The sequence below is a fragment of the Mycobacterium sp. genome (assembly GCF_039583785.1).
GTDB lineage: Bacteria > Actinomycetota > Actinomycetes > Mycobacteriales > Mycobacteriaceae > Mycobacterium.
On the sequence record NZ_JAVKSG010000006.1, the window covers coordinates 1 to 57,246 of the forward strand.

Sequence of the window (57,246 nt, forward strand, 5' to 3'; positions counted from 1 at the left end):
CAGGTTCGAATCCTGCCGGGGGCACAGTTATCTGACCAGTTGACGAATCCTTACTGGCAGCTGCCGGGTGGCGCCGGGATCGGCCCGCTCACCTGGGGCACCAGACCGCCGAACGGACCCGGCGGTGGCGGTGGCTTTACGCACTGAACCACCACGACGAAACTGGGCGCTACGCCGTGCTGTATGGCGTGCCAGTAGGCGCCGTCGTCGTAGGGCACCCCGTCGCAGGTGGCCTCGGGTGGCGGCGTGGCACCACCCGGGCAAAAGTTCGCGCCCACGTCGGGCTTGTGAGGATCGGGGTCCGCGTGGCCTGCCGGCGCGACCGTTATGGCGGTGACGATCAGCGCCGTGATCACCACCTTTGTTCCTCCCCATGCCATCATCCGCACATGACCTCCGCACACTTCGTCCGTGACTTGTCGGGTTGTTCCCGCTCAACCAGCATTCTCGACGTCGGCGCCAGTCTGATTGAAGGCGGCCCTCCGTATAGAGAAATGCTGCACTACCGATTGTGCACGGTGACCGGATTCGAACCTCACCCGCGCGCCCTAGCGGAGCTGCAAGAACGCCAGGGGCCGCTGGAGCGGTACCTACCGCTCGTGGTCGCCGACGGGCGCGAACATCGGTTGAAGCTCACCAGAGCCGAAGGTATGACGAGCCTTCTCACCCCTGACGAGAATCAGCTCCGGCTGTTCACCCCCTACCTGGACTGGGGTTCGGTCGTCGAGCACATCGACGTCGAGACTCATCGTCTCGATGACCTCGACATCGACGAGTTCGACCTGCTCAAGATCAACGTTCAGGGCGCCGAACTCATGGTGTTCCAGAATGGCCGGGAACGCTTGCGCAACGCCGTGGCAGTACACACAGCGGTGTCGTTCGTTCCGCTCTACCAGGGGCAACCCACCTTCGGGGAAGTGGACATCGAACTCAGGTCGCAGGGGTTCGTGCCGCACTCGATGCCTGGGATCAAGCGGGGGCCGATCGCGCCGACGGTTTTCGACCGCGACCCGAGTAAACCGGGCAACCAGTTGCTCGAGGCGGATATCGTCTACGTCCGCGACATTGCTCATCCCGAACAGATGACGAGCGATCAGCTAGCGCACCTGACGATGATCGCGTTCCACATCTACGGATCAGTCGATCTTGCCGTCTTCTGCCTCATCGCGCTGATCCAACGCGGGCGCGTACCCGAGGACGCCGTCGAGCAACTGATGCAGCTCTTCGAGTAGCCCTCAATTCACTGAGCTGACCGTCGCACTGCAACTCGACGTGCGCATATGCGACGTCACCGGGGCGTAAGATGTCCGTGCTCAATGTCGGCTAGTGTCGACGCAATTCGCTCATAGTAAACAGGATTCGCCGGCTTCGCCGGTAAGTGCCACGGTAGATCTGTCACAGACCGCCGAGGTCGTCGGGCACATCGACGGCGTGCTCCCGCAACGCTTCGAGCGGCACTGTGTCCAGGGTCCGCTCGTGGGTGGACGCCAATACCACGGGTGCGGCGACACCGTCGCGGTAAGCCAGCAGCCAGTTACTAGCGGTCACGCACCAGCGGTCTCCGGGTACCAGACCGGGAAACCTGAACTGCGGCATGGGCGTTGAGAGGTCGTTGCCGATCGAGCGCTGGTGGGCGAGGAATCCGGCAGTGACCACCGCGCAAATCGTATGCGAGCCAATGTCTTCCGGCCCAGTCGAACAGCAGCCGTCGCGGTAGAAGCCGGTGAGTGGCTCACTGCTGCACGGCTCCAGCGGGCCGCCCAGCACGTTGCGTTCAGACATGGATCGCCGTCGCCAGCCGCACCCGGTCGGTCCGGGCCGCCGGCGCGCCCGTCAACGTCGACGTTTCCGGGCTGTTGAAGGCTATCCGCTCGCCCCGCCACAACGACGAGAACGGGCCGTCGTCGATCGTGCGCGCCCGATCCCGCAATATGGCGGCGTCCAAATCCGGCTCCATGAACGGCACGTTCATCGCTATGTGCACACTCGCGATTCTGGCATGCAGACCGCCCTGTGCCGACGGGTATCGACGTGGCAGCATCAGCGGATGGTCATCACCGCCAACTCGATCGCGCATGTGCGGCTCACCGTCACCGACATCGAACGGTCTCGGCGATTCTACGAGACAGTCTTCGGATGGCCCGTCCTGCTCGAGGTTCCCGAGAACGCCGACGAGGCAACCCGCGGGCAGCTCGGATTCCTGTTCGGTGGTGTCATCTACGACCTGGGCGGTGCGCTGATCGGGCTGCGGCCGGTCGCCGACGACCGTTTTCACGAAGACCGGGCCGGTCTGGATCACATTGCGTTCAGGGTCGCCGACAGATCCGAATTAGATTCCGCGGCCGCATATCTCGACGATCTTGGGCTGGAACACGAACCGATCAAAGACATCGGGCCGGCCTACATTCTGGAGTTCCGCGACCCGGATAACATCGCATTGGAGCTGACTGCCCCGAAGTAGGCCGGCAAGCACGATGCCCATTGAGTTGCGGCTAGCTGGCACTGCGCGGACCGCGGCGACGGGTTTCCTGATCGCGGTAATCGTCGGCCAGTCGGCTGACGTGTTCGGGCAGCGCGCCGGCCGCGACGTCGGCCAAGCTGGTCTGCTCCAGCACCGAACGCATGCTGGCCCGCAGGGCCCGCCAGACATCGGTCAGCGCCGCGGTCGGTCCGGAATAGGGCAGGTCGCCGAGTCCGATGTCGCGAACACTGGCCAATGGGCCGTCGATGCAGCGCAACACATCGGCGATGCTGATTTCGGATCCGGAACGCGACAATTCGTATCCGCCGTCGCGACCGCGGTGGCTGCGGACCAAGTGGTCGGAGCGCAGCGCGGACAAGATGTCGACGAGAAACTGCGGCGGGATTCGCTGCGCATTCGCCAGCTCGTCGGTCGTGACTCGTACGCCGTCGTCGACGGTGGCCAGCTCGACCATCGCCCGCACCGCATACTCCGCCTTCGCCGACATCCGCATGGAATGCGATTCTCCCCCCGCAACGTGTCTCAGCTGGTGACCGCGAGCACCGCGTCGGCGTATTCCGGGCGGCACACCACCAGATCGGGCAGCGTCGGATCGGCCCGGTTGTACTCCAGCGGTGATCCGTCGATGCGGGAGGTGTGCAGACCAGCAGCGCGGGCGACCGCGACCGGCGCCGCCGAATCCCACTCGTACTGGCCACCGGCGTGGACGTAGACATCGGCCGACCCCTGGATGACGGCGGCGACTTTCGCTCCCGCCGAACCCATCGCGACCAGGGTGCCGTTCAGCTGATCGCGGACCTGGAGCGCGACGGCCGGCGGCCGGGTCCGAGACACCACGATCCGCGGCTCACCGGAATGTGCCGGCGGTGCTACGGGATCCGGGGTGGCCAAGGTGACACCCTGCGCCGGAAGCGCAACCGCGCCGGCCACCAGCGCACCGGACTGCCACAGCGCGACGTGCACGGCCCAGTCCTCGCGACCGGGCTCGGCGAACTCCCGAGTGCCGTCCAATGGGTCGACGATCCACACTCGCTGCGCGCTCAACCGGACCGGATCGTCGATGCCCTCTTCGGAGAGCACCGCGTCATCGGGGCGTTCGCGTGCCAGCGCATCCATAAGGTAGTCGTGAGACCGCTTGTCGCCCGCTGCTTTTCGATCGAACTCGGTGGCGTCGGCGAGTTCTTTGCGCACCGCCAGCAACAGTTGACCGGCTTCGGTGGCCAGCCGCGCGGCTACCTCGTGGTCGCTGTGATCGCTCAACTCCGGGCCTCGATCAGCTCGACAACTTGCTGGGCAAGCTCGTCGAGACTGCGGTCCGGCACGAGTCGCAGGTCCGGATTCTTCGGCCGCTGGTACGGGCTGTCGATCCCGGTGAAGTGGGTGATCTCACCCGCCCGCGCCTTGGCGTAGAGGCCCTTGGGGTCGCGCCGCTCGCAGTCCTCGAGCGGGGTGTCGCAGAAGACCTCGAGAAAGTCCAAGCCGTTTTCCGCATGGATGCCGCGGGCCAGCGCGCGGTGCTCTTCCAGCGGGCTGATCGCCGGCACCAGCACGGTGTGGCCGGAGTCCGCGATCAGCGCCGCCACGTGTGCCAGCCTGCGCAGGTTCTCGGCCCGGTCCGCCATGGAAAAACCCAGGTCGGCGTTGAGGCCGTGCCGCAGGTTGTCGCCGTCCAGAACATAAGCGGGGAAGCCTTTTTCGAGCAGCTTCCGCTCAACCAGCATGGCCACTGACGACTTACCCGAAGCCGAGAGCCCGGTGAACCACAGCGTGCGGCCCCGCGAGATGCGGTCCTGGGCGGTCACCAGCGAGCTGTGCCGCACCGTGTTCGGACTCGACGACCGGGTCGTCGCTTCTCGCAACACCATGCCCGCTGCAACGGTCCCGTTGGTGTGGGGGTCGATCAGGATGAACGATCCGGTGCTGGCGTTGCGGGTGTACTCGTCGAGCAGCAACGGCACCTGGGATCGCAGCGATACTCGGCCGAGTTCGTTGAGCTGCAACGCCTTTGCGCCCTTGTCTCGGCGAAGCGTGTTGACATCGAGCCGGTAGTCCAGCGCGGTAACCCGCACCCGGGTGGTCTGGCTGGTGTGCTTGATCAGATAGTCGCGGCCCGGTTCCAGGACCGACTCGTCGGCCATCCAGCACACCGTCGCATCGAAATCCCGGGTGACCCGCGGCGCGTTGGCGGGCCGGGCGATCATGTCACCGCGCGAGATATCGATGTCGTCGGCGAGAGTCACCGAGATGGCCATCGGCGGAAATGCCTCTGCCACTGGGCCATTCGGACCTTCAATCGCGGTGATGCGGCTGGGCTTTCCGGTCGGCAGCACAACGACTTCGTCGCCGGGGCGCATCACGCCGCTGGCGACGGTGCCAGCGTAGCTGCGGTGGTCCTGGTGCTCGCGAGTCTGCGGACGGATGACGTACTGCACCGGGAACCGCACGTCGACGAGGTTACGATCTGCCGCGACGTAAACCTCTTCGAGGTGCGACAACAGCGCCGGCCCGTCGTACCACGGCGTGTGCTCGGACCTGCTGACCACGTTGTCGCCGTGCAGTGCCGACACCGGGATGGTCAGCACGTCCTGGACGTCCAGGCGGGTGGCGAAAGCGTAGAACTCGTCGCGAATCGCTTCGAAAGCCGCTCTGTCCCAGTCGATCAGGTCCATCTTGTTGACTGCGAGCACGATGTGCTCGATGCCCAGCAGCGAGGCCAGGAACGTGTGACGGCGGGACTGCTCGAGCAGGCCGTGGCGGGCGTCGACGAGCACGATGGCCAGCTGGGCAGTGGAGGCGCCGGTCACCATGTTTCGGGTGTATTGAATGTGCCCCGGGGTGTCGGCGATGATGAATTTCCGCTTGGGAGTGGCGAAGTAGCGGTAAGCGACATCGATCGTAATACCCTGCTCCCGTTCGGCGCGCAGGCCGTCGGTCACCAGGGACAGGTCGGTGTATTCGTGGCCGCGGTCTTTGGACGTGCGCTGCACCGAGGCCCATTGGTCGTCCATGACGGCCTTGGAGTCGTACAGCAGCCGCCCGATCAGCGTGGACTTGCCGTCGTCAACCGAGCCAGCAGTTGCCATCCGCAGCAACGTGGTTGCACTCATCAGAAGTACCCCTGCCTCTTGCGGTCTTCCATTCCGGCTTCGGAGATCCGGTCGTCGGCGCGGGTGGCGCCGCGCTCGGTCAGTCGCGACACCGCAGTCTCGGCAACCACCTCGGCCACCGTGGCCGCGGTCGATTCCACGCAGCCGGTGCAGGTGACGTCGCCGACGGTGCGGAATCGGACCGTCTTCTCGATCACCTTCTCGTCGGCGTGCGGCTGCAGGTGCCGGTCGACGGCCAGCAGCATGCCGTCACGCTCGAAGACTTGCCGCTTGTGCGCGTAATAGATCGACGGCAGCTTGATTTTCTCGGCGCCAACGTAGGACCAGATGTCGAATTCGGTCCAGTTGGACAGCGGGAACACCCGGATGTGCTCGCCCTTGTGGTGGCGGCCGTTGTAGATGTTCCACAGCTCGGGCCGCTGGGCCTTGGGGTCCCACTGCCCGAACTCGTCGCGGAAGCTGAACACCCGCTCCTTGGCGCGCGCCTTCTCCTCGTCGCGGCGGGCACCGCCGAACGCGGCGTCGAACTTGTTCTCCCGGATCGCGCGCAGCAGCGTGACGGTCTGCAGCGGGTTGCGCGACGGAATGGTTTCGACGACCCGGCCGGCGTCGATGTCGTCCTGGACTTTGGCGATCACCAACCGCACCCCGGTCTCGGCGACCAACTCGTCGCGGGCGGCGATCACCTCGTCGAAGTTGTGGCCGGTATCGACGTGCATCACCGGGAACGGCAGGCGGCCGGGCCGGAAGGCCTTCAACGCCAGCTGCAGCATCACGATCGAGTCCTTGCCGCCGGAGAACAGCAGCACCGGACGTTCGAACTCGGCGGCCACCTCGCGGATGATGTGGATCGCCTCGGCCTCCAGCGAACGCAGATGGCTCAGCTCATACTGCCCGGCAGCGGGCGCCTCTTGGGTGGTCATCAGACTCCCCGATTCTTGGTAAAGTAGGTAGAGTTGGTCAATATTACAGACATTACCCAGTATGGAACCAGCCGTTTGCGCGGCTGTCAACTGAATCGGCTTGGTTGGTGGCCACCCTCAGGGCTCCGAATCTGTCGGGCCGCCATCTCATAGTCTGGGCGGATGCGACAGGGGCGAGGCCGGTAGGCATGACCCGGTTTCTGGCACGTCGCGTGGCGAATTATGTGCTGCTGTTGGCGCTGGCCTCGTTTCTGACGTTCTGCCTGACGTCGGTGGCCTTCTCGCCGCTGGAAAGCCTGATGCAGCGCAGCCCGCGCCCGCCGCAGGCCGTGATCGACGCCAAAGCCGCCCAACTCGGACTGAACAAGCCCATCCCGCTGCGCTACGCGAACTGGGCGTCGCACGCGGTGCGCGGCGACTTCGGCGCCACCATCACCGGTCAACCCGTGTCAGGCGAACTGTGGCGCCGGATCGGCGTCAGCCTTCGGTTGCTGCTGATCGGGTCGGTAGCCGGGACGATCATCGGGGTACTGCTCGGCGCCTGGGGGGCGATCCGGCAGTACCGCATCAGCGATCGCGTCATCACGATGCTGTCGCTGCTGGTGCTCTCCGCCCCGACTTTCGTGATCGCCAACCTGCTGATTCTCGGGGCGCTGCGGGTGAACTGGGCGCTGGGCTGGCAGCTGTTCCAATACACCGGGGAAACCTCGCCGGCCCTGATCGACGGCACGGCGGCGCGATTCGTGGATCGCTTGCAGCACTTGGCTTTACCGACGCTCACGCTGACGCTGGGCACTGCGGCGGGGTTCAGCCGATACCAGCGCAACGCGATGCTCGACGTGCTTGGCCAGGATTTCATCCGGACCGCCCGCGCCAAGGGCCTGAGCCGCCGCCGCGCCCTGATCAAGCACGGGCTGCGGACGGCGCTGATCCCACTGGCGACGCTGTTCGCTTACGGCGTAGCCGGTTTGGTCACCGGAGCGGTGTTCGTCGAGAAAATCTTCGGCTGGCACGGCATGGGCGAATGGATGGTGCAAGGGGTGGCCACCCAGGACACCAACATCGTCGCGGCGATCACGGTGTTCGCCGGGGCGGTGGTGCTGCTGGCCGGTCTGCTGTCCGACTTCATCTACGCGGCGCTCGATCCCAGGGTGCGGGTGTCATGACCGCTCTTGACGCTCCCGCATTCGCGTCCCGACGGACGTTGGTGCTGCGCCGCTTCCTGCGTCGCCGCTCGGCGGTGGCGTCGCTGCTGGTGCTGCTAGTGCTGTTCGTCGGCTGTTACACGTTGCCGTCGGTTCTGCCCTACTCCTACAGCGACCTCGACTTCAACGCGCTGCTGCAGCCGCCCAACGCCCGACACTGGTTGGGTACCAATGCCCTTGGTCAGGATCTGCTGGCCCAGACCTTGCGGGGTATGCAGAAGTCGATGCTGATCGGGGTCTGCGTGGCGGTCATCTCGACCACTATCGCCGCGACCGCGGGATCGATCTCCGGCTACTTCGGCGGTTGGCGCGATCGCGCGCTGATGTGGTTCGTCGACCTCATGCTGGTGGTGCCGGCGTTCCTGTTGATCCTGATCCTGACGCCGCGGACCAAGAGTTCCGGCAACGCGCTCATGCTGGTGCTGCTGCTGTCGGGATTCGGCTGGATGGTCAGCTCGCGCATGGTCCGCGGCATGACGATGAGCCTGCGCGAACGTGAATTCATCCGCGCAGCAAAGTATATGGGTGTACCCAGCTGGCGGATCATCACCCACCATGTGGTGCCGAACGTGGCGTCGATCCTGATCATCGACACGGCGCTGAACGTCGCGGTGGCTATCCTCGCCGAGACCGGGCTGAGCTTTCTCGGCTTCGGCATTCAGCCCCCGGACGTGTCGCTGGGCACGCTGATCGCCGACGGCACCCAGTCCGCGACGACGTTCCCGTGGGTGTTCCTGTTTCCCGCTGGTGTGCTGGTGCTGATTTTGGTGTGCGCGAACGTGACCGGCGACGGTCTGCGCGACGCGCTGGATCCGGGGAGCCGATGAGCCGGCTCCTGAAGGTCACCGGCTTGGCCGTCACCTTCCCGACCGAAGGGCCCCCGCTGAAGGCATTGCGCGGCATCGACTTTCACGTCGACGCCGGCGAAGTCGTGGCGATCGTCGGCGAATCCGGTTCCGGCAAGTCGACGGCGGCGATGGCGGTGGTCTCGCTGCTTCCCGAATACGCCGACGTCCGCGGATCGGTGAAACTGCAGGGCAACGAGCTGGTCGGCCTTTCCGATGGCGCCATGTCGCGGTATCGCGGCAACACGATCGGCATGGTGTTCCAGGATCCGATGTCGGCGCTGACGCCCGTCTACACCGTCGGCGACCAGATCGCCGAGGCCATCGACGTGCACCAGCCGCTCATCGGGAAACGTGCGGCCCGTCAACGCGCGATCGAATTGCTGGAACTAGTCGGCATAGTCGAGCCTGTACAGCGTGCCCGCGCCTTTCCGCACGAACTGTCCGGCGGCGAACGCCAGCGCGTGGTGATCGCGATCGCGATCGCCAACAACCCCGACCTGTTGATCTGCGACGAGCCGACCACCGCGCTGGACGTCACCGTGCAGGCACAGATCCTCGAGGTGCTCAAGACCGCCCGCGATGTCACCGGGGCCGGCGTGCTGCTGATCACCCACGACCTGGGCGTGGTCGGCGAATTCGCCGACCGGGCACTGGTGATGTACGCCGGCCGGATCGTGGAATCGGCCGCCGTCAGCGACGTCTACCGCGATCGCCGGATGCCCTACACCGTCGGGCTTTTGGGTTCGGTCCCGCGGTTGGACGCGCGGCAAGGCACCCGGCTGGTGCCGATCCCCGGCGCTCCCCCGTCGCTGACGGCTTTGGAGCCGGGCTGCCCGTTCGCGCCGCGCTGCCCGCTCGTCGTCGACGAATGCCGCACCGCGGAGCCGCCGCTGTCGCCGGTGGCGCCCGACCACGACGCGGCCTGTATCCGCACCGAGCACGTCGTGGGCCGCAGTGCCGCGGACGTGTACGGAATCAGCACCGAAGCGGAAGCTACCGAGACGGGTGCACCGCCCGTCGTGGTGCGGGTCCGTGATCTGGTCAAGACCTACCCATTGACCAAGGGTGTGCTGTTCCGGCGCAATGTCGGCGAAGTCCGAGCGGTCGACGGCATCAGCTTCGAACTGCGTCAGGGGCGCACGCTAGCCATTGTGGGCGAGTCGGGTTCAGGAAAGTCGACCACGCTGCATGAAATCCTGGAGTTGGTTGCGCCGCAGTCGGGTTCGATCGACGTGCTGGGCAACGACGTCGCGGCGCTGAACTCGGCGAGTCGCCGGGCGCTGCGACGCGACATCCAGGTCATCTTCCAAGACCCGGCGGCGGCCCTGGATCCGCGGCTGCCGGTGTTCGAGCTGCTGGCCGAGCCGTTGCACGCCAACGGATTCAGCAAGGCCGACACCAGTGCGCGGGTGGCCGAGCTGCTCGACACCGTCGGGCTACCGCACGGCGATGCCAGCCGGTATCCGGCCGAGTTCTCCGGCGGGCAGAAGCAGCGGATCGGGATCGCGCGCGCGCTGGCGTTGCGGCCCAAGATTCTCGCCCTCGACGAGCCGGTGTCCGCCCTGGACGTGTCGATTCAGGCCGGCATCCTCAACCTGCTGCTCGATCTACAGCAGGAGCTCGGCCTGTCCTATCTTTTTGTGTCGCATAACCTTTCGGTTGTCAAGCATCTGGCCCATGACGTCGTGGTGATGCTGCGCGGTGCCATCGTCGAACAGGGTGACAGCGACGAGATCTTCAACCGGCCACAGCACGAATACACCTGCCGCCTATTGGCCGCTGTGCCGCAACCGGATTCGGCCCATGGGTAGCCCGATGACGAAGCGGTCCGTGAAACGGACCGAGGAGGAGTCGAGCCAGTGGCTCCGGCGGATACTGGCGATCGCGTTCGCTGCCATGATCACGGCCGGTTGCACGTCGGGGGCCGACCTGGTGCTGTCCGGCCCCGCCACCGCCGTCGGCGCGACCAGCGACATCAACCCGCAGAACCCGGCGACGCTACGCAATGGCGGCGATCTGAGATTGGCAATCACCGAATTCCCGCCCAACTTCAACACTTTGCACATCGACGGCAACTCCGCCGACGTCGACGGCATGCTGAAGGCCACCATGCCACGCGCGTTCGTGATCGGGCCGGACGGCTCCACCACCGTCGACACCGATTACTTCAGCAGCGTCGAACTCACCGGGACCAACCCGCAGGTGGTCACCTACACCATCAACCCGAAGGCGACCTGGTCCGACGGCACTCCACTCAGCTGGCAGGACATCGCCAGCCAGATCCACGCCACCAGTGGGGCCGACAAGAACTTCGCGATCGCCGGCACCAACGGCAGCGAGCGGGTCAAGTCGGTGACCCGCGGCGTCAACGACCAGCAGGCCGTGATCACCTTTGCCAAGCCGTACGCCGAGTGGCGCGGCATGTTCGCCGGCAACACCATGTTGCTGCCCAAGAGCAGCACCGCCACGCCCGAGGCGTTCAACACCGCGCAGCTGTCCGGCCCCGGGCCGTCGGGCGGCCCGTTCATCGTCTCCGCATTGGATCGGACCAAACAGCGGATTGTGTTGACCCGCAATCCCAAATGGTGGGGCGAGCGGGCGAGGCTGGATCGCATCACGTTTCTGGTGCTCGACGACGCGGCCAGACTGCCGGCGCTGCAGAACAAGGCCATCGACGCCACCGGTCTCTCCGGGCTGGACCAGATGACGATCGCCCGGCGCACCAAAGGCATTTCCATCCGCCGGGCGCCCACCCCGAGCTGGTATCACTTCACCTTCAACGGCGCGAAGGGATCGATACTGGCCGACCCGGCGTTGCGCCGCGCGATCGCCGAAGGCATCGACCGGCAGAGCATTGCCGCCGTCACCCAGCACGGGCTAGTCAGCAATCCGCGGGCGCTGAACAACCACATCTATGTCGAAGGTCAACAGGGCTACCAGAACAACAGCGCCGTCGTCGCGTACAACCCGGAGAAGGCCAAGCGTGACCTTGACGCGCTGGGCTGGAAACTCGACCGACAGTTCCGGGAAAAAGACGGCAAGCCGTTGGTCGTGCGCGACTTGTTCTACGACGCGCAGACCAGCCGGCAATTCGGTCTGATCGCCCAACACAGCCTTGCCCAGATCGGCGTGCAGCTCGAGCTGATGGCCAAGGCCGGCAGCGGGTTCTTCACCAACTACATCAACGTCGGCGCCTTCGACATCGCCCAATTCGGGTGGATGGGCGACGCTTTCCCGCTGTCCGCGCTCACGCAGATCTACGCGTCCACCGGGGACAGCAATTTCGGCAAGATCGGCAGCCCCGAGATCGACGCGAAAATCGAGCAGACCCTCGAAGAACTCGACCCGGTCAAGGCGCGGGCGCTGGCCAACGACGTCGACACGCTGATCTGGGCCGAGGGCTTCAGCCTGCCGCTGGTCCAGTCCCCCGGCAACGTCGCCGTCAACAGCTCACTGGCCAACTTCGGCGCCCCCGGGCTAGCCGACCTGAACTACTCCGCGATCGGATTCATGCGTTGATCCTTGCGATCCGCTGAAGTACGGGATGATGCTCGGCGCCGTGACCGCGACGATCGACAAGCCACGTGCTGTCGGCGGCGCGGGCTTTGCACACCGGACTGCCACTGCTGAGCGAGGCCGGCGGGCCGGTGACCCGCTTCGTACCGCTGTCGAAGTTCCTCGCCCCGGCCCTTGTGCTGGTGACCCCGCCTCCCGGGGTGCGCGATGTCTTGGGACGCACGGACGGACTCACCGAGTGCTGCCAGATCCACCAGGACGTGCGAAACGCGTTGGGCCACCATCGTCCGGTCGGTCCGAATCCGTTCGACGGACAACGACTTTCCGCTCGAGTCGCCGTGCACCACGGTCGCCAAGGGGCCGATCCCGGCTCGCATCGCCGCGCGGCGGTGAAAGGTCGGCTTGGACGGATCGCGGCACGAGCTTAAGTCTGAGAAATCAGGCATAGATGCCTGCTGATGGCATCGGAGGGCGTCATACTGGCTTATGCATGGTTTTCCAGACATAAGGAGCGGAATGGCAGGTCCTCGACGCACCCAGTCCTCGCGCGATGCGACTATGCCTGAAATAGCACGCATAGCGCAGACGTTCGCCGAACGCCGGGTGACGCTGCGGCTCACTCAACAAAACTTGGCAGACTTGGCAGGCGTTTCTCGCTACAGTATCCAGTCGCTCGAACGAGGAACCGGGTCAACCAAGATCAACTCAGTCGTCGAGATCGCTGAAATCCTGGGCATGCGCATCGAAGTGACCGCGACGAGCGAATGACCAATCCTGACGGACTTGACCTACGCGAGTCCACCGAAGCCGACGTATACATCGACAACGAAATTGCAGCGCGCCTGACCCGCGACTCCGGCGACAGGATAACCTTCGACTACCTGGCAGATCAGGATCGCCCGAGGCACGGCCGCATACGTGACCGGTCCATCTCCTGGTCGCTGCTCCGCTCCGGTGAATATCCCAAAGTTACGGGTGGTGGTGCGGTTCCCGCATTCTTTGCAGGGCTACTTCCAGAAGGAGTCAGGCTTGGCGTCCTAACTTCGTCGACGAAAACCTCTGCAGACGACCACTTTACGTTATTACTTGGGATCGGCGCCGACACCATCGGAAACGTGCGGGTCTTCCCTGCCGGGCATCAGCCAGTACGACCGCTGCCCCTGTTTGACCCGGACCGCGACACCGACTTTCAAATGGTCTACGCGAAACTGACTGGTTCCATCGACGCCGATCCCGTGGGTCTGGCGGGTGTGCAACCAAAGGTCAGCGCCGCCATGCGGTCGACTTCCGCCCAGACTCGATCAGGGCCGGCGATACTGAAACTCAATCCCGCGCAGTACCCGCAACTGGTCGAGAACGAACACTTCTTCATGAGGATGGCCGCGGCCTGCGGCCTGCGGGTCGCCGTGACATCGCTGCTCCACGACGCTAATGGCCGAAGCGCCTTGCTGGTAAAGCGTTTTGACCGCGTAGGAACGACGCGGCTGGCACAAGAGGACGCTTGTCAGGTCGCCGATCTTTACCCGGCTTCCAAATATCGCATCAAAACTGAAGCTGCTCTGTCCCAGCTTGGCGAGGCGTGCGCGCGCGGCGGTGGCTCGAAGGTCACAACGATCGCAGAATTGCTCAAAACTGTTGCGTTCTCCTGGCTAATCGGAAATGGCGATCTGCACGGCAAGAACCTGTCGATCTATGAGCCCGACGGAGTGTGGCAGCCGACTCCCGCCTACGACTTGCTGTGCACGCAGCCCTACGCCAAATGGAAGGACCCGATGGCACTCACCTTGTATGACCGCGCCAACCGCCTTTCGCGCGCCGACTTTGTCGTTGCGGGCGAACGACTCGGGTTGCGTTCGCGCGCAACCGAAAAAATGCTTGACGCGCTTGTCGATGCCGCAACGCTGTGGCCAAGTAGATGCGAGCAGATAGGATTCGCACTCCGTCAAACCGAACTTCTCGCTGAGATGCTGCACGCCAGAATCACCAGCCTCAAGGGATGAATCGACGACGCAGCCCCTGAGCGCGCGGCCAACGCAGGTCACCCTACGCGCACAACTCGATTCGCTGCGCATCCTTGACGCCGTCGTATCGGGCCGGCGTGCAGGTCAACACGATGACCTGGCCGCGCTCGCCCAGTGTGTCGAACACCGCGGCCATCTTGACCAGCCGTTCGGGATCGGTGAAGCCGAGCGCATCGTCGATCAGGATCGGCACCGCGTCCTCTTTGGCGACCAATGCCGCGCCGGCCAGCCGCGCCAGGATGCCGAGTTGCTCCTTGGCCCCGCCCGACAGCGATTCATAGGGGACGGTGCGACCGTCGAGCGTGCGGGTTTGGATACACAAGTCGCTGTCGACATCGACCTCGAAGCTCTCACCGAAGACGGGACGGCCGAGCCGCTGCAGTTCGGCGCGGAACGGTTCGACGTAGCGCAACCGGGTGGTGTCGCGGTGACGCGTCATCACCTCCCGCAGCATCTGCACCGCCCGGGCCCGGCGGCCGACCCGATCGTGCTCGCTGCGCGCGTGCTCGAACTCGATCTCCGCGGCGTCGAGTTTGCCGTAGCGGCCTTCAGTCCCGAAAACCGTGAGCTGCGCTGCGATCTCATGCAGGGTGCGCGCGACGTCGTCATGGCGCTGACGCAAAGCCGCGGCCGCCTGAACCGCGTCGGTCAGCTCGGTTGCGACGACGTCGGGCTCCTTGGCCGCCAACTGCTCGGTCAACTCGGCGACCCGGCTCGCGGCGGCCTCCGCCTTGGCGGCGTCGGCCGCAACGTCGGCGGCCAGCTTCTCATCGGGCCCCGCGGCGCGCTGTGCGGTCAACCGGTCGGCCACGGCCAGCAACTCGGCGCGCTGGCTGACCAGGTTGTCCTGCACACGCGTTGCCTGAGCAGAAATTTCGGTGAACTTCTTCATCGCCAGGGCGGCAAGGTTGCGGTACGCCTCGCACGCCACACCGGCCTGGGCGCGGGCCGCGATCGCCTCGAGCAGCTCGGCGCGTGCGGCGCAGGCATCGATGTCGTCGGAAACCGCTGGCAACGACTGCAATTCGTCCAACCGAGCGCGCAGTTCATCGATGTCGTCGTCGCCGGACAGTCCAGCCAGCGTCGCCGTCAGCTGATCGCGTGTGCTCTGCAATTCGCGGCGGCGCTGATCGGTCTGCCGCGCCGCTTCCAGGTCGGCGACCTGCGCCCTCGCCAACATCGCAGCCAACTTCTCTTGCTCCGCGGCATATTTCGCTTTTATCTCGACCGCCGACGTTCCGGGCGTGACGCGGGCCGTGACGATCCCGGGGATCTCGACCTCGGTGGCGATGTTCGCGACCGTCGACCAGGTTTCACCGGCCGGCAGCTGCACCCGCTCACTGCTGATGACCAGTTCGATATCGGCGGCCGCGACGAATTCAACTGTCGCCGAGACCAATGCCAGCTGGCCTTCGGCTCGATCGACCGCCGAGGCGGCCTGTTCGATCTGACGCAGCAGGTCCTCGGTCATGGCTATGGTCGCGAGCTCTTTGGCTATCGCGTCGCGCTCGCTCAGCGCGGCATCGATTTTCGTCAACTTGGTGGCCAGCCGCTGCGTCTCGTCGCGACGGGCCAGGTCCTCGACCGCGCGCTGGGCGGTGTCGGCGCGCTGCTGGACGGCAGCGAGGTCCTGGACCACCCGCTCGACCGCGGCGTCGGCCTCCACCGTGACGTCGCGGGCGGTCGCCTGGGCTTCGAGGGCCTCGCGGGCCTGGTCCTCGAGAACCGCGACTGCCGCTGTGCGCGAGTCGTTTTCGGTGCCCAGCCGAATCCGTTCGGCGAGGGCAGCCGTCGACGCGGTGCTGGTCGCGGTTGCGGCGGCGGCGATCAGCTCGGCTTCGCGCACCTGTTCGGTGAGCCGGGCGATCTCGTCGGCGGCGGCCTGAGCGGTGGCTTGCCGCGTTGTTGCCGACTGCTGCTGCTCGGTGAGCTCGGCCAGCTCAGCCGTGAGCGCGGCATGCCACTGCACCTTGTCGTCGACCTCGGCGACCGCCGTGGCGCAACGATCGACTTCCTGGCTGGCGGCCGCCAAGGCCTTGATCGCCGCCGTCCACTCGCCGGTGGGGCGGCCGGTCGGGGTGAAGTAACGCGCGTACTCGCTGTCGATTCGCTCGATGAGCAACGGCTCGGTGCCCGATAGCGCGGCCGTGTCGCCCGCGGCGACGTCGAGGGCGCGGGTCAATGCGTCGCAGCCCGACAGGTTTACCACGTCGGTTGACGTGGCTTGCAAAACCCTTTGGGCGTGCCACAATTCGGTGTCTACCGTCTCGGCGAGCATGGCCTGCACGCGGTCGTGCGCCTCGTCACCACTGCGCTGTTCGCGACGCGGCTCCAGAACCGTCAGCTGCGTCTCGGGCTTCTTGTGGAAGCGCTTGCGGTAGATGAAACGGTAAGTGCCGGCGCTGATCTCGGCGGTGATCTCGGATCCGACGTCGGCGTGGGTCGGTTTGACCTGCTTGACCTCTTTCTTCGTCGAGCGGTCCTTGGATTCCAGCAGCAGATCCAACGCCTCGAGCATCGAAGACTTGCCGATCTCGTTGGCGCCCGACACCACCACTACCCCGTGGTCGGGGAAGTCGATCTCGCGGTGGTCGATTCCACGGTAGTTCTGCAAGATCAGCCGATGCAATTTCATGCCGCACCCCGACCTTGCTGGCCGTGGTCGGTCAGCCGCAACAACAACGCGAGCGCCGCCTGCGCGTCACCCGCAGCCGCGTCGTCCGCGCGCGCGGTCGTCATCAGTTCCTCGACCGCGTCGGCGGCGAACCCGCCGATGCCCAGGTCGCTGAACTCGCCGTCGGCCGGAATCACCGCGAGATCGCTGTGGCTGTCCCACACCCGTAGCGACGCGAACAGCCGCGAATACTTGTCCAGGCAGCCGTCGAGCCCGGCCCGGTCGGTGACGGTCAACGAGCCAATCAGGGCCAGCCGCAACACGGTTCGGTCCTTGTCGGGCATCAGGTCGAGGTTCATCTCGAGGGCGGCGATGTCGCGGCTGGTGTCCACGTGCCGGCTCAGCGTGCTGAATCGCCACCGGCCGATGCGCGGGGCATCGACGGTCACCGGACGCTGCGGATCCGCCTCGTCGATGTCGACGATCAGTACGTGGCCGGGAACGGCCTCGACGTCGTCGTAGTTGGTGACTTCCGGCGAACCCGAATACCAGACCCGACCGGTGCTTCCCACGTCGGTCAGCGAGTGCTTGTCGCCGAGCGCCACGTAGTGAATTGCGCCGCGCGCCAGCGCATCTTCTACCCCGGCCAGTCGGATCAGTGCGGCCCTGGTGAGGTCGGGGTCGAGCACATCGACGCCGCCGTGGGCGACGAGCACGCGGGTGATCCCGTCGGCCGGCAGTCCCTCGAGCGCGTCGGCAACCAGGTCGGTGGTCGGCGCCTTGGACCGCCATGGCGCCGCGACGATCTGCAGCCCGGGCCGGACCTCGTGGACGCCGGCGCGATCGAGCACGCGCACGTTGGCCGAGCGCTCGGCGTTGAACAATGCGCTGGTGTACACCGAGGACGCGTCCAGCGGATCGTGGTTACCGGGCAACAGGTAGACCGGAATTCCGATGGCGCGCATGGCTTCCAGGGACTGGCTGATGACCGCCGGCGCCAGCTGGTTGTGCTCGAAGACGTCGCCGGAAACCACGACGAACTCGGCACCGGCCTCGGCGGCCAGCCGGCCGAGTCCGGCTACCGCGTCGCGCCGGGCGGCCGAGTAGCGCGGCTGGGCTTCGCCGGCGAGGAAGTGACGGGTCATGCCGAGTTGCCAGTCGGCGGTGTGCACGAATCGCATCGCGACCGGAGTCCCTTCTACCTGATCACCGGTCGGTGCGACCGGTCATGGCGAAGTTTAGGACCGCCCACCGACAAGTCCGGGGACCTCCCGCGGCAGGTCCGGCGCCGGTCAACAGTATCGAGACCCATCCATGCGCAGGTGTCACAGCAGCAACACAGGCCCCCGGGAGAGCTGCCGTAACCTCAACCGGATGAGCGACCGAACCCTGGTTCTGCTGCGTCACGCAAAATCGGCCTACCCCGACGGCGTCGCCGACCACGACCGGCCGCTGGCACCCCGCGGTCAGCGCGAAGCCGGACTGGCCGGGGACTGGCTGCGCAGCCATCTGCCCACGATCGACCAGGTGTTGTGCTCGACCGCGACCCGCACCCGCGAAACGTTGGCGCGCACCGCGATTGATGCGCCGGTCCGCTACGTCGAGCGACTCTACGACTGCACTCCGGGCATCGTCATCGACGAGATCAACGGCGTCAGCGATAACGTCTCGACGTTACTGGTCGTCGGCCATGAGCCGACGACGTCCAGCCTCGCCCTGCAACTGGCTGACCCGGAGAGCGCCAACACTGCGGCCGCCGAACGGATCTCGGTGAAGTTTCCGACGTCGGCGATGGCCGTACTTAGCCTCGACGGCAGCTGGGCGGACCTCGAACTCGGGTCCGCCCAGCTGGTCGATTTTCACGTGCCGCGCTAGCCGCGGCTACGACGGGTTATTTGCAGATCTCGACGATCTTCTTGATCTTGTCGTCGAGGCTTTGCCGCAGTTCGTCCTGCGCGAAGTCCTGCGCCCCGGCGAGGTAGCCGATGCTGAGTTCCTCGAGCTGCGTCCCGAGCGCATTCGCATTGTCCGCCAAGTCTTTCGGCGTCGCCGACTCGGCGGCCACCCGGTCGCGCAGGAATGCTCCACCGTCGTAGAACGCGAAGCGCTGGGCGGTCGCGACCGACAACGCACCGATCGGCCCGCCGTTTTCCGGGTTCTTCAGGTGCGAGTTCCTGACCACGGCACGGTCGACAATCTTGAAGGTATCGCAGATTTTCTTCTTGGAGTCGCTCCGTTGCTGGTCGCTGTACTTGCCCGACGCCGCCGCGCTCTCGTTCGGGTAGAAATACCCGTAAGCAGCGCCCGCGACGCCGAGAATCGCCAGCACCAACGCCGCCACCGCCAGCCAGAAGGGCAGCTTCGACGGTCTAGCAGCGTGCGACGTCGGCGTCGTTGCTGCAGGCGCGGTGGTGGGTGCGGCGACGGATTCGGTGACGTCCTCGGATGCGGACGACGGCTCGTTTGAGGGTGTTTCAGACATTCGTCGATCGTATAGGCCACGACTCGCGGCCCGTAACCATTTCAAGAGTGAATAACCCAACTTGGTTTATCGCTTCCAGCGCTCAACCACCGATCGTCGAGCCACGATTTCCCACCCCAGCTAGCGCTAGCCCGCTGGCAATGCCGCCAGCCAACGTGATTACGCCGACGGCCGATTTCCTCGGTCGGGCTCGCGCATGGCGTTGGTGGCCAGGTCAGGAGTTGCAGCCACGCCTGTTCGGCAGCAAGTGCGTCGTCGAATGTTGCGAGCCGTGCCTGCTGATGAATTGCGACATCCAGGACGCAGCAGTCCGGCAGTTTTAGCCCCCTGCCGGCGCCGAGTTCGGCGTGGCTGACCTCGGCGCCATGGCCGCGTTCCGCGTAGCGCGTAGCGCGACCGATCAGGAATTGGTCGAGAGCGTGAGCTCCATGAGTTTGATGGCCTGCGCGCAGGCGTCGATGCCAGGCACTTGCGGATTCACCCACCACCCGACCACGCCCGCCGCGTCGCTGGCGACACCGCACGCGCCGTTGGGGTCGTTCGGTTTCATCACGATCGACGGCACACCGGCGATTGCCCGGTTCTCGATCTGATATTTCAAGAATTCGGCAACCTTGCGCTCGTTGTCCAGGCTGCCCTGCTCGAACCAGAACCGGGTGATGTCGATCAGTCCGCCCGGATTGGCGGCCTGCCAGCGGCAGATCGCACCGACGAAGGTGCTCTGAATGTCCTGCGGGTCCGCGCCGACCGTCTTGGCCAGCACGTCGGTGGTCAGGACTTCACATTCCTTCTGCAGGTTCGGGTACTGCTGCTCGGAGGTGTTGTTGCGGGGCACATCACCGGCGCCGGCTTTCTGCGCGGTTCCGCCGACCGACCTGGTACAGCCGGTCGACACCGACAACGCCGTGGCCAGTACCGCCACGCTCACCAGAACCCGGCGACGCACATGGGCACTCATTTGCCATTCGCAATCGTCTGGCGCGCCAGCTCTTTGGCGATGTTGCAGGCGTCGGGATACGGCTTCTGATTGAAGTTCACCGACCATTCGATGAAGTCGTCGTTGAACTGGATTCCTACTTCGCACAGCGAGTCACCCAGCTGCGGGTCGTTGCCGACGGCGATGAAGCCGCCGTGGCCGCTGATGTTGATGTCTTCGACACTCGACCGCGACAGCTCCTCGGTTTTGCGCTCACGTCCGATCGGACTCCCCCGGTACCACGAGAAGGAGAAGTGCGGCCCGAGTATCCCGCCGCCGGCCAGCCACTGGCAGCCCACCGAGTTTTTGGCGGTGTTGACCAGCCCGTTGATCTGCGTCAGCTTGTTCATCGTCTCGTCGGTGACGCCGCCGCACTGCGGGAACATCGGACCATGGGTCCCGTTGCCCGACGACCGCGCCGTCGACCCTTGCGACTGGGCCTGATTGGAGCCGGAATCAGAGCATGCGGCCGCCATCGGAACCAAGACTGCTGCCGCGCACGCAAGCGCCGCCACACGATGCCGCACCGCTACCCGCACCTTCTGGTGATCACAGGTTGCACTGTAGCGGCACCACCTCATGCCAACCATCGCACACGCGGTGAGCAGTGGTTTCTTGTGTGCAAGAGTGACGGGATGCTCGTGGCACTGCTGCGCCGGTTCGCGCGGCCGTACCGATGGCTGCTGGCGGCGGTGCTGGCGCTGCAGTTGGTCAGCACCCTGGCCTCGCTGTATCTGCCGACGGTGAACGCCACGATCATCGACGACGGCATCACCAACGGCGACACCGCCACCATCGTCCGCCTCGGAGGCCTGATGTTCGGCGTGACGGCGCTGCAGGTGCTCTGCGCGGTCGGCGCGGTCTACTTCGGCTCCCGCGCCGGGATGGGCTTCGGCCGCGACCTGCGCTCGGCGATGTTCCATCGAGTCACCACGTTCTCCGAGCACGAGACCGCGCGCTTCGGTGCGCCGACGCTGCTGACCCGCACCACCAACGACGTGCGCCAGATCCAGTTTCTGATCCAGATGGGCAGCACGGTCCTGGTCGCCGCCCCGATCATGTGCGTGGGCGGCATCGCCATGGCCATTCGGCAGGACGCCGGGCTGTCCTGGCTGCTACTGGTCAGCGTGCCGGTGCTGGTGGTGGCCAATGGCCGGATCATTTCCCGGACGCTGCCGCTGTTCCGCAGCATGCAGCGGCTGATCGACAACATCAACCGCGTCGTGCGCGAGCAACTGTCCGGTGTGCGAGTGGTGCGTGCGTTCGCACGGGAGCCCTTCGAGCGTCAACGATTCGACGACGCCAACGTGGCACTCTCTGGCACCGCGCAGGCCGCCGGCAACTGGCAGGCGATGATGCTGCCGGTCACCACGCTGACCATCAACTGCTCCAGCGTGGCGCTGATCTGGTTCGGCGGCTTGCGAATCGACAGCGGCGAGATGCAAGTCGGGTCGCTGATCGCCTTTCTGGTCTACTTCACCCAGATCCTGATGGCCGTGCTGATGGCGACGATGACCGTGATGGTGTTGCCGCGGGCCGCGGTATGCGCCGAACGGATCACCGAGGTGCTGTCGACAACCCCGGCTGTCCGCAACCCGTCGAATCCGCTGCGGCCGATTGCGCCTCCGGGCGTGGTTCGGCTCGCCGGTGCATCCTTCCGCTATCCCGGCGCGGAGCGTGCTGTGCTGCAAGGTATCTCATTGACGGCGCAACCTGGAACCAACACCGCGATCATCGGCAGCACCGGTTCGGGTAAGTCGACCCTGGTGGCGCTGATCTGCCGGTTGTACGACGCGACCACCGGCGCCGTCCTGGTCGGCGGGGTCGACGTCCGTGACCGCGATGTCGAGGAGTTGTGGTCCTCGATCGGTCTGGTACCGCAACGCGGCTACCTGTTCACCGGAACCGTCGCCGAAAACCTGCGCTACGGGAAAGCGGACGCGACCGCCGACGAGATGTGGGAAGCGCTGCGGGTAGCGGCCGCCGACTTTGTGCGCGAGCACGCCGACGGCCTGCAGATGCGGGTCGCGCAGGGCGGGGTCAACTTCTCCGGCGGACAGCGGCAGCGGTTGGCGATCGCGCGGGCGGTAATCCGTCGCCCGGCGATCTACGTGTTCGACGATGCATTCTCCGCACTCGACGTACACACCGACGCCCTGGTGCGCGCCAGGCTCGCCGAGATCGCCGCGGATGCGACAGTTATCGTTGTGACGCAACGTATTTCGACGATCATCGACGCCGACCAGGTGGTCGTCATCGAGGACGGCCGGATCGTGGCGACCGGGACTCACGATTTGCTGTTGGCGGAGTCGGCCACCTACCGGGAGTTCGCCGCATCGCAATCGCTGGACGCCGAAGTGGGCGGTGCGCGATGACTTCCGCCACGACGCGCAAGGTCACCGCTCCCCCGACCATGCGACCTCGTGACTTCCGAGGATCAACGGTCCGCCTGGTGAAGCTGCTGGCGCCGCAACGGCGCACGGCCGTCGCGGTGATGGCGCTGAGCATCCTCGGCACCGTCGTCGGCGTCGTCGTCCCGCGGATCCTCGGCCACGCCACCGACCTGCTCTTCAACGGCGTCATCGGTCGCCGGCTGCCCGCGGGCATCACCAAGCAACAGGCCGTCGCCGCGGCGCGGGCCCACGGCGACAACACCTTCGCCGACCTGCTGTCCGGTATGCACGTCGTCCCCGGCCACGGCGTCGACTTCGACGCGGTCGCCCGCACGCTCGCACTCGCGCTGGGCATGTATGTGCTTGCCGCGGCGATGATTTACGCGCAGGCCCGGCTGCTCAACGTCACCGTCCGACGGTCGCTGCAGGCGCTTCGGTCAGACGTCGAAGACAAGCTGCACCGGCTGCCGCTGACCTACTTCGACACCCGGCGACGGGGCGAGATCCTCAGCCGGGTCACCAACGACATCGACAACCTGCAGACGTCGCTGTCGATGACGATCACCCAATTGCTCAGCGCGGTGCTGACGGTCGCCACCGTATTGCTGATGATGCTGAGTATCTCGGCACTGCTGACCGGGCTGGCCCTACTGACTGTGCCGCTGTCGATCGTCGTCACACGGGCGATCGCCCGGCGTTCCCAGCGGCTGTTCGTCGCGCAGTGGACCAACACCGGACGGCTCAACGCCCACATCGAAGAGAGCTACAGCGGCTTCACGCTGGTGCGTACCTACGGCCAGCGGGCTCGGATCGAGGACGAATTCCGTCAGCTCAACCACGACATGTACGAGGCAAGCTTTGGCGCTCAACTGATTTCGGGGATGGTGGCACCGGCGACCACGTTCATCGGCAACCTCAGCTACGTCGCGGTCGCGGTGGTCGGTGGTATTCAGGTGGCCACCGGGCAGATCACCGTGGGCAACATCCAGGCGTTCATCCAGTACGTGCGCCAGTTCAACGCACCGCTGAATCAGGTGGCCTCGATGTACAACGCCCTGCAGTCCGGGTTGGCCAGCGCCGAGCGGGTGTTCGAACTGCTCGACGAGCCCGAGGAATCGCCGGACCGCGCTGCATCGCTACCTGATGCCAAAGGGCCAACGGGCCGAGTCGAATTCGACCACGTCAGCTTCGGCTATCAGCCGGGCACGACGGTGATCGACGACCTGTCGTTTATTGCCGAACCGGGCAGCACCGTCGCGATCGTCGGACCGACCGGAGTGGGCAAAACGACGCTGGTGAACCTGCTGATGCGGTTCTACGACGTCGACTCCGGCCGGATCCTGATCGACGGCGTCGACATCACGGAGGTCAGTCGGCAGTCGCTGCGTGCACGCATCGGGATGGTGCTGCAGGACACCTGGCTGTTCAGCGGGACGATCGCGCAGAACATCGGCTACGGACGGCCCGACGCCTCCGACGACGAGGTGGTCGCCGCGGCCAAGGCGGCTTACGTCGACCGGTTCGTGCATTCGCTGCCGGACGGCTACGACACTCAGGTGAGCGATGGCGGGAGCAACATCAGCGCCGGCGAGCGGCAGTTGATCACCATTGCGCGGGCATTCCTGGCCCGCCCGCAGCTGCTGGTGCTGGATGAAGCGACCAGCGCGGTGGACACCCGGACCGAGTTGCTGATCGCCAAAGCGACCCATGAGCTTCGCCGTGACCGAACGAGTTTTATTGTCGCTCATCGTCTTTCGACGATCCACGATGCCGACGTGATCTTGGTGATGCAGGCGGGCAAGATCGTCGAGCGGGGTAACCACGGCGAGCTGCTGGCCCGCCGTGGCACCTATTACCGGATGACCCAGGCTGCTCAGCCACTCTGATCCCACCGTTGACACCAGCACCGGCACCTCACCTGTTTTCCAAACGACGACACATGCGATATCACCGTCGGTAGGCCGGTGGCCGCGAATTGAAAAAGAGGGCAACCCTCCAGCCAGTGGCTGCTGAGGACCTAGAGTTCGGGACCTTCGGCACGCAAGTCGTCGACCACGGTCATGGCGTCGCGCAGCCTGGCCAGCCACTCTTCGGTGTGCTCGCCGACCAACTTGACCGACCAGGCCAGCGCGTCGGAGCGCGAACGTGCCACACCCGCGTCGACCAGGGTGTCGAGCACCTGACGCTCCGGCTGCTTCAACCGGGTCATCACCGGAACCGCGATGTGGGTGAACAAGACCCGCTCGCCGGCCACCTGCACACCCCAGGAAACCTTGCGGCCGTAGCGGCGCTGCGCCTCGTCGGCGATGCTCATCCGCTCCGAACGGGTCTGCTCACGAAATCGCGCGGCCCGACCTTCGGCGTGCGCGTCGGATTCGTCCTTGCCGGAGTCCGGCAGCTTTCCGATGACGGTGATTTCTTCGCGGTCGACCACTACGGTCGGCTCGCCGTCGAACCAGGCGTCCGGCAGACGGCCGGCGAACCAGTTGGCGGCATCGCCGGCCTCGGGTTGGCCGGCTTGCTGCCAACCGCCGGGGCGGCCGTGGCGCCGCCTGCCTCCATGATGGTGACTCATGCTTACATAATTACATCATTACACCGATTGTCACAGCGGTTTCACTCCCCGCGAAACCTGAGAGCAACTGGGCGTAGCAGGTAGCTCAAAGACGCCGGGATGGGCCCACGTCGCGACACCGCCGTCACGTACGAGACGCTGACCTGGGATATCTCGCCCGACGCGGGGTTTGTGCGCGCGGCGCGCTCAGCTTCCGCCCCGACGGGCGCGGAACAGCTTCACCTCGCCCTTGATGCCTTTGAGTCGGCGCGCTCCGGCGAACGACCAGGTGAACCCCGCGTTGTCGCCGAGTTCGTCGCGCACCGACTCCGCCGCCAGCACCGTGCCCGGTCGGGCCGCCGCCGTCACCCGGCTGGCGGTGTTCACCGGGCTGCCGAACCAGTCTCCGGCCCGGCTGACCGCCGAACCCGACGCGATACCGGCCCGCAGCCGGGGAAAGTCGTTGTCGCTGTCGGTCATGTCGACCAGCTTGAGCACGGCGTCCAGCAGCGGCGCGGGCTCGGTGCAGATGAACATCACCGCATCGCCGATCGTCTTGATGAACCGCACCGGCGGAACCGCCACGTCGCGGGCCATCTCGGCGAGCCGGTTGGCCAGCTGCCCGAGCTCTTCGGGGGGCACCTCCTCGCCCAGCCGGGTGAACCCGACCAGGTCGGCGAACGCGGCGGTGATGTGCCGCGCCCCAGGCAACGGCGCCCCCGCGGCCCGCTCGCCGGCGTTGACGGCCTCGGTCTCCATCATGTGCCGCAGCTGCATGAACAGCATGTCCTCGATCATCGGCCCGAGCAGCGGCGCGACGCGGCCCACCAACTCCTGGAACGCTTTCGCGGTGTCCACTTCACGGGCGCCGGGTTGCAGGATGGCCGACCATGCGGTGAAACGCATGACTTCGGCGGCGTGCGAAAGCCCTTCGGCGAGAACGCGAACGACCTGCACCACCTGGTCGGGGTCGATGCCGAGGTCCAAGAACTGCTTCGCGTGGGCGGCGGCGGCCCCGTCGGCGCGCAGATGCACAGCCGCGTCGGGATCGTCGACGCGCACCAAACCAATCGCGCGTTGCACGCGCTGCAACAGGTCAAGGTCGATCCCGTACTCGTCGGCGATGTCGCGCGTCGACACGTAATCGCCGTCGTCACCCATCAGGCGGCGGGAGGCCACCAACATCGGGACCGGCGCCGACCGGATCTCATCGGCGGTGATGCCCTGCTCGACGAGCCACTCGATCAGCTCGGCGCGCTCGTCACGCGCGTCGCCTTGCAGACCGTCGAGCAGTTTGTCGTTCTCCGCGTGGTCCACCTGGTCAAGTTATCCGATGGCCACACCGCTGCTCCACCGGTTCCCGACCGTCGTCGACGACACCGCCCGGCTGCTGATCCTGGGTTATCGCGCCGTCATGACACCGGCGGGCGGCGCTGCGCCCACGGCCGGGCGACCTCGATCTGCGCGCCCAGCGCCAGCAGCGTCGCCTCGTCGTTCGGGCGGCCGACCAACTGGATCGACAGCGGAACACCCTTGTCGTCGAGGCCCCACGGCACGGCCGCAGCGGGTTGACCGGTCAGATTCCAGATCTCGAAAAACGGCACCCGCTGCGACACCGCCAGCAGGGTCGCGATGCCGCCGAGGCGTTGGTAGGCCCCGATCCGCGACGGCCCGGTGGCATTGCCGGGTGTGACGACGACGTCGACGTCGTCGAAGATCGACTGGATCCGCCCGGCCAGCGCGGCTTCCGCGGCACGGATCTTCGCCATCCGCCGGTCGGGGATCAGCGACCCGATGCGGGCCATGGTGCGGGTGCGCTTCTCGAGCCGGTCTTGATGCGGCATCACCCGGACGTCGTCGTAGATGCCGCGGAAAAAGCGCGGCAGGAAGTTGCCGTAGACCGCCGACGGCGGATAGTCCGGATCGCGGACGACGACGTCGTGGCCGAGCTCGCGCAGCAGCGCGCCGGTCGCATCGACCGCGGCCCGCTGCTGGTTACCGACCTTGGCGATCAGCGGCGGTGGAACCTTGGTGCTCAACGCAATTCGGAGCCGGCCCGGATGCCTGGCCGCGGCGCCGACGAAGCCACCGTCGGGCGCGGGCGTCGTGGTCGTGGCGTCCAGGAACACCGCCGCGTCTTGCACCGTCCGCGCGAGCGGCCCGTTCACGCTCAACCCGCACCAGGCGTCGTGGTGCGGCGCCAGCGAAACCCGATCCCGCTGCGGCTTGATCCCGAACAGCCCGCACCAGCCCGACGGGATGCGGATCGAGCCGGCGCCGTCGGAGCCCAGCGCCAGCGGCGCGAGGCCGGCGGCCACCGCGGCGCCGCTACCGCCGCTGCTTCCCCCCGGCGTGAGCGCAGTGTCCCAGGGATTGCGGGTCGCCCCGAACGTCAACGATTCGGTGAACGGGAAGATCATCAGCTCGGGCACAGCGGTTTTGCCGATAATCACCGCACCGGCCGCGCGCAGCCGCCGGACCACCTCCGCGTCCTGGGCAGCCGGGGTCGCGACCGCGCTACTGCCGCACGCTGTGAGTTCCCCGGCGACGTCGATGTCGTCCTTGATCGCGACCGGAACACCGAGCAGTGGCAGTCGCTCGCCGGCGTCGAGGCGGCGCTGGGCGGCCAGCGCTTCCCGGCGCGCGGTGTGCGCCAGCACCACCCGGTAGCTGCGCAACTGCGGGTCCAACCGCGCGATGCGGTCCAGGTAGACCTCGAGCAGCGCCGGAGCGGTGATGCTGGCCGCGGCCAGCATCCGCGCCTGCTCGGCCGCTCCCGCGAAGGCCAGATCGGCTATGTCCACGTCGAGGCAGACTACCCACTTGGCCGGCGCCGCGGACCGCTACCGTGACGTCTTATGTCCTGTGTGTTCTGCGCGATCGTCGCCGGCCGGGCCCCGGCCATCCGAATCTACGAAGACGACGCGTATCTGGCCTTCCTCGACATCCGTCCGTTCACCCGCGGCCACACCCTGGTGGTGCCCAAGCAGCACTCGGTGGATCTCACCGACACCCCCGCCGAGACGCTGGCCGGCATGGCGACGATCGGGCAGCGCATTGCCAAGGCGGCGCGGGCGACCGAGTTGGCCGACGCCACCAACATCGGGATCAACGACGGCCCGGCCGCTTTTCAGACGGTCTTCCACGTCCACCTGCATGTGCTGCCGCGGCGCAACGGAGACAAGCTGGCGGTCGCCAAGGGGCTCCTACGACGCCGTGACCCCGACCGCGCGTCGACCGGCCGAATCCTGCGGGACGCGCTGGCGGAGATCGACGCCGGCAGCTGATACTGGGCCTATGACCCTTCCGTTCGAGCAGACCCTGCTGCCCTATGTGCTACGCGTTCACGACACCGTCTACCAGAAGACCAACGGCTGGATCGGTCACCGCATCCTCGGTATTCCCAGCCTGCTGCTGCACACCGTCGGCGCCAAGACCGGCAAATCCCGCAGCGCGACGCTGACCTATGCCCGGGACGGCGACGACTACCTGATCGTCGCGTCCAAGGGCGGCGACCCGAAAGCGCCCGGCTGGTACCACAACCTGAAGGCCAACCCGAGCGTCGAAATCAACGTCGGGCCGCAGCGTTTCCGGGTGACAGCCCATCCGGTGTTGCCCGACGACACCGACTACCAGCGACTGTGGCAGATCGTCAACAAGAACAACGGCAACCGCTACCAGGCGTATCAGGAGAAGACGTCGCGACCTATTCCGGTCGTCCGGCTCACGCCGGCTTAAAACAGCTCTTTCGCCAGTAACTCCAGCGTCTTTTCGCGCGCCGGAGCGGTCGCGGGGTCGGTACCGCGGTGCGCCGACGCGACCGGATGCACCATCACCTCGTCGACGCCGAACCGCTGCGCCAGCGCGGTCAGCTGGTCGGCGGCCTCGGCGGGCGATCCGACGACTGATTGCTCCAGCCCGCTGTCGACAATGTGCTGCTGCTGCGATGTCAGCTTGGTGCCCCGGATATCCTCGACGAGCTCGACCGGCCCCAGCGGTTGACCCGTCCGCAGCCGGGCCATCATGTGCAGGTTGGGCATGATCAAAGCCGTTGCCTCGTCGCGGGTTTCGGCCACTGCGGCGTTGACGGTCAGAAAGGTCACCGGTTCGGCGGCCAGCTCGCCGGGCACAAACTGCGACCGGTAGTGCGCCAGCGCCTCTTCGGTCCCCTGGCCGGAGAAGTGGTGGGCGAACACGTAGGGCAAGCCCTTGGCGGCGGCCAGTTGCGCGGAGTACATCGACGACCCGAGCAGCCACAGCCTGGGCTCGCTGGCCGCGGCCGGGGTGGCCTTGAGGATGTAGTCGCCGTCGCGCAACTGCACCGGCACGCCCCGGGCGCTCATCATCGCGCGCACGTGGTCGAGGTACTGCGGGAACTGGTCGATGTCGCGATCGTCGCGGCCGGCGGCACCGCGCAGCAGCACCGAGGTGACCGGGTCCGAGCCGGGCGCCCGGCCGATGCCGAGGTCGATGCGGCCCGGCGCCGCCGCCTCCAGCAGGGCGAACTGCTCGGCGACCGCCAGCGGCGCGTGATTGGGCAGCATCACGCCGCCCGAGCCCAGCCGCAGCTGGGTGGTCTGGGCCGCAAGGTAGGCGATCAGCACCGGTGGGCTGGTGGCGCCGACCGAGGGCATGTTGTGGTGTTCGGCGACCCAGTAACGGGTGAAACCCAGCCGGTCGGCGGTCTGCGCCAGGCCCACGGTGGCCTTGAGTGCGTCCGCGGTGGTCTGGTCGGTGCGGACAGGGACGAGATCGAGGACAGAAAGCCGCATGAGGCGGTCAACGCCTTCCGGCCGCCGAACGTTCCCTGGTCGTCGATCAGCTCGGGAATGCCCGGTGCTCGGTCTGGACGCGCTAGCCAGCGATCCCGTCGCGAACATCAAGGACAGCCATATCCGCCGCAGCACGCCCCGCGCCCCAGCCTGCACCGTTGGACGCCGCTACCGGACGAGGCACCGTCGAGGGAAACATTCGGTCGGTGAGCTCGTCGGCCGCCCGGCTGTTTGCCGCCAGCACGGGAAGCAGCCGAGCATCATGCTTGATCTCCGCCGTGACCGATGCGCTGACGCTTTCGAGTCGTTCCCCGATGCGCTGTGCGTAAGCGACAAGGAAAGTCTGCCGAAATGACCGGGTGCGTGCCTGCTCACCGCCCGTGATCTGGCGTCCCGCACCGAGCATGGCCCGGTTGGCTTGGACCAAAAGCGAGGTGGCCAGCAACTCGACCAGCCGGAGGTCGGTTTCGGAGGCGATTACGGTGATGAATCCAATGTCTTCCGCCCATACTGCGCGGCATCGGTTGGCCCGGCCCACCACTTGCACCAGCACCGCCTTCGCCGCGGCATACGGGTTGTCGATCCAGATTCGTCGCGCGCTCGCCAGCGGTACGTGGCGAGGGTCGTGCCCCGCCACCGCTTCCTGAAGGGAATACCTGCTCATCAATTCTTGGGCCTTGGCCGACAGGGCTTCCGCTTCGTCGGCGAAGTCGGTGGCTTCGGCCTTGGCCAACAGTGCTCGGACCTTGCCGAGGGCCTTGTCGTCGATGTCGCTCACCGCCGTCGGCGCCTGCCGAAAGGTGCCGGGTAACGGCAGCAGCGCTGTCAGGACCGGAAGTCGACCGAGCAGGTGCAGCACCGTGAGCACCACGTTGACAGCATCGCTTCGTCCGACTCCGTTTGCAGCCGCCCAGCCCCACATGTGCGGAGTGTGCGCCGCAGGACCGAGCGTGGTTGAGATGTCGGCGAGAGCGGCGCGCCATTGCGGATGCAGGGCCGCTGCCGCATACCGCCGGGACTCCAGAACGACGGCTTCATCGAGATATCGGACCTCGGCGGCCTTGAGCCGACGGCGTGCGACCTCATGCAGGTCCGACGGCGTCCAGCCATGCCGCCAGGCCGCTTCGATGGCCTCGTTCACGACGATGTCGGCCGCAGTGTCGAGTTCGCTCGCGAAGTCCTGGTACTCGTCGAGCAGTTCGGCGGCGACGCGACGAAACGTGTTCCCGTCAGGACACGATGCGGCCGCACTGAACGCAAAGACAAGTCGTTCGAGAAGCATCACCCGGTCCGGCCCGGGGCCGGACCGAACGCGTTCTCGCGAGGCCTCCGCCCGGCGCCGGTTCTTCAGCTTGGCTGCGCGTTTCTCGCGGTTGCGTCTGCTCATTCATCGAAGTCTGGCCACAGGGTCCGACACGTTGCGACAGGCGCGCCGCGCTCCGTGGGTAGCCGAACGAAACGTTTTGACAAGCAACAGAGCTCGTCATTCCACAATCCGGTAATCGACGTCGAGTGAGCGGTAGATGCGCTCGGCCCGACGGTCACGGGTCAGCAGACTGCGGTCGTTCGTTAAGGCCGCCTGACCGACGAGGGCGTCATAGGTCGATCCGCCGACGATGTCGAGGGCGGCAAGGCGCTCCCGAAGCTCACGGGTTGCGGCCAGGCCGTCACCGCACACCCGCCATTCCCTTCGCCCGGGCGAGGATGTCGTCGAGCATGGCGGGGGTCAGCTTGCCGGTGAAGGTGTTCTGCTGGCTGGGGTGATAGCAGCCCAGCAGCGTCACCTCGCCGTGTCCGGCATGCACCGTTGCGGTGGCTGCGTGGCCGAACTTCGGTTGCGGGCGGGGCACCCGGCCGCCGGTCGCGCGGATCATGTCGAGCGCCGAGCGCCACCCAAATGCGCCCAGCGCCACGATCACTCGGGTGTCGCCACCGACCAGTCGCCACTCGGCGGTCAGCCACGGCGCGCAGGTCGACCGCTCGGCCGGCGTCGGCGCGTTGGCCGGCGGTGCGCATCGCACCGCAGCCACCACCCGAATGTCATTGAGCTGCAGGCCATCTGCCGCATCGACGGCAATCGGCGAGTTCGCCAAACCGGCGCGGTGGATCGCCGCGTACAAAAAGTCACCGGAGCGGTCGCCGGTGAATACCCGGCCGGTTCGGTTGGCGCCGTTGGCCGCGGGGGCCAGGCCGACGACGATGATCCGCGGACGCTCGTCGCCCCAACCTGGAACCGGTCGGCCCCAGTACGGCTGGTCGGCGAACGACCGCCGCTTGGTCAGCGCCGAGGATTCGCGCCACTGCACCAGCCGCGGGCAGGCCCGGCACACCGATATCTGCGCATCGAGCTGCTTCAGCGACGTCGCGGCCTCGGCCATCGCATCGACCCGTTCCGCGTCCGATGCAATCGCCGTGCGAGCGGTTGCCGGATCGCCGGGCCACCCGGTGCCGGGCGGCACCGGGGATTCGAACAGCGCACCGGTGCGTGGGTGGGCCAGGTTCACAGCTCCACTGTGTACCAGCGCCGCGGGCAGGTGTCCGTAGGATCGCGGCATGGCCGCTGACGCGCTGGCCGGCCTGATCGCCGAGCTACCCGAGGGAATGGTCGTCACCGACCCTGCGATCACCGAGGGATACCGGCAGGACCGCGCCCTGGACCCGTCCGCCGGAAAGCCGATGGCCGTGGTGCGCCCGAAGCGGACCGAAGAAGTCCAGACCGTGCTGCGGTGGGCCACCGCTCATCACATCCCGGTGGTGACCCGCGGGATGGGTACCGGCCTGTCCGGCGGTGCCACCGCGATCGACGGCGGGATCGTGCTGTCGACGGAAAAGATGCGCGACATCGTCGTCGACCCCGTCACCCGCACCGCGGTCTGCCAGCCGGGCCTGCTCAACGCCGAGGTCAAGAAGACCGTCGCCGAGCACGGCCTGTGGTATCCACCCGACCCGTCGTCGTATGAGATCTGCAGCATCGGCGGCAACATCGCGACCAACGCCGGCGGGCTGTGCTGCGTCAAGTACGGCGTCACCACCGACTACGTGCTCGGCGTGCAGGTGGTGCTGGCCGACGGCACCGCGGTCCGACTCGGTGGTCCCCGGCTCAAAGACGTCGCGGGACTGAGCCTGACGAAGTTGTTCGTCGGCAGCGAGGGCGCACTCGGTGTGATCACCGAGGTGACGCTGCGGCTGGTGCCGGCCCAGCAGCCGTTGAGCACGGTGGTCGCCACCTTCGCGTCGGTGGAGGCCGCCTGTGCAGCGGTGCTCGGGGTGACCTTGCGGCTGCGCCCGGCGATGCTGGAGTTCATGGATTCGGCGACCATCAACGCCGTCGAGGACAAGCTGCGGATGGGCCTGGACCGCGGTGCGGCCGCGATGTTGGTGGGCGCGTCCGACGAGCGTGGACGCGGCGGCAGCGACGACGCCGAGTTCATGGCCGCCACATTCACCGAATTCGGTGCGACGGAAGTCTTTTCGACCGACGACCCGGAGGAGGGCGAGGCATTTGTCGCGGCCCGACGATTCGCGATTCCGGCGGTCGAGGAGAAGGGGCCGCTGCTGCTCGAGGACGTCGGCGTGCCACTGCCCGCGCTGGCCGATCTGGTCGGCGGGATCGCGCGGATCGCCGAGCAGCGCGACCTGATGATCGCGGTGATCGCGCACGCCGGCGACGGCAACACCCATCCGCTGATCGTGTACGACCCCGACGACCCGGCGATGAGCGAGCGGGCCCAGTTGGCCTACGGCGAGATCATGGACCTCGCAGTGGATCTGGGCGGCACGATCACCGGCGAGCACGGCGTGGGCCGGCTCAAGCGTCCGTGGCTGGAGGGCTACCTCGGCCCCGAGGCGATGGCAGTGAATCGCCGCATCAAGGATGCGTTGGATCCCTTGGGCATTTTGAATCCCGGCGCGGGCGTCTGACTACGACGATGAGCCGGCCATTTCTTTCCGCCGTGCTGCTGATCCCCTGTGTGCTCGCGGGTTGCTCGGGGATCGTGCCGGGTCACGCCGTCAGGACGCCGCTCAGCCCAGCGGAGCGGTCGCTGCCCGATTCCGCCGAGCTGTCCCGGGTCGTGGGTCTGCCTGTGGAGCGTGATTCTGTATTGGAAGCCGGCGGGATCGACACGCTCCGAGATGACAAGGGCGCCGAGTCTCCGGTGGAGTGCGCCGGGGTCACGCACGCCGGTTATCGCAGCACGTACCAGGGCGCTCCGCTGCGCGCCGCCGCTCGAGGTATGTGGATCACGCCGCAACGCGTCGACGAGCGAGTGAATATCGTCATATCTGTGGTGGAGCTGGATTCCGCCGACAGTGCACAGACCTGGTATCGCAGGAACGCCGCGCAGTGGGGTCGATGCCGCGACGTCACCGTGACCTACCACACTGGAGCTGTTTCGTTCATCCAAAGCATCAGGCAGGTCGACGATTCCGATGGAGAGCTGACGGCAGTGCTATCGGTCTCGACGGATAACGGGATCATGACACCAGGCGTGAACCGGCGCGCCTTCCTGGTGACGTCTCAATATCTCGTCGACGCAGAGGTTTTCGGAACTCTGCGTCGTCCGGACGCTTCCACTCTCGACGCGAGCGCGGTGGCGCGCCTTGTCGTCAACAAGATCAGCCAAAGCCGGTAGCCGGCTTCCGCGCAGTTACGCCCGAACGTTATTCACGGCTGGCGCCGGTGGAGGTTGGAGAGGTTGCCAGTTTTGAAGTCAGCCCTGACGCAACTGCGATAAAGCTGCTTTTCTTGATAGCTGTCGACGACGTATCGAGAGAAGTACGGGTCTTCCGATTTTAGGAATTCCGGCGTGGGCAATGCTCACCGACAACGCGGAAACCACGAATTTTGCGAATCACGACCATAAATTGGCGCTTGGGGCATAACGAGGTCCCTTCTTTTCTACCACGCCGGTCAAGTCCGGTGTGAAAGTAGTTGCAGTACCCGAACTTGGTTGAGCAGTCAAGGTGACCCCGCTCACGCACGACTTCGCGCAGGTCAGCGGTCACAACGGGAGCAGGAAGGAATAGCGGGCGAGGCGCCCGCGAGAAATGTCGGACTGCGTGGCAGCGTATTCGCAGTAACTTCACAATTTTCTACAGCAAGGTCGCGATCGTCTCAGGAAAATTCAGGGGGCACTTATGCTTCTGACACACTCCTGCTAAAGTCTCTTCGGGGGGTTGAAAGTTTGTGGGGGTTAGAGGCTTGCTTACCAAGACCGCCGACTTATATGTCACCTGAACAGCCAGAATGAATGGAGCAATTTGATGAACCGTCGTATCCCGCTCACCCTGGGCGCCGCAGCCGGTGGGCTGCTGGCCTCCGCGCTCTTACCCGTCGCGATCGCCTTCGCCGACACCAGCGACCCGTTTACCATCTTTGCTGGACAAGTCGATTCGACCGCCTCAGCGGCCGAGCTGTCCAGCCTGGACTCGGCGCTGACCAGCGGCGACCCCAGCCTGGCTACCTCGCTGACCACCGATGTGACGGCAGGGACAACCCCGTTCGGCCTCGGGGAAGCGCCGTTCAACGATGACGCATTCGCCAACCTGCTCCCCGCCGACGCCACGACGGCACAGATCAACGAGGCGGCCAATTACGATGCTGTGCTGTACAACGGTGACCCCACCCTGGCCGCCACACTGGCCGCCACCGACAGCACCGGGGCGTTCCCGGATGCACCCGGTTCTGACGCCATCACGCTCGGCAAGTTCACCTTCGACCCCTACACCGGCGGAACCGATTCCACTCCAGGGACCGAAGGCTTCGACGCTCTGACCCAGGGAACCGGCACTTCGCCGTTTTTCGACACCGGCAGCGTGGCTGATCAGAACTTCGAGGTCTTCAGCCCGGCCAGCGGCTCCACACCCGCCGCGGTGCTCGGGACTGTCACCACCACCGAGAACGTCAGCAGCCTTGGCAGCATCACCAACACCGGGTTCGACATCACTGGTGACTCGCCCGTCGCGGGGGGAACTGCCGCGGACCTGCCGGCCATCGGGACGGCCTATGACGTCACCAACTTCGGCAGCGGCTATGAGAACATCTTCACCGATGTCCCGGATGCCGCTGGCAGCACCGCCGCCGGCACTGCCACCGACACCCTCGTGACGCCGTTCGGGGACTACGACCTGTCCAGCCTGGTCAGCACGTTTGACCTCACGAGCCTCGACCCGGGTGCGGCCTTCGGTCTTGCCGCTGACACAAGCAGCGCTGCCGCTGACGCGGTCTCAAGCATCGACCCGCTGGCGTTCCTCGGCCTGTAAGACGTAGCCGGCTGAGCTCAACGGCTTAACCAAACATCCCGGGCCGCGAGAAGTGCGGCCCGGGATGTTTGGCGTTTAAGCCAGAGCAGCAGCCAGCGACAGCGCCTCTTGGCCTACGACGAGGATCAGCGAGAACGTCGGGGGCGACTGGGTGAAGGTGGCTCGCCGTGTCCTGGCTCGACCAGCCATCCTGCAGTGTCGCGGCGCAAGCCGAATGGCCGGTAGCTGTCAGCTCGCCCACCCGAGACAAGCTCCGAGCCGTCTCAATGTCTAGAAATTCGACCCCGACGTCGCCTCTACCCGTGTCTCCGACGGATATCCGCATAGACATATACGCCCATTTGTCGTATTAATAATACATGACAGCGAATTTGTCTCACAAGCCTCGATTCCACCTGGCCAACGCTGCGACGTGGCCCGACCCGTGGCCGATGTACCGGGCGCTGCGCGATCACGACCCGGTGCACCACGTCGTGCCGGCGAGCAAGCCCGAGAACGACTACTACGTGCTGACCCGGCACGCCGACATCTGGGCCGCGGCAAAAGACCACGAGACCTTCTCCTCAGCAGAGGGTTTGACCGTCAACTATGGCGAACTGGAAATGATTGGGCTGGCGGACAATCCGCCGATGGTGATGCAGGATCCGCCGGTGCACACCGAGTTCCGCAAGCTGGTGGCCCGCGGATTCACCCCGCGACAGGTCGAGGCCGTCGAACCCAAGGTCCGGGAGTTCGTGGTGGAGCGCCTGGAGCGGCTGCTCGCCAACGGCGGCGGCGACATCGTTGCCGAATTGTTCAAGCCGCTGCCGTCGATGGTCGTGGCACACTACCTCGGCGTCCCCGAAGAAGACCGCGGCCAGTTCGACGGGTGGACCGACGCGATCGTGACGGCCAACACCGCCGAGGGCGGCGTCGCGGGCGCACTGGCGACCGTCGGCGACGCGGTCGGTTCGATGATGGCCTACTTCAGCGAGCTGATCGAACGCCGTCGCTCCGAGCCCGGCGACGACACCATCTCGCATCTGGTTGCCGCGGGCGTCGGCGCCACCGGCGACGTCGCCGGAACGCTGTCAGTCCTGGCGTTCGTCTTCACGATGATCACCGGCGGGAACGACACCACCACCGGCATGCTCGGCGGCACAGTACAACTGCTGCACCAGCGTCCGGACCAACGGCGTCTGTTGGTGGACAACCCCGACCTGATCCCCGGCGCCGTCGACGAATTCCTGCGGCTCACCTCGCCGGTGCAGGCGCTGGCTCGCACGGTGACCCGCCACGTCAGCATCGGCGAGACCACCATTCCGAAGGGCCGTCGGGCGCTGCTGGTCTACGGATCCGCCAACCGCGACGAGCGCCAATTCGGTTCGGATGCAGGCGAACTCGACGTCGAGCGGAAACCGCGTAACCTGCTGACCTTCAGCCACGGCGCCCACCACTGCCTGGGCGCGGCCGCCGCCCGGATGCAATCGCGGGTCGCGTTGAACGAATTGCTCATCCGCTGCCCCGATTTCGAGGTGGACGAGGCCAACGTAGTCTGGGCCGGCGGCAGCTATGTGCGCCGCCCGCTCTCGGTCCCGTTCCGGGTCACGTAGATGCCGGCCAACGACTGGCTCGCCGAGCGCCGCACCGAGGCCGCGGCCGACCGGATCCTCGACGCCGCCGAGGAACTGTTCACCCGCCACGATCCCGGCTCGGTCGGCATGAATGAGATCGCCAAGGCCGCAGGGTGTTCGCGCGCGACGCTGTACCGCTACTTCGAGAACCGGGAGGCGCTGCGCAGCGCCTACGTGGCCCGCGAAACCCATCGGCTGGCCGAGTCGATCGACGTCGACCACATCGAAGACCCGCAGCAACGCCTGGTCACCGGGATCGTCACCGCCCTGCGTCTGGTTCGCGAAAGCCCAGCGCTGTCAGCCTGGTTCGCGACGACGTCGGGTCCGCTCGGTGCCGAGTTGGCCGAGCAGTCCGACGTGATCACCGGGCTGGCAACCGCCTTCGTCACCTCACTCGGCGACGACCATCCGGTCAATGTCGCGGGCCGCGGTCGCTGGCTGGTGCGGGCCATCACGTCGCTGCTGATCTTTCCCGGCCGCGACGAGGCCGACGAGCGGGCGATGCTCACCGAGTTCGTCGCCCCGGTGGTGCTGCCCGCCGACCAGGTCAGTCGCGCACCCGGGTGAACCGGTGCAACGCCCAAGCCGGCGGAATCGTGATGGCCATCGTCGCCACGAACAACCCGGCCATCGAACCGGTGTACACGTGATCCTGCATGATGTAGACCATCGCAAATTCCATTGTGACCAAATGGATCAAGAAGATCTCGTAGGAGATCTCGCCGAGCCAGACCATCGGCCGGCTGGCCAGCAAGCGGGCATACAGACCCTCGTTGCCGAGCGCCAACGGCGCCACCGCCAGGGCGGCGATCGCCGCGTAGAACACCGCCTTGTACAGCGCCTGCGACAGGCCGAGCGGCGACGTCGTCGGGTCGCCGGCAAGCGGCGTGGACGCGATGAGATAGCAGACCGCCGCGAGCGGTAACGCGACAAACCCGTAGCAGCGCGCACCCATCCGTTGCAGAACGGTCAGCGCCATGCCGGCGAGAAACCAGATCAGGTAGGTGGGTAGCCACAGCCGGGCGCCGTTGGGAATCGCGGTGGCGAGGTGCACCCCCACCAGCCACGCCGGGGTGATCAGCGCCAGCGCAGCGAGGCCGAGCAGCAACAGCTTTGGGCGCCACTGCCCTCGGCACAGGACCACCAGCAGCAGGTAGGCCAGCAGCGGGAGGACCACGTAGAACGAGGCTTCCACCGCCAAACTCCACATCTGGGTCAGGCCCTGATGGAGGTAGCCGCGCATGTAGTTGAAGGTGTAGATCTGGGTCAGCGTCAGGTTGCGGAACAACCCGAACCAGGTATGGCCGAAATTCGGTCCGGCATGCCGGAAGTGGTAGATGCCGTAGGCGATGAGAACCGTGACGACGTAGGCCGGCATGATGCGTCGCACCCGGTGCCAGGCGTAGCGACGGACCGACGGCTCCGGAGCACCGGTCGCCGCCGATTTCACCCAAGGCCGGAACAACAGAAACCCGGACAGCACGAAGAAGATCGGGACGCCCATCTCCATCCGCGAGCAGAACAGGCCGAAATAGCCCTCGATGTATTTTCCGGTGGTATACGCCGCGTGCGTGGCCACCACCAGAAGTGCTGCCACGGCCCGGATACCGGTCAACGATGCGACCCGATCCGGCCCGGCTACCTGTTCGAGTCCGCCTTGGGCCGACGTGTCGGCCCGGGTCATCCCTGGTGATCCCGCCGCGGCGCGCCATGGCCACCGCGGCGGTTCTTGTCCGGAGCCAGATCCTGCTGCAGGTTGATCAGCTGACCGGAAATACGGGTCTTCTCAAGCGCTTTCAGCGTCGCTCGGGGCAATTTTGCCGGCAGTTCCACCAGCGAGAAGTCCGGCTTGATGGTGATGTGCCCGAAATCGCTGCGGTGCAGGCCACCTTCGTTGGCGATGGCGCCGACGATTGCGCCCGGTCCGATCTTGTGCCGTTTGCCGACCGCGATGCGGTACGTCGCGAACCCTTGCTTCGGGCCGTCACCGGGGCCGCGCGGCGATCTGGCCGGCCGGTCCTGGTATTCCTTCGAGCGACGCTCGGGCGGCGGCTCGGGTGACAGCAGGAACGCTTCGCCGTCACGCGATTGCAGCGCCAGCGCCGCCGCGACGTCGGCCATCGGAACATCGTGATCGCGTTCGTAATCCGCGACCAGGCGTCGGAACAGGTCCAGCCCGGGCGAACTGAGACTGTCGGTGATCGAGTCGGCGAATTTCGCCACCCGCTGGGCGTTGACGTCGTCGACGCTGGGCAGTTGAGCTTCGGTGAGCTTCTGCCGGGTCATCTTCTCGATTGCCTTGAGCAGATGGCGTTCTCGCGGCGACACGAACAGCAGTGCGTTGCCCGACCGTCCCGCCCGTCCGGTCCGGCCGATCCGGTGCACGTAGGACTCGGTGTCGTGCGGGATGTCGTAGTTGAGCACGTGCGATATCCGCTCGACGTCGAGCCCGCGGGCGGCCACATCGGTGGCGACCAGGATGTCGATTCCTTTGTTGCCGCCTTCTTTGAGGGCGGCGATGGTGCGCTCACGCACGGCCTGCGGGATGTCGCCGTTGATGGCCGCCGCGGAAAACCCCCGGGCACGTAGCTTTTCGGCGACCTCTTCGGTGGCCTGCTTGGTGCGGACGAAGACGATCATCGCCTCGAACGCTTCGACTTCGAGCACCCGGGTCAGCGCGTCCATCTTGCGTGGACCGGCGACCTGAATGTAGCGCTGCGAAATGTTTTCGGCTGTCGCGGTTTTCGCCTCGACCTTGATCTCGGTCGGGTCGTGCAGGTACTTGTTGCTGAGCTTGCGGATCGCCGGCGGCATCGTCGCGGAGAACAGCGCCACCTGTTTGTATTCCGGAGTTTCGGCCAGGATCCGCTCGACTTCCTCGGCGAAACCCATCGTGAGCATCTCGTCGGCCTCGTCGAGCACCAGGTAGTCCACCCGGGACAGATCCAGCGTCCCGCGCTCGAGGTGGTCGATCACGCGACCCGGGGTCCCGACCACCACCTGCGCGCCGCGCTTCAGGCCGGCCAACTGCACCCCGTAGGACGAGCCGCCGTAGATCGGCAGCACATTGATCTGCGGAAGGTGCGTGCCGTACCGGCTGAACGCCTCGGCCACCTGCAACGCCAGCTCGCGGGTCGGCGCCAGTACCAGCGCCTGAGTGGCTCTACTGCTGGTGTCGATTTTGGACAGGATCGGCACCGCGAACGCGGCCGTCTTACCGGTCCCGGTCTGGGCCAGACCCACCACATCCGAGCCCTGCATCAGGGCCGGAATCGTCGCCGCCTGGATCGCCGACGGCGATTCGTAGCCGACGTCGGAGAGGGCCTGCAGCACCGACGGGTGAATCTGCAGGTCGGCGAAGGTCACGGTGTCATCATGCGAGGCGTTCATGTCGAGATAAAGTTTACGGCGTGGTCACCGTCTCTCGGCCACGCCTGCCGCGTCGACGCGGCTGGTCACGGTACGGTGCGGCGTTGTGTGGATACGAACGCGGCTGACGGGGCTCACCGCCGCCGCACTCCTCGCCGCAACGCTGAGCGGGTGCGGGTCGGGAGATTCGACCGTCGCCAAGACTCCGGAGCCCACCACCCACTCAACCGCCGCTCCGCACCCGACGGCAGCGCCGCCACCTGCGACTACCGCCCCTACCACCCCCGGACCCGTCGACCCGTGCGTGGTCAACCTGGCCGATCCCGCGATCGCCCGCGGTGTGTCCGAGCTGCCGCAGGACCCGCGCAGCCACCAGCCGTGGAACCCCGAGCCACTGGCCGGCAACTTCAACCAGTGCGCGCAGCTGTCCGCGGTGATCGTCAAGGCCAACACCAACGCCGAGAATCCGAACACCCGGGCGGTGTTGTTCCATCTCGGCAAGCTGATACCGCCGCAGGGCGTGCCGGACACCTACGGCTTCAACGGTCTGGACAACTCGGCGTGCACCGGCGACACGGTCGCGCTGAGCTACTCCGGTGGGATCGGCTTGCCCAGCATTGTGAAGTTCCGCTGGAACGGCAACGGCGTGGAGCTGATCCCTAACAACTGAGGCTCAGCCGGCCCGAGATGTCAGTGCGGCCGCCTACAGTGGCTGCTGTGTTCATGGCCGGCGACAGCATCGTCTACAGCGCGTCGGACCTCGCTGCCGCAGCGCGCTGTGAATACGCCCTGCTGCGGGAATTCGATGCGAAACTCGGCTGGGGGCAACGAGTCATTGTTACCGACGAGTTACTGGAACGCACCGCGACTCTCGGTGACGAGCACGAGCGACGCCGGCTCGACCACCTGCGCGACGAGCACGGCGACGGCGTCGCGATCATCGGCCGACCCGTCCCATTCACCGTCGAGAATGTCACGGCGGCCGCCGTCCAGACCCGGCGAAAGATCGACGACCACGCTGCGGTCCTCTGTCAGGCCGCGATGTTCGACGGCCGCTTCGTCGGGTTCGCCGACTTTCTGGTGCGCCGCGACGGGATGTATCAGGTGTCTGACACCAAGCTGGCCCGATCGGCGAAAGTCACTGCGCTGCTTCAGATCGCCGCCTACGCGGACATGTTGCGCCAGGCCGGTGTTCCGGTGCACCCTGCGGCCGAATTGGTTCTCGGCAACGGCACCGCGGTCACCTACCAGGTCGACGAACTGATCCCGGTGTACCGCGAACAACGCGGGCGACTGCAGCGCCTGCTCGACGAGCACTACGCCCGCGGCACCCCGGTGCGCTTGGAAGACGCAGGTGTCCGCGCGTGCTTGCGATGCCCGGTCTGCGAGGAGCCGGTGCGCGCCGCCGACGACCTGCTGCTCGTCGCGGGCCTGCGAGTCAGCCAGCGCGCCAAGCTGGTCCAGGCGGGCATCACCACGGTCGCCGGCCTGGCCGGGCACACCGGACCGGTAGCCGACATGTCCGCCCGTTCGGTGGACACCCTCGTCGCACAGGCCAGGCTGCAGATTCGCGAACGCGACACTGGCACGCCGCAATTCGAGGTCAAAGATCCGCAGCCGCTGACCCTGCTGCCCGACTGCGACGAGGGCGACCTGTTCTTCGACTTCGAGGGCGACCCATTGTGGACCGCCGACGGCGTGGATTGGGGTCTGGAGTATCTGTTCGGTGTTCTCGAAGGCGGCACAGCGGGCGCCTTCCATCCGCTGTGGGCGCACGGCCGCCCCGACGAGCGCACGGCGCTCACCGACTTCCTCGCGCTGGTGGCCGAGCGGCGCAAGCAGTTTCCCGACATGCACATCTATCACTACGCCGCGTACGAGAAGACGGCGCTGCTGCGGCTGGCCGGGCGCCACGGCGTGGGAGAGGACGAGGTCGACGACTTGCTGCGCAGCGGGACGCTGGTCGACCTGTATCCGATTGTGCGCAAGAGCATTCGAGCCGGCAGCGAGTCGCTCAGCCTCAAGGCGCTGGAGCCGCTCTACATGGGATCGCGGCTGCGGTCGGGCGACGTCACGACAGCCGCCGACTCGATCACGCAGTATGCGCGCTACAGCGAACTGCGAGCCAACGGCGAGTTCGACGAGGCGGCCGCCGTGCTCAAGGAGATCGAGAGCTACAACCAGTACGACTGCCAGTCCACCCGCGAACTTCGTGATTGGCTGATCAGCCAGGCCGTCGAAAACGGCGTCACACCGACAGGCGCCCAACCGGTTTCCGAGTCCGCGGTGATCGAGGCAGCAGACCCGCTCGCGGATACCCTGCGCGCATTCAGCGGCGACGCCGCGACCGGTGACCGCACCCCCGAGCAGACGGCCGTCGCGCTGGTCTCGGCCGCACGCGGTTTTCACCGACGCGAAGACAAGCCGTTCTGGTGGGCGCACTTCGACCGACTGATTTACCCCGTCGACGAATGGGCCGACCAGACAGACGTATTCATCGTCAGCGAGGCGAACGTCGCCGTCGAGTGGAACCGACCACCCAAGGCCCGCAAGCCGCAGCGCCGAGTTCGGTTGACCGGCGAACTGGCCCGCGGCGCGCTCAACACCGAGGTCTTCGCGCTCTACGAGCCGCCGGCCCCGGCCGGGTTGACCGACAACCCCGACCGACGCGCGGCCGGCCACGCCGAAGTCGTCGACTACGACGATCCGACCGTGCCGACAACCGTGGTCATCTGCGAACGCACACCGGTCGACGGCAGCACTTTTCCCGAACTCCCGTTCGCGCTGACGCCGGGCGGGCCGGTCAATACCACGCCGCTACGTGCGGCCATCGAAGCGGCGGCGGCCGAATTCGCCGCGGAACTGCCGCAACTCCCCCGCACCGCCGTGGCCGACATCCTGCTCCGCCACCGCCCCCGGACCCGCAGTGGCGGCGAGCTTCCCAGAAGTGGCGACGCCGTCGACGACATCACCGCCGCCCTGCTCGACCTCGATTCGTCGTACGTCGCGGTACACGGTCCCCCGGGGACCGGCAAGACCTACACCGCGGCGCACGTCATCACCCGACTGGTTACCGGGCATGGTTGGCGCATCGGCGTCGTCGCGCAATCACACGCGGTCGTGGAAAACCTGCTCCAGGGCACCGTCAACGCCGGCCTCGAATCGGCGCGGGTGGCCAAGAAAGGCAACCGTCCGGGCGTCGCGTGGCAGCAGATCGGCGTCAAACAGTACGCCGGATTCATCAGCGGCACACCAGGATGCGTGGTCGGCGGCACCGCCTGGGACTTCGCCAACCCCGGCCGGGTTCCGCCGGGCAGCCTGGACCTGCTGGTGATCGACGAAGCCGGCCAGTACTGTCTGGCCAACACCATCGCGGTGGCCGCGTCGGCGGCCAACTTGCTGCTGCTCGGCGATCCCCAGCAGCTGCCGCAGGTCAGCCTGGGCACTCATCCCGAACCGGTCGACGGGTCCGCGCTGGGCTGGCTCGTCGAAGACCACCGCACGCTGCCCACCGAGCGCGGCTACTTCCTGGATCGCTCACGTCGCATGCATCCCGCCGTGTGCGCTCCGGTGTCAGCGCTGTCCTACGAGGGTCGTTTGCAGCCATACGAAGAGCTCACCGGGGCGCGCCGACTGGACGGCTATCCGCCCGGGCTGCAGGTGCTTCGCGTTGCCCACCAAGGCAATTCGACCGAGAGCCCGGAGGAAGCCGACGCGATCGTCGAGCTGATCAGCACGCTGGTCGGCTTGGACTGGACGACCGAGAACGGCACCCGGCCGTTGACGTCCACCGATGTGCTGGTGCTGGCTCCCTATAACGCGCAGGTGGTGCTGCTGCGCCGGCACCTGGCGGCCGCAGGACTCGGCGACGTCCGGGTCGGGACCGTCGACAAATTCCAGGGCGCCGAGGCACCGGTGGCCATCGTGTCGATGACGGCCTCGTCGGTCGACGACATCCCGCGCGGGATTCCGTTCCTGCTCAACCGCAATCGGCTGAACGTGGCGATCAGCCGGGCGCAGTACGCCGCCGTGATCGTGCGGGCGCACGCGCTGACCGAGTACCTACCGTCGGCGCCGTCCGGCCTGGTGGAACTCGGCGCGTTCCTGGCGCTGACGGCACCCGGTTAGCGCTACGCGTCGGGATCGACGCGACGGCGCCGGCTGGGCGGCAGCCGGTGCTGGCCGTTGCCCCTGTCGTCGTGCGCGCTGGACCCGCCGTAGGTGTCGAGGTCATCGAAGAAGGGTTCATCGGGCTCGACGCGACCGCGCTCGACTGGCGCGATCTGCGTGGTCGTCGTCATGTCATCCAGCTGGCTTTGCCATGACTCTTCGGGCGTCGGCCAGTGACGCTCGTCGTCGGCGAGCCTGCGGGGCGGCGGTGCGGCGGCGCGGGACGGTCGTGGCGGGGCAGCGGACGCCGGCGGCAGCGTGTACTCGACGTAGTCGTCGTCGTCGTCGAAGCCGTCCCGGAAGCCGTCCGAGCCGCTCGCGAAACCCTCTGCGGCGCTTGGCCGCACCCGTACCCCTCGAGTCGGCGCATCCGGACTGTCACTCTCCGAGGCAGGCGGCCCGTCGTCGCCAGTCGACCCGGTGGATCCGACCAGGAACAGCGCCGCGCCGATCCCGAACAGCGCCACGAAGGCCGGCAACAGCATCGACTGCGACATCGCGGCGGCGAACGGCACGTGCAGGAACTCCGGCATCTCCAGGCCTGCGCCCGGACCGCCGGGCGGTCCCGAACCGCCGTCGGGCAGTGGTCCCAGTGCGGCGGCGATTCGCGACGTCATGAACGACGCCATCCCGGCGCTGCCCAGCACCGCACCCACCTGGCGTGTCGCGTTGAACACACCGGAACTGGCACCGGCGAACCGCTGGGGCAGGTTGCGGGTTGCGGTCGCGGTGATCGGCGCCCAGATGAACGCCATCGCCGCACCCAGCGCGAAGAACGGCAGCACCAACTGCCAAATCGGGGTCGACGGCGTCATCACGATGGAGAGCCACGTCAGGCCGATCGCCAGCGCCGAAAAGCCGAATCCGACCACCGGCCGCGGGTGCGCCCTGTCGACCAACTTGCCCGCGATCGGCGCGAGCACACCGCTGGTGATCGCCATCGGCGCGGTCAACAATGCGGACCGCGTCGGTGACAATCCGCACACCGCCTGGGCGTAGAACATCAGCGGCAAGATCATCCCGGTGACCGCGAAGGCGATGACCACCGCGGCGGCGTTGCACAAGCTGAAGTCGCGGTCGCGGAAGATGTCCAGCGGGATCAGGGGCTCGTGAATGCTGATCGATTGCCAGTAGAAGAACGCCGTCACGAAGCCGACACCCGCGACCAGTACCGCCCAGATCCAGGGCGCCCAGTCGTGGGACTGGCCTTCCTGCAGCGAGAACACGACCAGGAACATCCCCACCCCGGACAGCCCCACCCCGATCAGGTCGAAGCGGTGATTGTGGGTGGGCAGATCGGGGATCAGCCAGAACGCCAGCCCGAGGCCGATGATCCCGACCGGGACGTTGACGAAGAAGATCCAGGCCCAGCCCATCGAATCGACCAGCACACCGCCGGCCAAGGGACCGACCAGTGTGGCCACACCCGCAGTCGCACCCCACACGCTCATCGCGATCCCGCGGCGTTCGGACGGGAAGATCCGGGTGATCAACGACAACGTCTGGGGACTCATCAGCGCGGCGCCGACGCCCTGCGCCACCCGCGCAGTGATCAGCATCCCGATAGTGCCCGACAGCCCACACCACAACGAGGCGCCGGAGAAGACGGCCAGGCCGATCAGATAGAGGTTCTTCGGGCCGAATCGGTCACCGAGCCGACCGGATACCAGCAGCGGGACCGCGTACGCCAACAGATAGGCGCTGGTCACCCAAATCACCGTGTCGTAGCCCGTGCCGAGCTTGATCATGATGCTGGGATTGGCGACCGCGACGATCGTCGAGTCGAGCAGGATCATGAAGAAGCCGACCATCATGGCCCACAGCGCGGTCCAGGGGTTCACCTCGTCGGCGCGCTTCCCCGCGGCCGGGCCGCCGCCCGGTCGACGGCGAGCAGTCACCGTGGTCATATCGCCACCTCGTTCGGTTGTTTCCGCTCTGGCCGCCTACCGTCCCGCGCGGTCCCGGTCGGCCGGTCGACGACGTAACACTGCGAGCCGGGCCGGACCTGCACCATCGGCTCGGCATGACGTTCGACGAGGGGTTGGAACAGCTCGTAACCATCCATCGGATGAGTTCTGAGCAGCACCAACACCCAAATATCCAACGAGCTGAGCTGGTAGGCCATCGACTGTCCGTTTTTGCTCGGCGGGCCGGCCGAGCTCATCGTCGAGCCGGGCGCGACCCCGCATCGTCATCGCAGGTATCCATGTCGGATTATTCCCAACGGACTGCTCGTGCGGACGCCTGGCCCCACGTTTGCCGGCACCGACGCTAGCCTGAAAGCACGTCACCACCCGCAAAGAAGCCTGGCAATGCACTTCAGCCCGGCGACGATGCGAGCCGCGAAGCGGCCCGGGAGGAACTGGGCCATCAGATCCGGAGGCATCCATGAGCGCCCGACGCAACCGGTCATCGCCCGACTCGCTGCCCGCGACCACCGAGGGGAAGCCCAAACGGTCGGCGCGAGCGTTAGCCGGCATCATCGAGCGCAGCTCCCGCATCCAGGGACCTGCCGCGGCCGCCTACGTCGAGCGGCTGCGCCGCGCAGATCCCGACGCCAGCCCGGCCACCGTCGTCGCGAAGCTGGAGAAGCGCTACGTGGCAGCCGTCACGGCCAGCGGCGCAGCGGTCGGTTCCGCCGCGGTGCTGCCCGGGTTGGGCACGCTGTGGGCGCTGTCCGCCGCCGCCGGCGAGACCGCGGTGTTCCTGGAGGCGACAGCGTTCTTCGCGCTGGCAATCGCGTCGGTGTATGGGGTTTGGACCGAGGAGCGGGAACGACGGCGCGCCCTGGTGCCGTCGGTGCTGGTCGGCAACGACAGCAAACAGGCGATGACCGAACTCATCGGTGGCGGCCGCACCAGCGGGGCCTGGCTGTCCGAAGCCATGGCGTCGCTGCCGATGCCGGCGCTGTCACAGCTGAACTCGCGACTGCTCAAGCGCGCGGTGCGGAGATTCACGCTGCGTCGCAGCGCGCTGCTGTTCGCCACGATCCTGCCGGTCGGCATCGGCGCCCTGATCGGTGCCGTCGGCAACCGGCTGGCGGGCAAGAAGATCGTGCGCAACGCCCGCAACGCCTTCGGGACGCCGCCGGCGAAGTGGCCGGTGACTCTGCACCTGTTGCCGACGGTGTCCGACGCAGGTTGAGCGCGGCGTAACGGCAGCGCTATCCGGCACGAAGTCACATGGCGGATCGTCGACAAAGGGTTAGCCTTTATGAGGCGGTCGGTCGGAGCCGCAGACCGCCGGCGACGATGCGGGCGGTCCCGGGGACGATCCGGACAATCAGACCTCCGGCACACGGATGTAGTGGCGAGCGTGACAGAGCGCTTTCACCGACACAGGAATCGAGGCGAGCAGCCGCTGTGAGCAGTACGAGTTCACCATTCGGACAGAACGAATGGCTGGTCGAGGAGATGTACCGCAAATTCCGCGACGACCCCTCCTCGGTCGATCCGAGCTGGCATGAATTTTTGGTCGACTACAACCCCGAATCGATCGGCGAAACTCCGGCTGAGGTACAGCCGACTCCCGCGCCGGCAGCAACTCCCCGGCCCGCGGTGACTCCCCCGCAGGCCGCACCCCTGCCCGCCGCGTCCGGCAACGGCGCGCCCAGCACCCCGCCGCCCGCGGCCCAGGCTCCGAGGGCACCGGCACCCAAGCCGGCCGCCCCGTCACCCGCCGAGGGCGACGAGGTTCAGGTGCTGCGCGGCGCCGCCGCGGCCGTCGTCAAGAACATGTCGCAGTCGCTGGACCTGCCGACCGCGACCAGCGTGCGGGCCATCCCCGCCAAGCTGATGATCGACAACCGCGTCGTGATCAACAACCAGCTCAAACGCACCCGCGGCGGCAAGATTTCGTTCACCCACATACTGGGCTACGCGCTGGTGCAGGCGCTCAAGAGCTTCCCGAACATGAACCGGCACTACGCTGAGATCGACGGCAAGCCGAACTCGGTCACCCCCGCGCACGTCAACCTGGGTCTGGCCATCGACCTGCAGGGCAAAGACGGCAAACGGTCGCTGGTGGTCGCCGGCATCAAACATTGCGAAACCATGAGCTTCGGCCAGTTCGTCACCGCCTACGAAGACATCGTCAGACGGGCCCGCGACGGGAAGCTGACCGCCGAAGACTTTGCCGGCGTGACGATTTCGCTGACCAACCCGGGCACTATCGGCACCGTGCACTCGGTGCCGCGGCTGATGGCCGGTCAGGGTGCGATCATCGGTGTAGGCGCGTTGGAATACCCGGCCGAACTCCAGGGCGCCAGCGCTGAACGCATTGCCGAGTTGGGCATCGGCAAGCTGATCACGCTGACCTCGACCTACGACCACCGCATCATCCAGGGTGCGGAGTCGGGCGACTTCCTGCGCACCATCCACGAACTGCTTCTCGCCGACGACTTCTGGGACGAGTTGTTCCGCGAGATGGGTGTGCCCTACCTGCCGATCCGGTGGAGCACCGACAACCCCGACTCGATCGTCGACAAGAACGCCCGCGTGATGGAGTTGGTCGCGGCCTACCGCAACCGCGGGCATCTGATGGCCGACATCGATCCACTTCGGTTGGACAAAACCAGGTTTCGTAGCCACCCCGACCTCGAGGTGGTCACCCATGGGCTGACCCTGTGGGACCTCGACCGGGTGTTCAAGGTCAACGGGTTCGGCGGCTGGGAGTACCGGAAGCTGCGTGACATCCTCGGTCTGCTGCGCGACGCGTACTGTCGGCACATCGGCGTCGAGTACACCCACATCCTTGATCCCGAGCAGCTGGCCTGGCTGGAAGAGCGCGTCGAGATCAAGCATGTCAAACCCACTGTGGCGCAGCAAAAGTACATTCTGAGCAAGCTCAACGCCGCCGAGGCGTTCGAGACCTTCCTGCAGACGAAATACGTCGGCCAGAAGCGGTTCTCGCTGGAGGGCGCCGAGAGCACCATCCCGCTGATGGACGCGGCAATCGACCAGTGCGCCGAGCACGGACTCGACGAGGTGGTCATCGGCATGCCGCACCGGGGCCGGCTCAACGTGTTGGCCAACATCGTCGGTAAGCCGTACTCGCAGATCTTCAGCGAGTTCGAGGGCAACCTCAACCCGGCCCAGGCGCATGGGTCCGGCGACGTCAAGTACCACCTCGGCGCCACCGGCGCGTATATACAGATGTTCGGCGACAACGACATTCAGGTCTCGCTGACCGCTAACCCGTCGCACCTGGAAGCTGTCGACCCGGTGCTCGAGGGTCTGGTCCGGGCCAAGCAGGACCTGCTGGACAAGGGCGAGGGCGAACGCGGCAACTCGGTCGTACCGATCATGCTGCACGGCGACGCCGCCTTCGCCGGTCAGGGCGTGGTCGCCGAGACGCTGAACCTGGCCAAGCTGCCCGGCTACCGCGTCGGCGGAACGATCCACATCATCGTCAACAACCAGATCGGCTTCACCACTGCGCCGGAGTACTCGCGGTCCAGCGAGTACTGCACCGACGTCGCGAAAATGATTGGGGCGCCGATCTTCCATGTCAACGGCGACGACCCGGAAGCCTGTGTGTGGGTGGCGAGGCTGGCCGTCGACTTCCGGCAGAAGTTCAAGAAGGACGTCGTCATCGACATGTTGTGTTACCGCCGCCGCGGGCACAACGAGGGCGACGACCCGTCGATGACGAACCCATACATGTACGACGTCGTCGACGTCAAACGCGGCGTCCGCAAGACCTACACCGAAGCGCTGATCGGCCGTGGCGACATCTCGATGAAGGAGGCCGAGGACGCGCTACGCGACTACCAGGGCCAGTTGGAGCAAGTCTTCAACGACGTCCGCGAACTGGAGAAGCACGGCGTGCAGGCGAGCATGTCGGTGGAGTCCAACCAGATGCTCGCCGCCGGCCTGGACACCGCGGTCGACAAGACGCTGCTGGCCCGGATCGGTGACGCATTCCTTGAGCTGCCAGCGGGATTCGCCGCCCACCCGCGGGTCACTCCGGTGCTGGAGAAGCGCCGGGAGATGGCCTACGAGGGCAAGATCGACTGGGCCTTCGGTGAGCTGCTGGCGCTGGGTTCACTGGTGGCCGAAGGCAAATTGATCCGGCTTTCAGGGCAGGACACCCGTCGTGGCACCTTCTCCCAGCGGCATTCGGTGATCATCGACCGCCAGACCGGCGCCGAGTTCACCCCCTTGCAGCTGCTGACGGTCGACAAGGACGGCAACCCGACCGGCGGAAACTTCATGGTGTTCGACTCGCCACTGTCGGAGTACGCCGCCGTCGGCTTCGAATACGGCTACACGGTCGGCAACCCGGACGCAGTGGTGTTGTGGGAAGGCCAGTTCGGCGACTTCGTCAACGGGGCGCAGTCGATCATCGACGAGTTCATCAGCTCCGGTGAAGCCAAGTGGGGCCAGCTGTCCAGCGTGGTGCTGTTGCTGCCGCACGGACATGAGGGCCAAGGCCCGGACCACACCTCCGGGCGCATCGAGCGCTTCCTGCAGTTGTGGGCGGAAGGCTCGATGACGATCGCGGTGCCGTCCACGCCGGCCAACTACTTCCACCTGCTGCGCCGCCATGCCCTCGACGGGGTGAAGCGTCCGCTGATCGTCTTTACCCCGAAGTCGATGCTGCGCAACAAGGCCGCGGTCAGCGACATCAAGGAATTCACCGAAAATCGATTCCGCTCGGTGCTCGAAGAGCCCACCTACACCGAGGGCGTCGGCGATCGCGACAAGGCCACTCGAATGCTGTTGACCAGCGGCAAGATCTACTACGAGCTGGCTGCCCGCAAGGCCAAGGACAACCGGGACGACATCGCGATCGTGCGCATCGAGCAACTGGCGCCGCTGCCGTTCCACCGGCTCACCGAGACCCTGGAGCGCTACCCGAACATCAACCAGTACTTCTGGGTGCAGGAAGAGCCGGCCAACCAGGGCGCCTGGCCCCGGTTCGGTCTGGAGCTGCCCGAGCTCTTCGGAGACAAACTGACTGGCATCAAACGGATTTCACGTCGTGCCATGTCGGCGCCGTCGTCGGGCTCGTCGAAGGTGCACGCCGTCGAACAGCAGGACATCATCGACCTGGCGTTCCGCTGATCGCGGCATGCTCGTGCTGCAGGTGGTGGCTGGTCATGCGCCCTTGATCCGGCAGTGCGGGAACGCGTTCGCTTCGTTCCAGATCTCGCGGCTTCGACGTGACCGTCGACTGCGGCCCGGCAGCCAATGCTGGTGCTGTCACCCCAGCGTGCTCCCGAACGCCGGTGGCGCTTCGATACGCACGCCACCAGTGGGACGAGTCAACCGCAATCAAATCCGGCAAGGATCGGCGGCACCAACCGCGTAGTTTGTCACCCCTGCGCGTCTGTCATACTTCCGCGATGGCCACCGCGAACCGCCTGACCCGTCGCCCACTAGTTCATCGGCTGGTGATAAACCCGTTCGTCTTCCGGGTGATATTCACGTCATTTGCCACCACCCGGTTCGCCTCTCAGACACGTCTGCTCGGCGCCGATGACTGGTTGTTCTTCAACTACGGATACGAAGAAGACCCACCAATGGGTATCCCGCTGGACGAGGCCGATGAACCGCATCGGTACTTCATCCAGCTCTACCACCGCACCGCGACCCAGGTAGACTTGGCCGGCAAGAAGGTGCTGGAGTGCAGCTGCGGCCACGGCGGCGGGGCCTCATATCTGGTGCGCACGGCACACCCGGCCTCTTACACCGGACTGGACCTGAACCCGGCCGGCATCGAGTTCGCCAAGAACCGGCACCACCTGGCCAACCTGGATTTCGTGGAGGGCAATGCCCAGGCTCTGCCGTTCACCGACGCGTCGTTCGACGTGCTGGTCAACGTGGAGGCCTCGCACCTCTACCCCGATGTCCCGAAATTCCTGTCCGAAGTGGCACGGGTGCTGCGTCCGGGCGGGCATTTCCTCTACACCGACTTCCGTCCGCGGTCCGAAGTCGCCGAGTGGGAAGCGGCGCTGGCCAACTCGTCGCTGCGGCAGATCTCCATGTCGGTCATCGACCAGAATGTGCTGCGCGGCAACGAGAAGAACGCGCCTCGCAAGCACGAGCGGATCAGCCGGCACGGCGCGGCAATCAGCCGGATCTTTGCCCGCTACGCCAGCGACATGACCGACTGGGCGTTCAACGGCGCGCTGCGCGGCGGCGAGTACACCTACCGCGTGTACTTGTTCACCAAGGACTAGAAGCGCCCCGGTACGCTGAAAACTGCTGCTAGACAAATAGAAGGGGTGACATGGCAACGGCGACGACCGACCCGGTGCGGCTGCCGCCCGCGCTGCGGTTGCCCAAGCTCGTCACGAGCGTGATTTTCCTGACGTCGCTGCAGTACTCCGTCGCGCCATGGCTGAGTCGGCACTACGGTGGCCCGTTCACGATCAACCTGCCGCTCTTCGGTAAGACGATCGTCATCCACGACCGCGACATCGTCAAAGAGGTGTACAGCACCAGCTTCGATCTGATCGAACGCCCGACCAAGATTCTCGGGCAGGCGTTCGGGCCCGGCTCGACCTTCAGCCTGCTCGGCAAGGAGCACTCTGAGCGGCGAAAGCTGGTGCTGCCCAACTTCTCTGGCAAACGGGTGAAGAATTACGAGCGCATCGTCGAAGACGAGGTGCTGCGCGAAACCGCGAACTGGCCGCAAGGCCAGGAGTTCGAGACGCTGGAGACGATGACCCGGCTGACGCTCAACGCGATCATGCGGGCCACGTTCGGTGAGCGCGCCGACGCCTTGGACGAACTTCGCATCGTGATCCCGCCGCTGATCACACTAGGCTCGCTGATGCAGCGGATGCCGCTGATCGTGCGACGCGAATACGGTCGCTGGAGCCCCGGCGGCAAGCTGGCGGGTTATCGGCGGCGGTTCGACGAGGTGATCAACGAACTCATCGCCGAAGCGCGCGCCGAGTCGTCACTGGACGGTCGCACCGACATGCTCGCGCTGCTGCTGCAGGCCCGCTACGAAGACGGCCGACCAATATCGGATCGCCACATCGCCGACGAGCTACTCACACTCGTCGCGGCCGGCCACGAGACCACCGCTTCGCAGTTGGCGTGGGCCGTCGAGCGCTTGCGCCGCCATCCCGACGTGATGACGCGACTCGCCGAGGAAGTCGACGCGGGCGGATCGGACCTGCGACAGGCGACGATCTACGAAATCCAGCGCGTCCGGCCGACCATCGCGGCGTCGCTGCGCACCACCAAGACCAAAGTTCGGGTGGGCGATTGGGTTCTCCCCCCGGACACCGCGATCATGGTCGATTTCCAGCTCGCGCACGAGTCGGACGTCAACTACACCGACCCGGAGGCGTTCAACCCGGACCGATTCATCGGCAACCCGCCGCCGTCGTTCCGCTGGGTGCCGTTCGGCGGCGGCATAAACCGTTGCGTGGGAGCGTCTTTCGCTCACATGGAGATGGACGTCACGCTGCGGACGCTGTTTCGTGAATTCCGCTTCACGCCAACCGATGTCCCGGACGAGAGCCGCAACTTTCGCGGCGTGGCCATCGCCCCGGGCAAGGGTGCACGCGCGGTGGTCTACCGTCGCACCGACGCCGCGGCGAAAGATCGGGACGCGGTCTCGGTCTCCGACCGCAGCAGCTGACTCGAACGCCTGCCTGGCATACTTCCCGGCATGCCCACGACTACCGAACGCGTCACCGACATCGGCTACCGCGGCTACAAGGCCTTCATCAACAAGATCTGGTACCCGTTCCTGACGCGTCGGCTCGACACGCAGGACGTCACCTTCCTCAACTACGGGTATGAGGGTGACCCCCCACTGAACCTTCCGCTGGACGAGAACGACGCGGCCAACCGGTACTCGATCAACCTCTACAACCAGGTCGCCTCTCAGATCGACCTCGCCGGCAAAAAGGTGCTGGAGTGCAGCTGCGGCCACGGCGGCGGCGCGTCGTACATCGTGCGGACGTTCAAGCCGGCCGAATACACCGGACTGGACTACAACCCGGACGGTGTCGCCTACTGCACGGAGCACCACAAGCTGCCCGGCCTGAATTTCGTACACGGCAATGCCGAGGACCTGCCCTTCGGCGACAACTCGTTCGACGCCGTCGTGAATGTCGAAGCCTCACATGCCTATCCGACGCTCTCGAAGTTCCTGTCCGAGGTGGCCCGAGTCCTGAAGCCGGGCGGAAGCCTGCTCTACGCCGACTTCCGCGGCCGCCCCGAATTCCCGGTGTGGAAGGGCGCTCTCGAAGCGATGCCGCTGCGCCAGGTTTCCATGCGGGTCATCAACGACGGCGTGATCCGCTCACTGGACGCCAGCGCGCAGCACAAGCTCGACCTGATCAGCGCGCAGCTGCCGAAGTTGTTCCGGCCGTTCGGTCGCCACTTCGCCGGCGTACCCGGTACCGGGATCTACAACGTCATCTCCAGCGGTGGCGCGGAGTACCGCATCTACCAATTCATCAAGGACTGATCGACGGTCAGGCTATCGCGTAGTCCGACATCGGGAATCGGTCCTGCTCCTTCACGGCGCTGCGCACCGATGTCGGACGAAACAGCGGCGCCTCGCCCTTGCCGGTGTGGTTGCGGAACCAGTAGGACCGCGAGCCAACACAATTGCCGAGCTCGAATGCGGAATCTTTCATCAGCGTGGTCATCCGCTCGAGAAAGCGGGCGTTGGCGTCTTCGGTGACCTCGAAGGTACGAGCGCCGCACTGCCGCAGCTCACCGAACAGTCGTTCCATGTGCTTCATCTGATATTCCACGGTGTTGAACCAGGACAGGCCCACCCACGCGTACGGGCTGGCCATCGACAGGAAGTTCGGGAAGCCCGGCATCGAAATACCCTCGTAGGCCTGGAATTGCGTCTCGCGCCACCACTTTCCGAGGTTCTTGCCGTCGCGTCCGATCACTTCGATCGCGGGCAGGTTGGCCTCCCAGACGTCGAATCCGGTTGCCAGCACCAAGGTGTCGATCAAACGCTTGGTGCCGTCGTTGGCGACGATGCCGTCGACCTCGATCCGATCGATGCCGTTGGTCTCCAGGTGCACGTGGGATTTGGTGAACGCTCGGTAGAAGTCGTTGGATATCGTCGGCCGCTTGCAGCCGAAGTCGAAGTCGGGGTCCAGCTTTCGGGACAGCTCACGGTTGCGCACCAGGAGCAGCCGGTACAGCCTGGAGAACTGCGAGATGCCCTTGTTGAAAACCTTGAAGTAGCGGTACTTCCACATCGTGAGGACCATGGAGAGTTCGAGGATCGCGTCGGTGTAGGAGCGCAGGAGTCGCTGAGTGAGCGGGAACCGCGCGAAAACGCGCTGCGCCGCCGGGAAGAACTTCACGTCTAATTTCGGCAGCACCCAGATCGGGGTGCGCTGATACACCGTGAGCTCGGCGACTTCCTTGGCCAATTCGGGAACGACCTGCACGCCGGTGGAGCCGGTTCCGATCACGGCGGCGCGGCGGCCGGTCGGCGAGAAGTCGTCATCCCACTGAGCGGTGTGGATGATGCGGCCGCCGAACGTCTCGATGCCGGGGATGTCCGGCATCTTGGGTTGACACAGAAAGCCGGTGGCGGCGATCAGGAACTGGGTGGTCAACGTCTCGCCGCCGACCAACGTAAGGCGCCACACCTGGGCGTCTTCGTCCCAGCGGGCGCCCTCGACGCAGGTGTTGAACCGCATGAAACGGCGGACGTCGTACTTCTCGGCCACGTGCACGGCGTAGTTCTTGAGTTCGGAACCCGGCGCGTACATCCGCGACCAGTACGGGTTCGGCTCGAAACGGTAGGAGAAGGTGGGCGACGGTTGATCGACCGAAAGACCGGGATAGTGGTTGACGTGCCACGTTCCACCCAGGTCGTCTTCGCGGTCGACGATCAGAACGTTCTCGTACCCCAAGCTCTTCAGTTGGATCGCAGCGCCGATTCCGCCGAAACCCGCCCCCACGATGATCACATCGAACTGCTGGTCAT

General features: G+C 66.2%; 49 protein-coding genes and 1 pseudogene (1 of these 50 only partly in view). 26 read left to right on the plus strand and 24 right to left on the minus strand.

Annotated features, from left to right (window positions below; translation table 11 throughout):
• Positions 1-50: 50 nt before the first annotated feature.
• Positions 51-383 (minus strand): hypothetical protein, encoded by a 333-nt coding sequence (locus ABDV69_RS04340; RefSeq protein WP_343572103.1) that lies wholly within the window; start codon positions 381-383, stop codon positions 51-53.
• 6 nt (positions 384-389) lie between these two features.
• Here ABDV69_RS04340 and ABDV69_RS04345 point away from each other — a divergent pair, with 6 nt between their 5' ends.
• Complete coding sequence (locus tag ABDV69_RS04345; protein WP_343572104.1) at positions 390-1,232, plus strand: FkbM family methyltransferase; 843 nt, start codon at positions 390-392, stop codon at positions 1,230-1,232.
• Positions 1,233-1,395: 163 nt separating this feature from the next.
• Here the strand turns inward: ABDV69_RS04345 and ABDV69_RS04350 are convergent, their stop codons facing one another.
• Together ABDV69_RS04350 and ABDV69_RS04355 are read right to left on the minus strand one after the other, a co-directional pair.
• Positions 1,396-1,782 (minus strand): DUF2237 domain-containing protein, encoded by a 387-nt coding sequence (locus tag ABDV69_RS04350; RefSeq protein WP_343572105.1) that lies wholly within the window; start codon positions 1,780-1,782, stop codon positions 1,396-1,398.
• Positions 1,778-1,972 (minus strand): annotated as a pseudogene (locus ABDV69_RS04355) (LLM class flavin-dependent oxidoreductase); the annotation flags it as partial. The gene ABDV69_RS04350 and the pseudogene ABDV69_RS04355, both read right to left, overlap by 5 nt.
• 75 nt (positions 1,973-2,047) lie before the next feature.
• Here ABDV69_RS04355 and ABDV69_RS04360 point away from each other — a divergent pair.
• On the plus strand, positions 2,048-2,461 hold the full coding sequence (locus ABDV69_RS04360; RefSeq protein ID WP_343572170.1) for a VOC family protein: 414 nt from the start codon (positions 2,048-2,050) through the stop codon (positions 2,459-2,461).
• Between the two features lie 31 nt (positions 2,462-2,492).
• On the opposite strand, the gene ABDV69_RS04365 is transcribed toward ABDV69_RS04360, so the two are convergent.
• Genes ABDV69_RS04365 through cysD form a run of 4 tightly spaced genes read right to left on the minus strand, consistent with a single transcriptional unit; the run spans position 2,493 to position 6,512 of the window.
• Entirely contained in the window at positions 2,493-2,975 is a 483-nt protein-coding gene (locus tag ABDV69_RS04365; RefSeq protein WP_343572106.1) for an Rrf2 family transcriptional regulator, read from the minus strand.
• Between the two features lie 29 nt (positions 2,976-3,004).
• Positions 3,005-3,742, minus strand: a complete 738-nt coding sequence (locus ABDV69_RS04370; RefSeq protein WP_343572107.1) for a 3'(2'),5'-bisphosphate nucleotidase CysQ — start codon at positions 3,740-3,742, stop codon at positions 3,005-3,007.
• Positions 3,739-5,589 (minus strand): adenylyl-sulfate kinase, encoded by a 1,851-nt coding sequence (gene cysC, locus ABDV69_RS04375; protein WP_343572108.1) that lies wholly within the window; start codon positions 5,587-5,589, stop codon positions 3,739-3,741. The genes ABDV69_RS04370 and cysC overlap by 4 nt, the downstream gene beginning before the upstream one ends.
• Positions 5,589-6,512, minus strand: a complete 924-nt coding sequence (cysD, locus tag ABDV69_RS04380) for a sulfate adenylyltransferase subunit CysD (protein ID WP_343572109.1) — start codon at positions 6,510-6,512, stop codon at positions 5,589-5,591. Before cysD ends, cysC begins: the two co-directional genes overlap by 1 nt.
• Before the next feature lie 188 nt (positions 6,513-6,700).
• On the opposite strand from cysD, the gene ABDV69_RS04385 reads away from it, so the two are divergent.
• From ABDV69_RS04385 to ABDV69_RS04415, 7 genes are all read left to right on the plus strand, one after another.
• Positions 6,701-7,678 (plus strand): ABC transporter permease, encoded by a 978-nt coding sequence (locus ABDV69_RS04385; protein ID WP_343572110.1) that lies wholly within the window; start codon positions 6,701-6,703, stop codon positions 7,676-7,678.
• Positions 7,675-8,544: an ABC transporter permease gene (locus ABDV69_RS04390; RefSeq protein WP_343572111.1), complete on the plus strand. Its 870-nt coding sequence runs from the start codon at positions 7,675-7,677 to the stop codon at positions 8,542-8,544. The genes ABDV69_RS04385 and ABDV69_RS04390 overlap by 4 nt, the downstream gene beginning before the upstream one ends.
• Positions 8,541-10,376 (plus strand): ABC transporter ATP-binding protein, encoded by a 1,836-nt coding sequence (locus tag ABDV69_RS04395; protein ID WP_343572112.1) that lies wholly within the window; start codon positions 8,541-8,543, stop codon positions 10,374-10,376. The genes ABDV69_RS04390 and ABDV69_RS04395 overlap by 4 nt, the downstream gene beginning before the upstream one ends.
• An 85-nt stretch (positions 10,377-10,461) precedes the next feature.
• The gene (locus tag ABDV69_RS04400) at positions 10,462-12,084 is read left to right on the plus strand and encodes an ABC transporter family substrate-binding protein (RefSeq protein WP_343572171.1); all 1,623 of its coding nucleotides are present in this window, start codon (positions 10,462-10,464) and stop codon (positions 12,082-12,084) included.
• 65 nt (positions 12,085-12,149) lie between these two features.
• Positions 12,150-12,509 carry a hypothetical protein gene (locus ABDV69_RS04405; RefSeq protein ID WP_343572113.1) on the plus strand — a complete coding sequence of 120 codons (360 nt, stop codon included), beginning with the start codon at positions 12,150-12,152 and terminating at the stop codon, positions 12,507-12,509.
• 130 nt (positions 12,510-12,639) lie between these two features.
• The gene (locus tag ABDV69_RS04410) at positions 12,640-12,849 is read left to right on the plus strand and encodes a helix-turn-helix domain-containing protein (RefSeq protein ID WP_343572114.1); all 210 of its coding nucleotides are present in this window, start codon (positions 12,640-12,642) and stop codon (positions 12,847-12,849) included.
• The gene (locus ABDV69_RS04415) at positions 12,846-14,081 is read left to right on the plus strand and encodes a type II toxin-antitoxin system HipA family toxin (RefSeq protein ID WP_343572115.1); all 1,236 of its coding nucleotides are present in this window, start codon (positions 12,846-12,848) and stop codon (positions 14,079-14,081) included. Before ABDV69_RS04410 ends, ABDV69_RS04415 begins: the two co-directional genes overlap by 4 nt.
• 43 nt (positions 14,082-14,124) lie before the next feature.
• Here ABDV69_RS04415 and ABDV69_RS04420 read toward each other — a convergent pair whose 3' ends face one another.
• The gene (locus ABDV69_RS04420) at positions 14,125-16,737 is read right to left on the minus strand and encodes an AAA family ATPase (protein WP_343572116.1); all 2,613 of its coding nucleotides are present in this window, start codon (positions 16,735-16,737) and stop codon (positions 14,125-14,127) included.
• Entirely contained in the window at positions 16,734-17,897 is a 1,164-nt protein-coding gene (locus ABDV69_RS04425) for an exonuclease SbcCD subunit D (protein ID WP_343572117.1), read from the minus strand. Before ABDV69_RS04425 ends, ABDV69_RS04420 begins: the two co-directional genes overlap by 4 nt.
• Positions 17,898-18,090: 193 nt before the next feature.
• Between ABDV69_RS04425 and ABDV69_RS04430 the strand changes: the two genes are divergently transcribed.
• Complete coding sequence (locus ABDV69_RS04430; protein WP_343572118.1) at positions 18,091-18,591, plus strand: histidine phosphatase family protein; 501 nt, start codon at positions 18,091-18,093, stop codon at positions 18,589-18,591.
• A gap of 16 nt (positions 18,592-18,607) precedes the next feature.
• Here ABDV69_RS04430 and ABDV69_RS04435 read toward each other — a convergent pair whose 3' ends face one another.
• The 3 genes from ABDV69_RS04435 to ABDV69_RS04445 form a co-directional block, all read right to left on the minus strand.
• Positions 18,608-19,198, minus strand: coding sequence for a hypothetical protein (locus ABDV69_RS04435; protein ID WP_343572119.1), 591 nt, complete (start codon positions 19,196-19,198; stop codon positions 18,608-18,610).
• Between the two features lie 400 nt (positions 19,199-19,598).
• Entirely contained in the window at positions 19,599-20,156 is a 558-nt protein-coding gene (locus tag ABDV69_RS04440; RefSeq protein ID WP_343572120.1) for a DUF3558 domain-containing protein, read from the minus strand.
• On the minus strand, positions 20,153-20,650 hold the full coding sequence (locus ABDV69_RS04445; RefSeq protein ID WP_343572172.1) for a DUF3558 domain-containing protein: 498 nt from the start codon (positions 20,648-20,650) through the stop codon (positions 20,153-20,155). The genes ABDV69_RS04440 and ABDV69_RS04445 overlap by 4 nt, the downstream gene beginning before the upstream one ends.
• 159 nt (positions 20,651-20,809) lie before the next feature.
• Here ABDV69_RS04445 and ABDV69_RS04450 point away from each other — a divergent pair, with 159 nt between their 5' ends.
• Together ABDV69_RS04450 and ABDV69_RS04455 are read left to right on the plus strand one after the other, a co-directional pair.
• Positions 20,810-22,549: an ABC transporter ATP-binding protein gene (locus ABDV69_RS04450; protein WP_343572121.1), complete on the plus strand. Its 1,740-nt coding sequence runs from the start codon at positions 20,810-20,812 to the stop codon at positions 22,547-22,549.
• 38 nt (positions 22,550-22,587) lie between these two features.
• Entirely contained in the window at positions 22,588-24,453 is a 1,866-nt protein-coding gene (locus ABDV69_RS04455; RefSeq protein ID WP_343572173.1) for an ABC transporter ATP-binding protein, read from the plus strand.
• Between the two features lie 131 nt (positions 24,454-24,584).
• Here the strand turns inward: ABDV69_RS04455 and ABDV69_RS04460 are convergent, their stop codons facing one another.
• The 3 genes from ABDV69_RS04460 to ABDV69_RS04470 form a co-directional block, all read right to left on the minus strand.
• Entirely contained in the window at positions 24,585-25,142 is a 558-nt protein-coding gene (locus ABDV69_RS04460; RefSeq protein ID WP_343572122.1) for a hypothetical protein, read from the minus strand.
• 186 nt (positions 25,143-25,328) lie between these two features.
• Complete coding sequence (locus ABDV69_RS04465; RefSeq protein WP_343572123.1) at positions 25,329-26,438, minus strand: adenylate/guanylate cyclase domain-containing protein; 1,110 nt, start codon at positions 26,436-26,438, stop codon at positions 25,329-25,331.
• A 95-nt stretch (positions 26,439-26,533) separates the two neighbouring features.
• On the minus strand, positions 26,534-27,925 hold the full coding sequence (locus ABDV69_RS04470; protein WP_343572124.1) for an amidase: 1,392 nt from the start codon (positions 27,923-27,925) through the stop codon (positions 26,534-26,536).
• 54 nt (positions 27,926-27,979) lie between these two features.
• Here ABDV69_RS04470 and ABDV69_RS04475 point away from each other — a divergent pair, with 54 nt between their 5' ends.
• The gene (locus tag ABDV69_RS04475; protein ID WP_343572125.1) at positions 27,980-28,408 is read left to right on the plus strand and encodes an HIT family protein; all 429 of its coding nucleotides are present in this window, start codon (positions 27,980-27,982) and stop codon (positions 28,406-28,408) included.
• A gap of 10 nt (positions 28,409-28,418) precedes the next feature.
• Positions 28,419-28,859: a nitroreductase family deazaflavin-dependent oxidoreductase gene (locus ABDV69_RS04480; protein ID WP_343572126.1), complete on the plus strand. Its 441-nt coding sequence runs from the start codon at positions 28,419-28,421 to the stop codon at positions 28,857-28,859.
• Here ABDV69_RS04480 and ABDV69_RS04485 read toward each other — a convergent pair.
• From ABDV69_RS04485 to ABDV69_RS04500, 4 genes are all read right to left on the minus strand, one after another.
• Entirely contained in the window at positions 28,856-29,893 is a 1,038-nt protein-coding gene (locus ABDV69_RS04485; protein WP_343572127.1) for an LLM class flavin-dependent oxidoreductase, read from the minus strand. The genes ABDV69_RS04480 and ABDV69_RS04485 overlap by 4 nt on opposite strands.
• An 82-nt stretch (positions 29,894-29,975) precedes the next feature.
• Entirely contained in the window at positions 29,976-31,280 is a 1,305-nt protein-coding gene (locus ABDV69_RS04490) for a DUF2786 domain-containing protein (RefSeq protein ID WP_343572128.1), read from the minus strand.
• A 96-nt stretch (positions 31,281-31,376) separates the two neighbouring features.
• Complete coding sequence (locus ABDV69_RS04495) at positions 31,377-31,571, minus strand: hypothetical protein (RefSeq protein ID WP_343572129.1); 195 nt, start codon at positions 31,569-31,571, stop codon at positions 31,377-31,379.
• The gene (locus ABDV69_RS04500) at positions 31,561-32,397 is read right to left on the minus strand and encodes a uracil-DNA glycosylase (RefSeq protein ID WP_343572130.1); all 837 of its coding nucleotides are present in this window, start codon (positions 32,395-32,397) and stop codon (positions 31,561-31,563) included. The genes ABDV69_RS04495 and ABDV69_RS04500 overlap by 11 nt, the downstream gene beginning before the upstream one ends.
• A 49-nt stretch (positions 32,398-32,446) precedes the next feature.
• Here ABDV69_RS04500 and ABDV69_RS04505 point away from each other — a divergent pair, with 49 nt between their 5' ends.
• The 5 genes from ABDV69_RS04505 (at position 32,447) to ABDV69_RS04525 (ending at position 38,337) form a co-directional block, all read left to right on the plus strand.
• Complete coding sequence (locus tag ABDV69_RS04505) at positions 32,447-33,814, plus strand: FAD-linked oxidase C-terminal domain-containing protein (RefSeq protein WP_343572131.1); 1,368 nt, start codon at positions 32,447-32,449, stop codon at positions 33,812-33,814.
• A gap of 32 nt (positions 33,815-33,846) precedes the next feature.
• On the plus strand, positions 33,847-34,527 hold the full coding sequence (locus tag ABDV69_RS04510) for a sensor domain-containing protein (RefSeq protein ID WP_343572132.1): 681 nt from the start codon (positions 33,847-33,849) through the stop codon (positions 34,525-34,527).
• Positions 34,528-35,158: 631 nt separating this feature from the next.
• Positions 35,159-36,157 carry a hypothetical protein gene (locus ABDV69_RS04515; protein WP_343572133.1) on the plus strand — a complete coding sequence of 333 codons (999 nt, stop codon included), beginning with the start codon at positions 35,159-35,161 and terminating at the stop codon, positions 36,155-36,157.
• Between the two features lie 359 nt (positions 36,158-36,516).
• Positions 36,517-37,749, plus strand: coding sequence for a cytochrome P450 (locus ABDV69_RS04520; protein WP_343572134.1), 1,233 nt, complete (start codon positions 36,517-36,519; stop codon positions 37,747-37,749).
• On the plus strand, positions 37,750-38,337 hold the full coding sequence (locus ABDV69_RS04525; RefSeq protein ID WP_343572135.1) for a helix-turn-helix domain-containing protein: 588 nt from the start codon (positions 37,750-37,752) through the stop codon (positions 38,335-38,337).
• Here the strand turns inward: ABDV69_RS04525 and ABDV69_RS04530 are convergent.
• Together ABDV69_RS04530 and ABDV69_RS04535 are read right to left on the minus strand one after the other, a co-directional pair.
• Positions 38,318-39,454: an acyltransferase gene (locus ABDV69_RS04530; protein ID WP_343572136.1), complete on the minus strand. Its 1,137-nt coding sequence runs from the start codon at positions 39,452-39,454 to the stop codon at positions 38,318-38,320. The two genes, ABDV69_RS04525 and ABDV69_RS04530, sit on opposite strands and share 20 nt — an antisense overlap.
• The gene (locus ABDV69_RS04535; protein ID WP_343572137.1) at positions 39,451-41,160 is read right to left on the minus strand and encodes a DEAD/DEAH box helicase; all 1,710 of its coding nucleotides are present in this window, start codon (positions 41,158-41,160) and stop codon (positions 39,451-39,453) included. Before ABDV69_RS04535 ends, ABDV69_RS04530 begins: the two co-directional genes overlap by 4 nt.
• Before the next feature lie 85 nt (positions 41,161-41,245).
• Here ABDV69_RS04535 and ABDV69_RS04540 point away from each other — a divergent pair, with 85 nt between their 5' ends.
• Together ABDV69_RS04540 and ABDV69_RS04545 are read left to right on the plus strand one after the other, a co-directional pair.
• Positions 41,246-41,809, plus strand: a complete 564-nt coding sequence (locus ABDV69_RS04540; protein WP_343572138.1) for an LppP/LprE family lipoprotein — start codon at positions 41,246-41,248, stop codon at positions 41,807-41,809.
• A 47-nt stretch (positions 41,810-41,856) separates the two neighbouring features.
• Positions 41,857-45,267, plus strand: a complete 3,411-nt coding sequence (locus tag ABDV69_RS04545; RefSeq protein WP_343572139.1) for a TM0106 family RecB-like putative nuclease — start codon at positions 41,857-41,859, stop codon at positions 45,265-45,267.
• 2 nt (positions 45,268-45,269) lie between these two features.
• Here ABDV69_RS04545 and ABDV69_RS04550 read toward each other — a convergent pair whose 3' ends face one another.
• On the minus strand, positions 45,270-47,123 hold the full coding sequence (locus ABDV69_RS04550) for an MFS transporter (protein ID WP_343572174.1): 1,854 nt from the start codon (positions 47,121-47,123) through the stop codon (positions 45,270-45,272).
• Between the two features lie 89 nt (positions 47,124-47,212).
• Positions 47,213-47,434 (minus strand): hypothetical protein, encoded by a 222-nt coding sequence (locus ABDV69_RS04555; RefSeq protein WP_343572140.1) that lies wholly within the window; start codon positions 47,432-47,434, stop codon positions 47,213-47,215.
• 263 nt (positions 47,435-47,697) lie between these two features.
• Between ABDV69_RS04555 and ABDV69_RS04560 the strand changes: the two genes are divergently transcribed.
• From ABDV69_RS04560 to ABDV69_RS04580, 5 genes are all read left to right on the plus strand, one after another.
• Entirely contained in the window at positions 47,698-48,453 is a 756-nt protein-coding gene (locus ABDV69_RS04560) for a hypothetical protein (protein WP_343572141.1), read from the plus strand.
• Positions 48,454-48,671: 218 nt separating this feature from the next.
• Complete coding sequence (locus ABDV69_RS04565) at positions 48,672-52,376, plus strand: multifunctional oxoglutarate decarboxylase/oxoglutarate dehydrogenase thiamine pyrophosphate-binding subunit/dihydrolipoyllysine-residue succinyltransferase subunit (RefSeq protein ID WP_343572142.1); 3,705 nt, start codon at positions 48,672-48,674, stop codon at positions 52,374-52,376.
• 281 nt (positions 52,377-52,657) lie between these two features.
• Complete coding sequence (locus ABDV69_RS04570) at positions 52,658-53,494, plus strand: phthiotriol/phenolphthiotriol dimycocerosates methyltransferase (protein WP_343572143.1); 837 nt, start codon at positions 52,658-52,660, stop codon at positions 53,492-53,494.
• A 50-nt stretch (positions 53,495-53,544) separates the two neighbouring features.
• The gene (locus ABDV69_RS04575; RefSeq protein ID WP_343572144.1) at positions 53,545-54,912 is read left to right on the plus strand and encodes a cytochrome P450; all 1,368 of its coding nucleotides are present in this window, start codon (positions 53,545-53,547) and stop codon (positions 54,910-54,912) included.
• A gap of 30 nt (positions 54,913-54,942) precedes the next feature.
• On the plus strand, positions 54,943-55,749 hold the full coding sequence (locus ABDV69_RS04580) for a phthiotriol/phenolphthiotriol dimycocerosates methyltransferase (protein WP_343572145.1): 807 nt from the start codon (positions 54,943-54,945) through the stop codon (positions 55,747-55,749).
• Between the two features lie 7 nt (positions 55,750-55,756).
• Here the strand turns inward: ABDV69_RS04580 and ABDV69_RS04585 are convergent, their stop codons facing one another.
• Positions 55,757-57,246 carry the 3' portion of an NAD(P)/FAD-dependent oxidoreductase gene (locus tag ABDV69_RS04585; RefSeq protein WP_343572146.1) on the minus strand. Its footprint extends 4 nt past the window's final position, so 1,490 of the gene's 1,494 nt are visible here — the last part of the coding sequence; the start codon falls outside the window, past its right edge; it ends in the stop codon at positions 55,757-55,759.

What these genes read in the sequence shown, in the direction of transcription:
- ABDV69_RS04530 (WP_343572136.1), bottom strand. Translation starts at nt 39,454, where the DNA reads ATGACCCGGGCCGACACGTCGGCCCAAGGCGGACTCGAACAGGTAGCC.
- ABDV69_RS04420 (WP_343572116.1), bottom strand. Translation starts at nt 16,737, where the DNA reads ATGAAATTGCATCGGCTGATCTTGCAGAACTACCGTGGAATCGACCAC.
- ABDV69_RS04535 (WP_343572137.1), bottom strand. Translation starts at nt 41,160, where the DNA reads ATGAACGCCTCGCATGATGACACCGTGACCTTCGCCGACCTGCAGATT.
- ABDV69_RS04505 (WP_343572131.1), top strand. Translation starts at nt 32,447, where the DNA reads ATGGCCGCTGACGCGCTGGCCGGCCTGATCGCCGAGCTACCCGAGGGA.
- ABDV69_RS04560 (WP_343572141.1), top strand. Translation starts at nt 47,698, where the DNA reads ATGAGCGCCCGACGCAACCGGTCATCGCCCGACTCGCTGCCCGCGACC.
- ABDV69_RS04395 (WP_343572112.1), top strand. Translation starts at nt 8,541, where the DNA reads ATGAGCCGGCTCCTGAAGGTCACCGGCTTGGCCGTCACCTTCCCGACC.
- ABDV69_RS04410 (WP_343572114.1), top strand. Translation starts at nt 12,640, where the DNA reads ATGCCTGAAATAGCACGCATAGCGCAGACGTTCGCCGAACGCCGGGTG.
- ABDV69_RS04350 (WP_343572105.1), bottom strand. Translation starts at nt 1,782, where the DNA reads ATGTCTGAACGCAACGTGCTGGGCGGCCCGCTGGAGCCGTGCAGCAGT.
- ABDV69_RS04460 (WP_343572122.1), bottom strand. Translation starts at nt 25,142, where the DNA reads ATGAGTCACCATCATGGAGGCAGGCGGCGCCACGGCCGCCCCGGCGGT.
- ABDV69_RS04440 (WP_343572120.1), bottom strand. Translation starts at nt 20,156, where the DNA reads ATGAGTGCCCATGTGCGTCGCCGGGTTCTGGTGAGCGTGGCGGTACTG.
- ABDV69_RS04425 (WP_343572117.1), bottom strand. Translation starts at nt 17,897, where the DNA reads ATGCGATTCGTGCACACCGCCGACTGGCAACTCGGCATGACCCGTCAC.
- ABDV69_RS04450 (WP_343572121.1), top strand. Translation starts at nt 20,810, where the DNA reads ATGCTCGTGGCACTGCTGCGCCGGTTCGCGCGGCCGTACCGATGGCTG.
- ABDV69_RS04475 (WP_343572125.1), top strand. Translation starts at nt 27,980, where the DNA reads ATGTCCTGTGTGTTCTGCGCGATCGTCGCCGGCCGGGCCCCGGCCATC.
- cysD (WP_343572109.1), bottom strand. Translation starts at nt 6,512, where the DNA reads ATGACCACCCAAGAGGCGCCCGCTGCCGGGCAGTATGAGCTGAGCCAT.
- ABDV69_RS04430 (WP_343572118.1), top strand. Translation starts at nt 18,091, where the DNA reads ATGAGCGACCGAACCCTGGTTCTGCTGCGTCACGCAAAATCGGCCTAC.
- ABDV69_RS04385 (WP_343572110.1), top strand. Translation starts at nt 6,701, where the DNA reads ATGACCCGGTTTCTGGCACGTCGCGTGGCGAATTATGTGCTGCTGTTG.
- ABDV69_RS04575 (WP_343572144.1), top strand. Translation starts at nt 53,545, where the DNA reads ATGGCAACGGCGACGACCGACCCGGTGCGGCTGCCGCCCGCGCTGCGG.
- ABDV69_RS04390 (WP_343572111.1), top strand. Translation starts at nt 7,675, where the DNA reads ATGACCGCTCTTGACGCTCCCGCATTCGCGTCCCGACGGACGTTGGTG.
- ABDV69_RS04550 (WP_343572174.1), bottom strand. Translation starts at nt 47,123, where the DNA reads ATGATGGTCGGCTTCTTCATGATCCTGCTCGACTCGACGATCGTCGCG.
- ABDV69_RS04525 (WP_343572135.1), top strand. Translation starts at nt 37,750, where the DNA reads ATGCCGGCCAACGACTGGCTCGCCGAGCGCCGCACCGAGGCCGCGGCC.
- ABDV69_RS04345 (WP_343572104.1), top strand. Translation starts at nt 390, where the DNA reads ATGACCTCCGCACACTTCGTCCGTGACTTGTCGGGTTGTTCCCGCTCA.
- cysC (WP_343572108.1), bottom strand. Translation starts at nt 5,589, where the DNA reads ATGAGTGCAACCACGTTGCTGCGGATGGCAACTGCTGGCTCGGTTGAC.
- ABDV69_RS04455 (WP_343572173.1), top strand. Translation starts at nt 22,588, where the DNA reads ATGCGACCTCGTGACTTCCGAGGATCAACGGTCCGCCTGGTGAAGCTG.
- ABDV69_RS04340 (WP_343572103.1), bottom strand. Translation starts at nt 383, where the DNA reads ATGATGGCATGGGGAGGAACAAAGGTGGTGATCACGGCGCTGATCGTC.
- ABDV69_RS04360 (WP_343572170.1), top strand. Translation starts at nt 2,048, where the DNA reads ATGGTCATCACCGCCAACTCGATCGCGCATGTGCGGCTCACCGTCACC.
- ABDV69_RS04570 (WP_343572143.1), top strand. Translation starts at nt 52,658, where the DNA reads ATGGCCACCGCGAACCGCCTGACCCGTCGCCCACTAGTTCATCGGCTG.
- ABDV69_RS04480 (WP_343572126.1), top strand. Translation starts at nt 28,419, where the DNA reads ATGACCCTTCCGTTCGAGCAGACCCTGCTGCCCTATGTGCTACGCGTT.
- ABDV69_RS04365 (WP_343572106.1), bottom strand. Translation starts at nt 2,975, where the DNA reads ATGCGGATGTCGGCGAAGGCGGAGTATGCGGTGCGGGCGATGGTCGAG.
- ABDV69_RS04415 (WP_343572115.1), top strand. Translation starts at nt 12,846, where the DNA reads ATGACCAATCCTGACGGACTTGACCTACGCGAGTCCACCGAAGCCGAC.
- ABDV69_RS04400 (WP_343572171.1), top strand. Translation starts at nt 10,462, where the DNA reads ATGATCACGGCCGGTTGCACGTCGGGGGCCGACCTGGTGCTGTCCGGC.
- ABDV69_RS04520 (WP_343572134.1), top strand. Translation starts at nt 36,517, where the DNA reads ATGACAGCGAATTTGTCTCACAAGCCTCGATTCCACCTGGCCAACGCT.
- ABDV69_RS04580 (WP_343572145.1), top strand. Translation starts at nt 54,943, where the DNA reads ATGCCCACGACTACCGAACGCGTCACCGACATCGGCTACCGCGGCTAC.
- ABDV69_RS04485 (WP_343572127.1), bottom strand. Translation starts at nt 29,893, where the DNA reads ATGCGGCTTTCTGTCCTCGATCTCGTCCCTGTCCGCACCGACCAGACC.
- ABDV69_RS04515 (WP_343572133.1), top strand. Translation starts at nt 35,159, where the DNA reads ATGAACCGTCGTATCCCGCTCACCCTGGGCGCCGCAGCCGGTGGGCTG.
- ABDV69_RS04555 (WP_343572140.1), bottom strand. Translation starts at nt 47,434, where the DNA reads ATGGCCTACCAGCTCAGCTCGTTGGATATTTGGGTGTTGGTGCTGCTC.
- ABDV69_RS04445 (WP_343572172.1), bottom strand. Translation starts at nt 20,650, where the DNA reads ATGGCGGCCGCATGCTCTGATTCCGGCTCCAATCAGGCCCAGTCGCAA.
- ABDV69_RS04435 (WP_343572119.1), bottom strand. Translation starts at nt 19,198, where the DNA reads ATGTCTGAAACACCCTCAAACGAGCCGTCGTCCGCATCCGAGGACGTC.
- ABDV69_RS04490 (WP_343572128.1), bottom strand. Translation starts at nt 31,280, where the DNA reads ATGAGCAGACGCAACCGCGAGAAACGCGCAGCCAAGCTGAAGAACCGG.